This is a genomic window from Bacillus sp. FG16, assembly GCF_057809515.1.
Genome location: NZ_JBMDKC010000026.1, coordinates 1 through 57,671 on the forward strand (window position 1 = coordinate 1; position 57,671 = coordinate 57,671).

Below are 57,671 nucleotides of genomic sequence, written 5' to 3' on the forward strand. Positions count from 1 at the left end.
CTATACTAGGTAGCGTTTCTAATGAAAATGAAGGGTTGCCAAGAGAGCAATTAGATTATTATTTAGTTCGTGATTATAATCGAAACGACCGTATTGGTAAAAGTTACATCGAAAAACAATACGAAGATGCACTACATGGAACGAAAGAACAGTCTAAAAATATTATGGATAAAGCAGGGAAGATTGTTCGAACAGAAAAAGTGACCGAAGGAAAAAGTGGAAATAATTTAATGTTAACAGTCGATATGGATTTGCAGAAAAGAGTAGAGGGAAGTCTTGAAAAGAATTTACGAGCCTTTCATGCTGCAGAGCCGATGATGGATCGTGCGTTCGTAGTAATGATGAATCCGAAAAACGGTCAAATTTTATCAATGGCAGGAAAGAAAATTGTAAATAAAGATGGCGGTATGCAAATAGAAGATTATGCATTAGGAACGATGACAAGTTCTTATGAGTTAGGATCAACTGTAAAAGGGGCTACTTTATTAGCTGGATATCAAACAGAAGCGATTAAGCCGTATACACATTTCTTTGATGCACCAATGTATTTTAAAGGAAGTTCTAAGCCGAAGAAATCGTGGAAAGAATTTGGGGATATTGATGATTTAAGAGCTTTACAAGTGTCATCGAACGTTTATATGTTTAATACAGCTTTAAAAATGGCAGGCATTAATTATGTCCCAAATAATCCATTAGACATTAAACAAGAAACATTTAATAAAATGCGCTACTATTTTAGACAATTTGGCCTAGGTGTGTCGACTGGTATTGACCTGCCAAATGAATCAATCGGTCAAATAGGTAGAACTGATAACATACCCGGATTTTTACTTGATTACGCGATTGGACAGTATGATACATATACGCCGCTTCAGCTTGCACAATATATTTCCACAATTGCAAATGGCGGTTACCGAATGAAACCACAAATTGTACAAGAAGTTAGAGAGCAACCGAATAGACCAGAGGATGTAGGAAAAGTCGTTCGGTCGATTGAACCAGTTGTATTAAATAGATTGGATATGGACACTTCGTACATTAATCATGTAAAAGAAGGATTTAGAAGAGTTTTTCAAGAAGCTGACGGAACAGGTACCGGAACGTTTAAAGGTCTACCATATAAACCAGCGGGAAAAACAGGAACAGCTGAGACAGTATATGGTGGAGAAAGTGATATTGGAAGAGATGAGAACAACAACCGAAAAAAATGTTATAATTTAACTCTTGCCGGTTATGCACCATATGATGCTGATCCGGAAGTAGCTTTTTCAGTTGTTGTACCATGGGTGAATGATGATAAATCAGGAATTAATTCTGCGATTGGTAAAGAGATTTTGGATGCGTATTTTGAATTAAAAACAAATAGATCAAATACAAATTCAATTCCAGTAGAACAACCGAACAAGGCACAGTAAAAATAGTATCACTGCATGGGAACATATTGTGCAGTGATATATTTTTTGAGTTAAAAAGCGCTTTATAAGGTGGGAATGGATATGAAAAAGGAGATTAAGAGAGGCTGGGGAAAGTACATACTATTTATATTTGTGATGGTAATAGGCTACCATTCTTTTACTTTATGTAAAGTGGAAGGCGAATCGATGCAGCCGACTTTATATGAAGAAGACTACGTATTTGTAAATAAAGCAGTAGTACGTCTTTCTAATTTACAGCACGGAGAAATTGTCATTATAAAGGAAGAGGATGAATCGAAATATTATGTGAAACGTGTAATAGGACTTCCTGGTGATGTAATTAACATAACGAATGGAAAGGTATATGTGAACGATAAAAAGCAAGAAGAACCATATACGAACAAAGATTTATTTAACAACACACAAGTGTTTTATAACTTTCAAAAGACAAAAATTCCGCCAAATAAGTTATTTGTAATGGGAGATAACCGCGAAGTGAGTAGAGATAGTCGCAATGGCTTAGGATATATTGAAGAAGATAACATAATTGGCAAGGTGGAATTTGTATATTATCCTTTTTCAAAAATGAAAATGATAGAATAAGTGGGGATGTGCAAAACCCCACTTATTAAAGTTTCACTTTATTTTCTTTAAAAAACCTTTTGGATTAAATGATATGAAAAATTTATGTTTAGACTCGTCGATTATGAAGTTATTGTTTTTAGTTAAAAACTCTTCCACAGCTTCCATCGGGCCAGGACCCCAATAGGGAAGAAGCGGATTTCCGTTAATGGAGGTATCTTCTACAATCATATAACTGCCAGTAGTGACGATAGATTTATATAGTAAGAGTTCTTTGGATACATGCTCTTTACTATGATCAGAATCTAAAATAACTAAAATCACATCATCAGGTTTGCGCATACTTACTATTGTTTGGATGGCCTGCACAGAAACAGAAGATGCTGTTAAATACGTAATCCGATTATGTGATGGCCGATTTGGCTGCGGAGTTATATCGATAGTAAGTACGTGACCTTTTCCAATTAAATCTAACATAGAAGCTAAATACAGTGCACTACCACCGTGAAAAGTCCCGCATTCAATAATTAAATCGGGCTTTAATTCATAAATAATTTCTTGATACAAAAAGAGATCAGAGGGAAGTTTACAGATTGGAACCCCGAACCAGTGTGTATCGTTTAACCACACGAGGCTGTTGTAATATTGGTTTAAAAATTCATTGCTTATATTATCGATTTTAAATTCTCCTTTCTAAAAAGGATTCTCTCGTTTGACGTAAAGTGTTTACGCATGAAAGTTGTACTATATATTATGTAGTAAGGAATTATAAGGCGAGTGTTTTTAATTGAAAATAAGCCAAATAACTCATGTGGAAAATGAAAGGAAATGATCGTATGTACAAATACACAATTTGCTTTATTAGAAAAAGCGATAAAATACTGCTATTAAATAGAAATAAAAAGCCGAATATGGGGATGTGGAATGGTGTCGGAGGGAAAATAGAAGAGAATGAAACGCCATACGATGGAATAATTAGAGAAACGTTTGAGGAAACGGGCATAGAACTTTCAAGTGTAACGTATAAAGGGACTGTTGTTTTTAAAGGTAAAGATGAGCCCCAGGCTAGTGAAGGAATGTATGTGTTCGTTGCTGATTTGCCAGATGGAATGCAAATGAATACACCATTACGTACGGCTGAAGGATTGTTAGAATGGAAAGAAATTGATTGGATATTAGATGGTGATAATAGAGGAGTAGTTAGCAATTTACCAAAATACTTACCGATAGTATTAACAGAAGAAAATAAGTTAAAACATATATTCACTTACGATAACCGGAATATTATTAATTACACAACTGCATGTTTGACAGAAGATGATGCGAACAAACGATATGAAAAACAACTCGTTTCTCAATAGAAGAGGATAGTGAAAAATCACGTTTTTGCTTTCATTATATATGCGAGGTGATTATATGCTTCAGAAATACAATTCATTGGTCATAATTGTAATATGTATGATATAACTTTTCTTATGGTGAAAGAGTAGAGAATATACGTAAACGGAACAAAAAGGAGGTGGCTTTGCCACCTCCTTTTTGTTCCGTTAGTCACGAATCGCCTTAATCATAAATCGATGTTGCTTCACATCAAAATATCCTTTTTGTAAGATGCTCTCATGTATGCGATATAAATCCTCATAATACCTTTCAACAGTAAAATCAGGAATTTGCCACGGAATCGCTTTTAAATAATAGACGATAGCGCCAATATCATAAAAGCGTTGAAAGGGGAACTCTTCTTTTTCTTCTAAAATAGTAAATCCATTTTCCTTTAACTCCCTGCATGCGGTTTCGAGAGACCAACTTGCAAATTCGCTATTTAGTGGTGAGCCAAACTGCGCATTAAGTTCCACGCAATCAAGACCACCAACTTGTTGTGTAAGAAAAACGCCACTTGGAGAAAGGACTCTGTTTACCTCAGAAGCAGCATACGATTCATGTTGATTTATAATTAAATCAAATTGACGATTTTGAAATGGTAAAACAGTATCATCGTTCACCGCTACAACAGTAACTCCAAAAGGCTCTAACTTCTTTCGAGCAATTGGCACGTTTGGAGCGTAGCCCTCAGTAGCCAATATAGTTGACGGGAACGGTTGTAACATAGATAAAAACTCTCCGCCGCCAGTACCCATATCGAGCATTGATTCTGCACGTTGCATAAGCTGAAAAGCAGTACTGCCGTACGACCATGGTAATGGCTCGCTCTTCATTCGACCTGTTTCTGAAATGAAAGAAAAATCCCAGCCAATAAAATTTGTATTTGCGCTTTCTAATAAAGTTAAAAATAATGGATCACGTTTCATAATTTTGTCCTCCTATTTTTTAATAGATGATATGATGAGAAAAAAAGCGGAGGACCTCTTATTAAAGAGAAACGGTTTTACGTTTCGTGTTCGAATAGATTCATATAACGTTACTCCTTGTGAGAATTGTTATTTATATATTCGGGATTTTCGAGTGGAATTCCTTTAAAATATAAAGGAAAGGTAGATGTTTAATGGAGAATTGGATTGAGTTTACAGACAAAGAGGACGAGCGAATTTTGGAAAGGGTATATAGTGAGCTTGAGTTTTCGCCAGGTGTTTCTACATTTCCATCATTTAAGGTGCCAAGTCCTTTTATTACATATAATATTTCTCATTACTTTGGAGAATCGGTAGATTTAGATGTGTATGACGATTTGGAAGATAAAGCGTTACAAGTGTTTAAGGAAAATACAGCATCGAATGAATATATCATGGCACTAGATTGGTAACATGAGTGTTATTGGGTGAATCCCCATTTAGAGTTTGAAAGAAATGAATTTGATGAGTGGATGATACCTGTATTTCCAAATGGAGATTACTACTTCTTCATTCAAAAAGACTTTAAGTGGGGCTATTTAGGCCAGCCTTGGGAAGAGAGTATAACGATATTTGGAAAAGAACTTATAGAAAGCTTTGAACGAAATAAGCTGAAAATGTTTCAAAATATTTTAAGGCAAGGGTAATGTTTGAAAGAGGAAAACCGCTTATACTTCATTTTTGAAGCATAAGCGGTTTTCTTTAAAATACTTAAAAAGAAAAATCTTTTGGCAAAGCATCACTTTTTATCACCGTTCTTAACCCATGTTTTATAATCCAAGCGTTAACAGGATGCTGTTTATCACGTAATTGCTGTAACCACTGAAAAACGAGTTCTTTATCTTCTTTCGTAATATCGTTAATATGATTGGCTACAGATTTTTGAACATATTTAGAAGGGTCATTCATTAATGGTTCAAGAAGCTGTAAATTGTACTTAAAATCACCTTTTAGAGCTCCTGTTTTTTTAGCCCAAGGAAGCCTTGGTCTTGTACCTTCAGAAACTAATCTCCTAATGTGGCTGTTTTCGTCATGAATCCACTGTTGTAATATGTTTAGTGTATCTTCATGGTATGTTTCAAGAAAGGGCCGAATGGCATATTCAGCAGTATTCCTTTTCGTTATTTCATACATTGCATTGAACGAGGTTTCAAAATCGTAAAGTCCATATTTTTCAACGTATTTTGCAAGAGGCATGTACATATATCCATTTGTAAATGTGCCTACTTCTGTTGTATTTTCTGGTCCTAATGTTTTCAGTAATATATGTATTGCTTCATTAAAATCTTTTTGTAAAGCATTGTGTAATTCATCTGCCATTACTTCAATACGTTGTTTTAACTCTAAATTTTCAACTTTATATGTTACAGAATCCACAAAGATTCTTTTAGAAAAATTAGGATCGTGTTTACAAATAGAATCAGCTATTTTTTCTGCTAATTCTTCATTAAATAAAAATTTTAACGGAACATAATTACCCATTTTTTCACCTCGGTGGTCAAATGAAAACAATTTTTATTTTTTTATCGACAATCCATAAACTAACGTCTCACTCGGAGTCGTAATACTAAAACCTGTCGTCTTATAATCAAGTTTCACCGTATCACCAGTGTAGTCTTTCGTGAATGAATCCATTTGTACGATAAGCTCTGCATCTTCATATACAACATCATCTGCGTTATATGTATCCCAAATTAAATCGACATCAACGAAAATACTACAAGAGTTCGTCATTGTTCCTCTAATGCGAACGATCTTTTTATCTTCAAGTTCTAATCTATGTATAGCTGCTTTTGCTTCATCAGTAATACGAATGTTCATTGTATCCCAACCTTTATTTATATTTCCTTTATTATTGCAAAAACAGGAGCAATAATAAAGGAAAGAGGTTTGTAACAAAAAACGAGCAAACAAATTTGTCTGCTCGTTTCACTTTATTTTAATTCACATTTATCAAGTGGAATCACTTTTGTTTTTTTCGTAAATTTATATCCTAACCATAGTACTAAGAAGAGTGGTAAACCGATGTAAGAAACGAGTACACCGTTCCAATCGATTGATTCGCCCATAAATGCTCCGTAGTTTTGACCTAAAATGACGATGACACAAAGTGCAAAGGCGAAGATTGGACCAAATGGGAACCATTTTGCTCTATATGGTAAGTCTTTTAAATCTTTTCCTTGTGCGATATATGCTTTACGGAAACGGTAATGACTAATTGCAATGCCGACCCAAGCGATAAATCCAGACATTCCAGATGCGTTTAACAACCAAATGTATACAACACCATCACCGAATAAAGAAGCAATGAAAGCGATACTACCGACAATTGATGTTACGATTAATGCGTTAACAGGTACACCGCGGCTATCTAGTTTACCTAAAAATTTTGGTGCTTTTCCTTGTCGAGCTAAATCCCAAAGCATACGAGTTGATGCATACATACCAGAGTTACCAGCAGATAGTACAGCAGTTAAAATAACAGCGTTCATAACAGAAGCAGCAAAGGCAACGCCCGCTTTTTCAAAAATAAGTGTAAACGGACTTACTGTAACATCACTTGCAGCAAGGCTTTCAGTTGTATAAGGAATTAATAAACCGATAACGAGAATCGCAAGGATATAGAATAAAAGAATACGCCAAAAGATTGAACGAATTGCTTTTGGGATATTACGTTCTGGATCAGATGTTTCACCAGCAGCTACTCCTAATAGTTCAGTACCTTGGAATGAGAAACCAGCTGCCATAAACACACCGATAATTGCCATGATACCGCCGTTAAATGGTGCATCTGCAACAGTGAAGTTTTTAAATCCAACCGTTTCACCGCCCATAATTCCAAAAATCATCATGAAACCAACAATTAAAAAGATAATAATCGTAACTACTTTAATAAGTGCGAACCAATATTCAGATTCACCAAACCCTTTAACAGATAAGTAGTTTAAAAGGAAAATAATAGCTAAACATAATCCGCTCCAAATAAGAGAAGGGGTATCTGGGAACCAAAATTTCATAATTAATGTTACGGCTGCAAGTTCAGCAGCAATCGTAATTGCCCAGTTATACCAATAGTTCCATCCAAGTGCAAAGCCAAGTGATGGATCAACAAATTTTGTTGCATACGTGCTAAAAGATCCAGTAACAGGCATGTAAGCTGCAAGTTCAGCTAAGCTTGTCATTAAAAAATAAACCATAATTCCAATTGCGGCGTATGCAATTAATGCGCCACCAGGTCCAGCTGTATGGATGACACCACCGCTGGCAAGAAATAGTCCGGTACCAATTGTACCACCGAGAGAAATCATCGTAAGGTGACGAGATTTTAATCCGCGTTTTAATTCACCTTGTCCTTGTGTAGTTTGCGTTTTAGAGGTAGATTGATTTGTTGCGCTATTCATGTTCAACACTCCTTTTCTTGTAGGTTAGGAAGGAGCGGGGGAGAAAAATACAAAAAACCGCCAAAGGAATTTGGCGGAACGTTTCACAAATAACCACCCCATCATACCCTTCCGTTAAGATAGCACCCCACGTTTACACGGTAATTTTGTAAACGTGACAGTTCTGTTCCTTTCGGAGACAGCCCCAGCTCATATTTCCAGAGAAGAAATATAAACTTCGGCAACTTTTCCTTTCAAACGGAGTCAGCTGACATTCTCTGTGTCTCGTCCGTTTTACTATTAAAAGTCGCAACCTCTACCTCATCGGATTGATGAGGATTTATATATTGCTAAGATTTTTAATATATGGCAATTGTAATGACTTTCTGAATATATTGCAAGATATTTTGTTAGGAAAAGTCAAAAAATATCGGTTATTGTATAGGAAACGCTTGCAAAACTCCACCCGAACCTACTATTATGTAGCAATAAGCAAAGAAAAAATTGTTATACAAATGTTTCGCAAAAAATATTGAAAAACCCTCTAAATTAAAAGAAAATTCAGAAAAATATAATTCGACATTCATGATAAAGTCATATTATTTGTTATAATTAGAGTAACGTTTAAGCAAAAAGGGGAAATCAAAATGAAATTAGAAACAGAAAGGCTCTATATAGTGCCGTGTACAGAAGAGAGTATTCAAGTCGCTAACGAGCAAGGATACAATAGCGGTCCGCATATTGTAGGGCATGTAAAGAATGTAAAACAAGATGCAACTTTATTACCATGGGGGGCGTGGTATGTTCTTCGGAAAGAAGATGATAGCGTTTTAGGTGATATTGGGTTTAAAGGGAAACCAAACGAGAAGCAAACAGTAGAAATTGGCTATGGATTTATTGAGAAATATTGGAATCAGGGCTATGCAACAGAAGCTGTAAGAGAACTAATCGATTGGGCTTTCAAAACAGGAGAGGTAGAAACAATAATTGCAGAGACACTCCTGGATAACTATAGTTCGATGCGTGTTTTAGAAAAGTTACATATGAAGAGAGTAAATGCTACAGAAACGATGATTAATTGGAAAATAGAAAAATAAAAAATACCGCTCTAAATTGGGCGGTATTTTTTATAGTTATGGTAGCATTTGCTTCTGATCATTTGGATACTCAGCCGTTGATGCGTTAGGACGATTGGAATGATTGCGAACAGCAATGAAAATAGAAATAATAACGACAAGACCAACTGCAACGTAAGAAAGTGAAATAATAGTTGGATCCACTTTAAATGTAGTAAGCAGTGTACGTATATTTGTAAAGATAATAAGACCGCCAACTAATACACCAAGTAAATGGGGCGGAACGATACGAACTAACCATGCAGCAATTGGAGCTGCGACAATACCGCCGAGCATTAACGCAAATACCCAAACCCAGCTTACTTGTTCCCAGCCAAGTGAGATGAAGAAGCCAATTGTTGCAGCGAGTGAAACAGGAAATTCACTCGTATCTACAGATCCAATAACTTTTCTAGCTTCATTTCCTCTTGCTAGAAGAACGGGTGTCGTAATCGGCCCCCAACCACCGCCACCAGTTGAATCAACGAATCCAGCGAATAAACCAAGCGGCACAAGTTGTTTTGCAGACATACGCTTATTTGAAGTGACAATTTGTTTTTGAATGATGAATCGTAATAAAATGTAAACCCCTAAAGTGAATAAAAATATGGAAATGTACGGTTTGATCACATCTCCAGGCAAATTACTTAAAAAACATGCCCCAACAAATGCGCCGATTGCCCCAGGTAATGTAAGCCTGGAAACTGTATATTTATCAACGTTTCCAAATTTGATATGAGATGCGCCAGAAGCTGCAGTTGTAACGACTTCAGCTAAATGAACCGATGCGGAAGCTACAGCCGGTGCAATACCAAACATTAATAATAGTGAAGTAGACGTTACCCCATAAGCCATTCCAAGTGCTCCATCGATCAATTGAGCGAAAAATCCAATAATAGCAAAGACAATTAATTTCTGCATAAATAATCCCCCTGTAATAATAAATGAAAAAGACACTTTTCCCGTATGAGAAAAGTGCCTTTGGTTTTTCCAATCAGCAATAATTAAATTTGTTTCATTATAATACATATTAATCGTATAAATCAACTAGGTTTTAAAGTTTTTGAATTGAATGAAAGAAAAATAAAATATACAATAAAAGGATGGAGAGAAAGGGGAGAAAGGCATGTTACGATTTGATCATCTCGTTCACGCAGTTCATGATACACAGGAGGAAGCGGCAAAACAAATGCAGGAACTTGGATTTCATACTGTATTAGGGGGAGAGCATACGAACTGGGGTACTTGGAATAGTTTAAGTTATTTTGACTTATCATACATAGAATTTCTAGCAGTTCAACATGAAGAAAAAGCGAAAGAAGCAGAAAATCCATTAGTACAAGAAACAGTGGTGAAACTACAAAATGGAGAAGGAATGCTACAAATCGCGATCCGAACAGATGCAATTGAGGAGCTAGCAGTTAACTTTAATAAGTACGGCTTACATACGATAGGGCCATTTGAAGGGAAACGCATGAGAAAAGATGGCCGGCTTCTAGAATGGAAAATGTTATTTGTTAAGCAAGAAGAGAACGGACCGAAATTACCTTTCTTTATACAGTGGAATGAAACGGACGAAGAAAGAAGAAACGATTTACGTAACATAGGAACAATCACTGAACATAAAAACAAAGTACAACAAATTGAAACGATCCATTATGCAGTGAAAAACGTTCGAGAAACGGTGCGGAAATGGAAAGAAGTAATGAGACTATCTACAAGCTCAGTTGTGAAAAATGAAAAATGGAATGCTAAGTGTCAAAGTGTAGTGTTTGGAAATATTCATGTGCAGTTTTGTGAACCGATTGGAGAAGGATTTGTGAAAGAACAATTGAACAAGGAAGGTGAATATCCATTTGCAGTAGAGTTTACAGGGGAAGATAAACGAGAGCATGAAGTACTAGGTAGTTTGTACATATATTAATAGAGGTGAACGTTGTGGAAGAAATGCTTAGAGAGATAGAGAGAATACTAGAATGGCCTCGTATTGCAAAGTGTACAGCTATTTCAAAAGGTTTTTCACATGAAGAGAAGTATAAAATTGAATTAAAGAATCAAGAAACTTATTTTGTAAAAGTATGTGATGCTGTTCATTTTGAATGTAAACAAGAAGAATATACGTATATGAAACAATTAGAGTCATTACATATTCCAACGCCCAAGTTAATTCATTTCATAATACTTGAGAAATTAAATAAATGTGTTCAAGTATTTGAATGGACCCGAGGTATAAATGGTGAAGAAGGTTTAACGAAGCTATCGGTGGAAGAACAGTATAATGCAGGAAGAAAAGCAGGGGAGGTATTAAAGAGGATTCACTCAATTGAAAGAGAAAGTGCAAGTAATAAATGGGAAACATCTAGATGGAATAAATACGAAAGATACATAGAGGCACTAGCAGATTACGAGGTGAATTTTCTGGATTTGAAGCCAGTATTAACCTTTGTAGACAAACATAAAGATTTATTGAAAAATCGTCCAATAAGATTTTTACATGATGACTTCCATCCAGCAAATAGTATGATTCATAATAAGGAGTTTATCGTAATCGATTTTGGAGGGTATGATTTTGGCGACCCAATACATGATTTCTATAATGTAGCGATTTTTACTACAAGAATAAGTAAACCATTTGCGGTTGGACAAGTTCACGGTTATTGCGGAGGCGAACCTAATCTACATTTTTGGAAACTGTACTCATTATATGCAGCAATGATATTCCCGGCTGATATCGTATGGACAAACCGAAGCACACCACATTTAGTAGATGATATGAAGGAAAGGTTAAATAGAATTTTAGAAGATCATAATGATTTTTCATCCTATATTCCAAAATGGTATCAATCAAGTGAATTTAATAAATAAAGGAGTAATTTATATGGATAAAATAGCAGTAATTTCAGATATTCACGGTAATATTCAAGCATTAGAATCCGTGTTAAATGATATTAAATTAAGAGGAATCGAGCGCATTATTTGTCTTGGAGATTTAGTAGGAAAAGGACCTCATTCCAGTGAAGCAATTGAAATCATTCGTAAAGAATGTGAAGTAGTCGTAATGGGAAACTGGGATGATTTTATTACAAAGCCGACTGAATTTGAAGCATTAAAATGGCATCAAAAACAATTATCAGAAGAACAAAACGACTATTTAAGAAGTTTACCATTTTCAATCGAATTTTTTATGAGCGGCAAACTCATTCGTATGTTCCACGCCTCACCGAGAAGTTTATATGAAAGAATTCAACCACACGCTTCAAGAGAAGAACGTATTAGTATGTTCGAAAATAGTGATCTGACGGAAAATATAGAAGGGGAAAGAAAACCAGATGTCGTTTGTTACGGTGATGTTCACCAAGCGTTCGTTCAAAATTTCAGAGGGAAAACGTTATGTAACGCCGGTAGCGTAGGAAACCCACTTGAAATAACACAAGCTTCCTATTTAATATTTGAAGGAACTTACAATGAAAAAGAAGCAGCGAGTTTTTCCATCCAACTTGTACGTGTACCGTATGATATTGAATTAGCTATCAGGCTAGCAGAAGAACTCGAAATGCCAGAAATTGCAGAATACAAACAAGAGTTACGGACTGCTTTATATCGAGGGTTTAAGGGGAAGTAAGCTAATAATATATCAACGATTTTTCAAATATATCTATCACAACATAAAATATATCAACGATTCGACAAAGGGTATCGATTTACCGACAAATAGTGGCATGAATTATTACTTATAATTATATTATGTAAACTAATTATAAAGGGAGATATCATGAACCGAAAACAACGAATCAAAGAAATTGCAGATCATATTGTAAAGCTAAACTTAATCTATCCAACAAGAGTTGGAGTAAGTGGTATTACAGCATCAGGAAAAACAACATTTGCAAACGAACTAGCGGAAGAAATAAAAAAACGAGGATTACCAGTAACACGCGCCAGCATTGATGATTTTCATAATCCAAGAGTGATTCGCTATGCAAAAGGAAAAGAATCTGCAAGAGGGTATTATGAAGATGCACACGATTATACAGCTTTCAAAGAAAGATTATTAATGCCTTTAGGACCTAACGGGAATTTACAGTATGAAACGATTTCTCATAACTTAATAACGGATATGTCTGTACATAATGAGCCGCTATTGGCCACGCAAAACATGATATTAATAGTAGATGGAACGTTTCTATTGAAAAAAGACGTTGCGTATTTATTTGATTACAAAATCTTTGTAGATACAAATTTTGAGATTGCGAGAAAACGTGGTGCTAAGCGGGAAACTGAAGCTTTTGGAAGTTATGAAGAAGCAGAGAAGATGTTTTTGAACAGATATCATGCGGCCTGTAAGATGTATATAGATGAGCATAATCCAAAAGAGTGTGCGAATGTTATAGTTAAGAATAGTGATTTAGGAAATCCAGAAGTTATATTTCATGAAAGAGCGTAATACATAATCAGAAATATATGTATAGCCTTTTGTTTATTGTTATAATTAAATTAATTTTATGAAGCAAATAAAAGGGGATAAGACAATAAAAAACGCAAAAAGGGGACAAGAAATATAATGAATGAAGTACTAGAACTAAAAGAAGAACTACTACAAATTAAAAATAACAATTATGCTGTACCAGAAGACGTAGATGCATATCCATATGCGCAGTGGATGTTAGATTATATCGGATCACCTGATGCTGAACTGCGTGATGATTTGATATATAGTACGCTTCACAAATGGATTACAAATGATGTATTTAGACAAAAAGAATTACGAGGATTAATGCTGCAAGCAATTAGCCCTGATTATTTATTTTATAAAATTGGTGAAAAGGGAACAGACTCTGTTTTTAAACGTGCATTCTCCGTATTAATTCCACCACTTATTTTATCTGTTCATGAAAGAGAACCACTGTTATCTGAAGAACAACTGTACAGTGTGGCAGAACAAGTGCTGGAATATGTATATTTAGAAGAAGATGTAAGAGGCTACGTAGAAGAAAAAGGCTGGGCACACTCTACTGCACATGCAGCAGATGCGCTCGATGCTTTAGCACGTACAATCCAAAATCGTGAGTTCTCATATGCAATACTAGCTGCCGTTCGTCAGAAGGTACGCTTACATGACTACGTATACATTCACTTTGAGGATGAGAGATTAGTAGCACCAATTATGTCGTTACGTAACCAAAATCTTTTAACTGAAGAAGAGTGGAGCAACTGGTTACATAGTATAGCAACTGTTGAAGACATCCGACATCCGCAGCATGCTATTTTAGTACAAAATATTAGAGCTTTCTTAAGAAGTTTATATTTTAGAGTTTTAGAGACAGAGGGTAATACAGCCTTTACAGATGATGTATTGGAGACTTTGAAAGGGTTGCGTAGGTATTAAAAATGGTCCATCCTTAGAAACAATGAATAGATATTAATTTTGAAAATTTATTAGAAATTTATTTTTATATTGTACCCTTTCGATATAGGTTGAAAGGGGTGTTAAATGAAAAAGTTATTAAAGTCAGTGAAAATAATATTTTTAATGTGTATTAGTATGATTTTCTTTGGAACAGGCGCTGTATTTATATATCATAACTATCAATTAAAAATGGAATCGAAATTAATGAACAATGAAGGCGAACTTGTTAATTTCGAAAATAAAAAAGTGAATGTTTATAATGAGGGGAGCGGGAAGGATACGTTTGTATTTATGGCCGGATCTGGAATTGCCGCTCCTGTTTATGAATTGAAAGGCTTATATAGTAAATTTTCGAAAGAAAACAAGATTTCTGTAATTGAGAGAGCTGGTTATGGATACAGTGATGTTTTTCAAGATGATAGAGATATTGATACGATATTAGAACAAACGAGAGAAGCGCTTATTCGAAGTGGAAATAAACCACCTTACATTTTAGTACCACACTCTCTATCGGGTATTGAGGCTATTTATTGGGCACAAAAATATCCAAGTGAAGTAAAAGCGATTATTGCGTTAGATATTGGTTTACCTAAACAGTACGTAACTAATAAAATAGGTATGGTTGATTCATTAAAAATAAAAGGGATGAATATTTTAACGAAAATTGGTTTTCAGAGATTAGCTCCCTCTATTACTTATAATCCCGAAGTCATTCGTCAATCCTTTTTAAACGAACAGGAAAAAGATACTTATAAAGCGCTTACGTATAAGAGGGCTTTTAATGATGATATGAAGCAAGAACTTTTACAAAGCTACAATAACGGTAAAAAATCAAATTCTTTATCGATCCCAAAAGAAACACCTATGTTATTTATAGATGCGATTGCTAGGCAAAATAAAGATTCGAAGTATACAAAGCAAAAAAACAAAGATTATAAGGAATTTGCTAGCGAGTTATTAATAGCTGATATGAAAATAATTGAAGGTACACATAGTATTTATTTATACGCTCCTGATGAAATATACAAATTTGCTATGGATTTTATTAATAATAAAGTAGTGAAGAACTAAGTTATTATTATTTTAGCGATGAAAGGTCTACATAATGAAAGTATATAACATATTAATTGTTGAAGATGATTTGATGATAGGAGATTTATTACAAAAAATTTTGCAGTACGAGAAGTATAATGTGTATTGGGAGAAAGAAGGAAAGCAAGTTCTTGATGTAATTCATGAGATAGATTTAGTCATAATGGATGTTATGTTACCAGGCGAAGATGGTTATCAAATTACAAAGAAAATAAAAAATTTAGGATTAAATATTCCAATTATATTTCTATCAGCTCGGAATGATATGGATAGTAAATTAAAAGGTTTGATTATTGGAGAAGAATACATGATAAAACCTTTTGATCCTAGAGAGTTGCTATTAAGGATTCAGAAAATGTTAGCTAATCGATATGGTACTTTTACGCAAATTAAACATTTATTTATAGATGCAGAATACAAAAGAGTTCTAATTTATGGTTTGCGTGATGAAGTTGCTTTTACTGCGATTGAGCGTAAAATATTCTTCTATTTATATGAAAATAGAGATAGAATTTTATCGAAAGAACATTTCTATGATTACCTATGGCAACTCGAAGATAGAAATCAAAATATCATGAACGTACATATAAAGAAAATTAGGACCAAAATTGATGATAAAACAGGTGATATTATACAGAACATATATGGAGAAGGGTATAGACTAAATACCTACATGAAGAAATGAACTTAAAGAAAAAATATCAGTTACTACTATTCTCCGCTATTATTAGCGTACCACTGTTATTGTTGTCGATTAGTATCTTTGTATCAGTTATTTATAATGTTGTCTTTAAAACTAAAAATAAGAACATCCCTTTTCACGAATCCTATGCATATCCTACTATGTTAATCATATTTTTATTATCACTATTAGTATTAGCTTTTGTATTTTCAAAGTCGATTAACACCGTATTAAACAAAATTAATATATTAAATCAAACAATTCGAGATTTAGCTAGTGATAAAAAAATCCCTAATATAATAGATGTTAAAAGCGATGATGAAATGGGAGAACTGATTAAATCAGTAACTTGCTTATAGAAAGAACAACTTATCGAGAATTGGAACTACAGCAACAGGAACAAATAAAAAAGGAACTATTAAATAAATTACGGCATGATATTAATACACCCTTAACAGCGGTCAGATTACAATTATATTATTTAGAAGGTGAGTACAAGGAACAAGTACCAGTAATTGAATCACTTTATGATCAGATACAATATATAAGTGATTTAACTAACGAATTTAATATTCAATCTACAGAAACCTTAGAGAATACTTATATTGTGCATGATGAAGTGAATATACACAATTTAATAGAAAATATGATTAAAAAATGGAGCTATTTGTATAGCATTCATAAAATTGAATTAGTATATAATCCACAAGATAAAGAGTTGATATGGAATAGTAATGAGTTATGGATTCAAAGGCTATTTGATAATATTTTTCAAAATGTCCTTAAACATTCAGAAGCTAAAAAACTCAAAATCATTATAGATGAAGATGTTGTTTCTTTTAGAGATAATGGGATTGGGTTTGATATAAATAGTAAAGGAACGGGACTTGGTTTGAAAAATATTGAAGATATATCAAAGATGTTCGATATAAAATACACTTTACAATCAAATAGTGAGGGGACAATGTTTTCATTTGAAAATACTAAAGTTTAGAGCAAATTACATAAAATCAACATCTCCCAACCATACTAATAAAATGTGTTGGAGGTGAGTTTTATGGACAAAAAAGACTTTGAAAAAGTGTATAATGATTATTTACATCAAGGGGAAGAGCAAGCTCAATTTGAAATAGCTCAGGAAGTTACTTCAGGAGCAGAACAAATTGTTGCCGTTCGTAAAAATGATGATGGAGATTTAATAGCGTTTAAAACAAGTAGCGGGAGAGAGTTAGATTATATGACTGCTCTTAATGAAGCAAAATCAGGGAAGTTAGCTCATGTGGACGTATTTCATAAGTATGGCAGAGATATTATACGTAGTGAACCGGATGGAATAAAAGAAAATAACTTAGATAATTTACCTTCATTTTAAACGGGTAAACCTCAAGAAGAGAATGTTCATTACGATATTCTCTTCTTTGTTTTGCGAAGTTTTCCTAGCAAATAGACGATTCATTTTTAAAGTGAGATCATACTTTTAAAGAGTGCTCTAAATTTCTCTTTATCTTCTGCTGTAAATGGTTTCGGTCCCTTTGTACGTTTACCACTTTTTCGAACCATTGCACTTAAATATCGTGTTTGTAACAATTGTTCAATGTTATCATTCGTATACTTGTACCCTTTATGATGAAGAACGATACAGCCTTTTGCTAAAGCGAGCGAAGCAAGACCGTAATCTTGTGTTACGATTAAATCTTCTTTTTTTGCTAACTGCATAATTCGGTAATCTGCAGCATCTGCTCCAGAATCAACATAAATGGTTTCGACACCTTTTGGCTGCTCTGCATTAGAATAATGTGAAAAACTAGTAACGAGGGTAACAGGAATTTCCACATTCGTAGCCTCAAAAATAATCACATCTTTTACAGGACAAGCATCTGCATCAACGTAAATCTTCATTTTATCACTCCTATAAATAGGTTCGAGTTGATAATAATGGTAGATTTAGGTTTTGTCAAATGAGGAATTTGTATTTCGACTTACAAAAATTGTATATATTAAAAAATATATGCTAACATAGAGTTGATGGAATAATAATAATTTTTAGAAAGAAGGAATTGAATGATTTATAAAGCAGATAACAATGTAAGGGAAAAGTTAGTTGAGATGTTTGATGATTTTGATAGTACTATTGTACTTTCATATCTACAAGGGCATATGGGAAGTGCATGGGTAGACAATCTTGAAAAACCAACTGTTGCTCAAATAACTGTAGGAATTTTTGTGTTTTATGCTGGGAATCCGAGCGTAGAAGAAGCGCAAGAATTACTATACAATCTTCCTGATTTTACTCTCGCTATTGTTGATTCGAATGAATGGAAAGAACAGATAGAGGCTATACACAAAGGATCAATTGAGAAGTTTAAAAGATTCAGATTTAATAAGAACCCTGACGATTTAGATAAGGGATACATACGGGATCTATTGTCTACATTACCCCAAGATTACGAAATGAAAAGAGTCGATAAAAATATGGCAAAGTCTTCGTCATTCCATGCACTCTCAGAAGATTTTATTAGTCAGTTTGATTCAATCGATGATTTTATTGATAGAGGCGTAGGGTATGCTATTTTAAATAAAGGAAAAGTTGTTTCTGCGGCAACATCATTTAGTGTATATGATGATGGAATCGAGATTGAAATTGCTAGTCATCCTGAACATAGAAGGAAAGGTTTAGCCACAATTGTAGCATCTGCACTAATATTAGATTGTCTAGATAGAGGGAAATACCCTAGTTGGGATGGAGCAAATTCTGAATCTGTTGAACTAGCAAAAAAGCTAGGCTACACTTTTAAAGAATCTTATGATACATATTTTATTGAAATAAAAAAATGAACCAATACAAGTACATAAACCAAAGTGGTTTTTAGTTTATGTACTTAGTTAAAAATTAATTAAATTTTACTGACATATTTAAGGATACTACTCATTTTCCACAAACTAAAATAGCCTCGCGTAAACGAGAAATACCTTCCGCAATTTGATTAATATCCACTTTTCCATAAGATAAACGTATATAACCATCTTTCGCACCGAAAATACTACCTGGCATAAAAGCAATTTCTTGTTTTAAACTTTGCATAATGAGTTGTTTTTCGTTTATAGGTTCTTTTAATTTCCCCCAAATGTATATACCACCAGTAGGGTTTGAAAAAGAGATTTTATCATGAAGTTGCTCGTTTAGGGCACGAACGATAACGTCTCTTTTTTCTGCTAATTGTTTTCGTAACGGTACGATATGAGACTGAAATGGTACGGTTTCGAAAAATTGTTGCATAAGCCACTGTGGGAAAATGCTCATACCTAATTCCATTTGGTGCCTTGCGTCGGATAACCGTTCGACTACAGACTGCGGAGCGACAAGCCAACCAACTCGTAAGCCTGGTGCAATCATTTTTGATAAGGAATGTACATAAATGACAGTTCCATTTTCATCTATTGATTTCAAAGTAGGACAAGGTTGTTTCTTTTCTAGCGTCAGCAAACTAGATGGATCATCTTCAACGATTGCAATTCGTAAATCTGCGCAAAGTGATAATAGTTTTTTTCTACGGTTTGGATGAAGCATCGTCCCCGTCGGGTTTTGGAAATTTGGATTTAAAAAAATCATTTTAATGCGGTGCTTTCTGTATAGCTCTTGTACATCGTCTGGATTAATACCATGTTCATCGACAGGTAACGGGAAAATACGAATACCTGCTGATTGGAATAACGGCAAGGAATAACAGTGTGAAGGACTTTCGAAAGCAACAGCATCACCTGGATTTAATAAACATTGCACGATAAGGTGAAGTGCTTGCTGTGCGCCAGATGTAATCATAATGGATTGCTCAGTCGCTTCAACTTTTAAATATTCCTTCATATATTTTACTACCGCTTGTCTTAGCGGGAGATAGCCTTGCGGATGATCATAACTTAATGAATGTGTTAACGGTTGTTCTCGTAAAATCGTTTGTAGTTGATCGTGCGGATAGAGGTTACAACCGAGCTCTCCGTTTGCGAAATCAATGATATTTTCATTTTGTTGTACTTCCGCACGAATATGGCGAAGTAACGGTAAGTTTGGTAAAAAAGTACCACCTTCTACGAAATTTCTCCAGTTCGGCGTTAATGTTGGAGAAACGCCCCACATATGTGTACTCACACGTGTACCTTTACCAGTCGTACTTTCTACAATTCCCATAGCACGTAGTTCATTATAAGCAGTCGTTACTGTACTTCTGTTTACATTTAACTGCGTAGCTAATTTCCGTTCTGAAGGGAGGAAGCTTCCTGGAGGAAGTTCTCCATATGTAATACGTTTTTCAATAAAGTCAACAACTTGCTGATAAATAGGGATTTTACTGTCACTATCTAGCTTCCATTCCATAAAAAACGCCTCCGTATCTCTTATATACATCCAGTATAGCAAATTGGCTGGGTAAAAAAACAGCCAATTGGACGGTGTTATATCCAGCCAATTTTACTATGCTAAATATGGAAGGGGAGATTCGGATGAAAAGATGGCAAATGGAATGGCTCCTAGTATCAGTAGCGTTAGTATGGGGAGCAAATTATACAATAGGAAAGTATGGCGTGGCATTTATGTCATCCATTCAATTTAATAGTTTACGATTTTTAGTAGCATCACCGGTATTATTACTTATTACATTTTTAATGGAACGCTCATTACGTATTGAAAGAAAAGATTGGTTACGATTAGTAGCAGTTGGTATCGTTGGAACGACGATGTATCAAACGATGTTTATGCTATCTGTAAAATATACTTCAGCAACGAACGCCTCATTATTAATTGCGATGTCACCTATTTTTACAGGGATATTAGCAGTATTGCACAAACAAGAACGTTTTTCGATGAAGGTACAAATTGGTTCAATAGTAGCGTTTATTGGTGCAGCATTCGTTTTATTAACAGGACATACAGGAGGAACTACTTACGAATATGCGTGGCTCGGAAACATAATTGGATTAGTCGCAGCGATTGCGTGGGGATGGTATCCAATATTAGCGCAACCTCTTATAACAAAATATTCCGCAATGAGAGTCACATCTTGGTCAACTTTAATTGGAATTGTACCTCTCGTTGTATATTGTTTATTCAACGTAAATACATTAACGTGGCCAGTAGACATGCCAAGCTGGGGGTCTCTAGCATATTCAATCGTCTTCGCGACAATCTTCGGACTTGCAATGTGGTATGTCGGTATTAGTAAAATAGGCTCAACGAAAGTAATGGTTTATATGTATCTTGTACCATTGTTCGCAGTTATCTTCGCGGCAGTAACAATAGGGGAGCAAATTAATATGATGCAACTCGTTGGCGGACTTATTATCTTTATCGGTTTATATGTTGTAAAAAAAGGCGGAATCAAAAAGCCAGCGCTCAATTTGAAAAAAGTAAGTTAGTAGTAAAAAAGGATCTCTTTCATAAAGAAGGAGATCCTTTTTGTTTTTGTAATAAAAGCGCTTGTTCAACGGCCCATTTTTGATGATCGTGAAGGAGAAGCTCAACAGCAAGTAAAGGAGACACCCATCGTAAAACATGATCCTCCTCACAAATTTCAGTTTGTTTCTGCACCATGTTCGCAATATAAAAGAACCCATCGTTTAAATAATAAGTATCTTCTTTTTCCGCATAAAAATATCGCATTGCATTACCGATATACTGATCAATTTCAATTGCCCATCCTAATTCCTCTAGTAGTTCACGATGTAAGCATTCATCTTTTGTTTCGGTACCTTCCATACCACCACCAGGTAAAAAATAACGGTCTCCTTTTTGGATAATAGCAATGTTTGAAGAAGTTGAGTTAAAAATAATTGCATAACAACTAGGCCGTAATACATATTGCTCAGTAGGCTTTTTATAACCAAAAATAAGTTTAGATATCATAAAACACGTCACCTCTCTATAAAATACACAAAAGGAATAATAAGGTAAAAATAGAATTGTATAAGTATAATCTTACGAGTTTGGAGTGATAACAAAATGATAAATCGAAAGTGTTCGCGCTGTAAAGAAATTACAGGTACATTGCACGGTGGTAAAAAAATTAAGGAAGAATTTCTATGTGAGGACTGTTTGCAAAAAGGAATTGCGAGTGGAGAAATCGAATTATCACAAGTGGAAGAAAAACAAACTTCGTATTTTTCTATAAAAATATTAAAAATAATGAGTGTGATTTATTTAATAGGATCTATTTTAATGGCTTTTTCAACTGGTCCATTTATACATAACCTGGGGTTTGATGAAATGTCCATTTCAGGATCAGAATTAGGTTTAATAAGTATTGTTATGCTAGGTTCTATATTTCAGTCAGTTCTCGTATTTTGCGGGATATGGGTATTCATCCTATTAGTAGAAACAGTCATTAAAATTTATGAAAAAATGAAGTGAGTGAGAGGGAGAAACATATGCGAGTAAGAAACATCCAAGGGGAAGATTATGTAAAGATTCATTCTGTTTTAAATGATTGGTGGGGCGGGAGAGACATGGCTGCCATGTTGCCAAAATTGTTCTTCATTCACTTTCAAGAAACGAGTTTTATTATTGAAGAAGAGGGAGAAACGTTAGGTTTCTTATGCGGATTCTTCTCACAAACGCATAAAGAGGATGCGTACGTTCATTTTATCGGTGTCAATCCGAAGTATAGAAGAAGAGGAATTGCATCGACATTGTATTCGTATTTCTTTGATGTCGCACGTGCAAATAACCGTAAAGTTATAAAAGCAATCACGTCACCGGTTAATAAAAAATCGATACAGTTTCATAGGGAGATTGGCTTTCAAATTGAAGCTGGTGATGATGAGATAGAAGGTGTATCGGTACATACAAATTATGATGGGAATGGCGGTAGTAGAGTTTTATTTTTGAAACATGTGTAAAAGTAGGCTAGCGTGAAGTTAGCCTTTTTGTTGTGAGGAGGTATTAGTATGGAAAATAAACAAAGCAGAAATGAGTATGTAAGACGCATACATACAGTTCAAGATTATATAGAATCAAACATAGACAGTTTACTATCCATTGAAGAGCTAGCGGATATAGCAGGATTTTCAAAGTTTCATTTTCATCGAATTTTTAAAGGAATAGTAGACGAGCCGTTATCACGATATGTAAATCGATTGAAGTTAGAAAGGGCAACAAACCTTCTTACATATCGATTGGATATGACGATTACGGATATCGCTTACCATTTTGGTTTCACAGATTCAGCAGTTTTCTCCCGTACATTTAAAAATTATTACGGAGTAAGTCCGTCTCAATATCGAAATCACAATAGCAAGAATTGCAAAGACGTAAGGGGAATTCCTCAATACAATGAATGTAAGAAGGTTCGAGGAAATGTTGAAATTGTAACAGCGGACGATATAAACGTCGCATACATAAGACATATCGGTACATATGAAGAGTTAACGCTAGCTTTTCCAAACATGATAGAGAAATTATTTCATTACGCAGCAGAGGAAAACTATCATGTATTTGAGGATACGAAAGTATTAACCATTTACCACGATCATCATGAATTTACTGAGGACAATCATTTAAGAACTAGTTTATGTATAACAATTCCCGATGAATCCACAGTAGAAACGAACGACATAGGAATAATGGTAATACCTTCAGGGAAATATGCGGTAGGTCATTTTGAAATACGCCAAGATGAATATAAAGGGGCGTGGGATTACTTATACGGTGAATGGTTGCCAAATAGCGGATATAAACCGAGAGACTCATATCCTTTTGAAGTGTATAAAAATAATCCAGAGCAGCACCCAGAAAAGAAACATATAGTTGATATATATGTACCTATCGAACCTTTTTAATTACAGGTTAAAGGGGAATGAATGATGAAAAATGCTGAAAAGTTAAATCAGATTATAAAAGAAGAATATGGAAATATGAATGGTATGTTAGTAGTGCAGAAAGGTAATGTTATTTTTGAAAAATATTATAACGGTTACGGTCCAGATGATGCATTTCACATAGCGTCAGTCACAAAAACGATAATCTCTGCGCTAATTGGGATATGTATAGATAAGGGCTATATAAAAAGCGTTGATCAAAGAGTAATAGAATTTTTCCCGGAATATAACGTTAATTCATCTGAAGTAACAGTAAGCCATCTTCTAACGATGACAGCTCCACATCCATTCGTAGACTGGCAGGAACCGTTAGAAGAACTATGTACACAACAAGATTGGATACAATATACGTTAAATAGGATAGGAAGCGGCGGAGAAATTGGATCTTTTAAATATTCATCTGCAGGAGCTCATATACTATCAGCGATCATAACGAACGCAACAGGAAAAAATGCGCGTGAATTTGCGAATGAATACTTATTTCAGCCACTGGGCATGAGAGAAATTCCAAACTATAATATGAAAGCATTTGGATTTGATGACTTATTCGGAAAAGATGTGAAAGGATGGGTTCACGATCCAAATGGTATTTCGACGGGCGGCTGGGGACTAACGTTAACGGTTAGAGATATGGCGAAGTTTGCACAGATTTATTTGAATGAAGGTATTCATAATGGAAAACAAATACTATCAAAATCATGGATAAAAGAATCGACAGAAATGAACCAAAATCAATATGGTTATTTATGGCGGTTACGAGAAGAAGAGGGAATCTTTTCATACTGTGCTATGGGTGACGGTGGGAATATGATTTGTTGTATTCCGGAGAAGGATTTGGTTATAGTAATTGCTTCTGAAATTATGCCGAATGCACGGGATAGATGGGAATTGATTGTGAAATATATTCTTCCTTGTATACAGTCAAATCAATAATGATAGCAAAAAGATGGTGTGAATTGGAGTTTCATACCATCTTTTTGTTTTATGACGGAAAGTTCAGGGGAATGTAAGAATCGTGTTAATAAATGTAAATATTAAGTTTTATCGATATATGATTATTTTTTTATGTATAATGAGGACAAGGCCTAAAAATACTTAAATATTTAAGTGAATATTTTAAAAAGGGAGATTAAGGATATATGAAAAGCTTACTTCAAAAAACTTTAGCTGTTACAGGATTAACTGCTTCTTTATTAGGTATGGTTTCTTCCGTTTCATTTGCTTCGATTAGTTGGGATAATAATGCAACGTGGACAGGAAGCGGAGCAAAAGCTAAGGCAACTGCCTATACTGCGAAAAAGAACGAACCTCATTTTTACAAGATGACTGTAAGAGCTAGCTTTGATGATGGGACTTCTAAAGAGTTAGCATTGTATGATGCTAAAATTTCAGATCGTATAAATGTTAGCGTTGCATCCAAAGGACCGGTGACCAGAGGTTATTCGGGTCATGAATGGATAATGGTAGGGGATAGTGCGTACACTTCTAAGGAAATGGTAATTAAATAAAAATCAACAAAAACCGTGAAAAAGGATAAATACCATTTTCACGGTTTTTAAAATGAGGAGGATATATGAATCTAGTATTAAAAGAAATAGTGGTGAACAAAACAATATTCATTATGTTATTTATTGGATTTGTATTGACAATATGGCCAATCCTGATTGCAATATCGACGCGAGATTATTATGATGAGAAATTTTATGATAGTAAGAATGGTTATTTTAATTATTACTATTCTGTTCGACTTACTAATATGGGGGAAATCAATTTCGAACAATTTCAGACGTTAGTAGAATCTGATTTTAAAAACGCTAGTGTGATTACAAATGATATTCGTATTACTATTCCGGATATCGGCCACGTAATAATGAATGGTCTCCTTAATAAAAATTGGACTCCACCTTTGTTAAAAGGTTCTCAGATGGGACAAGATGAAAAAAATAGTGTAATAGTGGGGAAGAAAATTTATAAGGATATGGAAACAATAAAATTATTTAATAAGGAATATACAGTTAAAGGCATAGCTGGAGAAAATACTGGATATGAGTATAATATTAAAATTTACGTCTCTCTAAATGACATGCCAAATGAAGTGAAACAGATGATACAAAAAGATAATACATTCCAAATGATTGTTCGTTCTAACGAAAACCCTATCAAGGAAATAGAAACTTTCATACAGCATATGAAACAGAACAATAAAGATATAAATGCCAAAGTAATTAGTGAAAAAGAGAACTATGAGAAGGAAAAAAACTCAAGTGAAGCCGTAGAAGAGTTACTCAGTTTTCCATATAGGCTTTTATGTATAGCTTTCATTACCAGTATAATAGTAAGTTATTATTGGATTTATACGAAGAAAAAAAGTTTGTCGTTAAGGAAAGCTTTGGGAGCAAGTAATGTAAATCTTTTTATTTTTATATTTAGTCAATTATTTTTATGTGCAATCACTGCATCAGCCTGTGCAATATGCATTCAATGGATTTTTAAAACTTTGAGTGGAAATATTTTAGAGTTTACAAGTTATAGCATTAGTTTACAATCTACTCATATTGTAATGTGTGTATTTCTTTCACTTACTATACCTTTTATCCTCTCTGTAATACCATTTGTATATGTGATTAAAAGTGAACCTGCTAAAGCATTAAAGGAGTAAACATGATGAGAATAAAAAGTGCGTTCCTAGCATTAAAAAAGAGATTTCTATTTTCAGTACTTCTTCTAATACAGATTACATTTGGATTAGCAACTATAACGAGTTCAATTAATGTATTTTATAATTTACACCATCTGAATGATAAATCCAGCTCGGTATTAAATGCGGATAAAACATATTTAGTTACTTTTGAAATGACGACAGATAAGTTACAAAGCAATAAATTTAATAAAGAGCAAATTCAAGAAGTTTATAAAACGATTCAACAAAATAAAGATGTGATTTCGTATGGTACATACGAGGCGAGAGTTATTGAAATAGAGTCAAGTAATAGACCATTTCAAAATAGTATGATTACTGATTTGAAACATAAAACGTTTCGCGATGACAGACCTACTATTACAACAATTTTTGTAGATGAAAATTACTATAAAATGTTACAGTTACCTTTAAAATCTGAAGAAGGTTTCTTGCATGAAGATTTTCAAAAAAATAGTGAAGAGAAAACAAAGGTTTTAATGGGTTCATACTTTAAGAAATATTTTCAAGTTGGAGATACAATTAATAATCAATATACAATTACAGGCTTTTTGCCGGAGAATAAATTTATCGTAAATAATAATACGACGAACGCATATTCGAAGTTGGATTACGTAATGATAATACCTATGTCATCTAATAGAGTTGAAAAATATGAAGCAATGTTTTTAAGACTACATCAAAGTACAGTTTTATATTTACGAAAAGATGCAGATGTAAAGAAACTAGAAGAATCAATTCAACTTAAAGGAAACGGCGGTACGTTTTATTTAAAAAATTTGGGTGATGAAATAAATGAAGATGTTACTTTTAACAGCTATTCTGAAATACCTCAACTGATAGTCGGAATCTTATTTATTTTATTCTCAATCGTCGGAATTGTAGTAACGACTATTATTTCTATCTTGATGAGAAAGCGGGAATTTGGTATAAAAATAGCTTTTGGCGAAAGTAAATTTGGAATGTTTATTCAAATTGTTCTAGAGAACATTATTGTAGCAATAGTTGGCTTAGGGATGTCACTAGTTTACTTTTCATGGAGATATGGGGTTCTATTACAAATGTCGAAGGATTTAAAGGAATCAACGGTATTAGACTTTAAATTGAATATGCCTATATTATTTTTAGTATTTCTATTCTTATTATTGATCATCGTTGTCTCAAATGTAATTGTCTTCTTATTTATTAGAAAGCTTGAACCAAAAACATTAATAGGTGGGATGGAATAATGGGGTTAATTGAACTAAAAGATATTAAGAAGGTGTATAGTAATAAGAATTACAATACGTTCGCGTTAAACGGTATAAATTTAACGATAAATAAGGGCGAAATTATAGCGGTAATGGGGCGATCAGGCTCAGGGAAGAGTACATTACTAAATGTTATAGGGTTAATTGATATGCCAAATGAGGGTAAGTATATGTTAAATGGAAAATCATTAACTGAAATTAGAGCAAATAAAGTTCATAAAACAAGAAATGAAATGATCGGATTTATTTTTCAATACTTTGCATTGTTAAAAGAACATACTGTACTGGATAATGTAGCGCTACCACTCACATATAGAAAGCTAAAGCAACGAGAAAGAGAAAATAAGGCGAAGTTCTATTTAGAAAAAGTAGGTTTAAAAGAACATATGCATAAAACACCGGACGAGCTTTCAGGTGGACAACAGCAGCGGGTCGCAATTGCTAGAGCGTTAGTAGGTGAACCAGAAATAATTTTGGCTGATGAACCGACAGGGAATTTAGATAGAAAAACAGGAGAAGAAATTATGGATTTACTATTACAACTGAATGAAGAAGGACGAACGATTATTATTGTAACGCATGATATTGAAGTAGCGAATAAGTGTAATAGAATTATTGAGTTAGTTGATGGGGAGATTGTGTAAAGGTAAAGAATGACCGATAATAATTATATATTATTTTAGAAACCATGATGATTAACTTTTCAAAATGGTTTCTTTTTATTTTATAGAATTAAAATTGTAGTAAAAAGCTACATCCCACCCGTAACTTTTCAGAGCAAAAAATCGTTTAACAAAAGAATGGGTTTCAATCACGAATGGAGGAGAACTATGAAGATTCTAATTCTAGGTGGTACACGATTTTTAGGAAGAGCTGTTGTAGAAGAGGCTTTGAACAGAGGGCATGAAGTTACATTATTTAACCGCGGAACAAACAAAGAAATTTTTCCTGAAGTGGAGCAGTTAATCGGTGACAGAAATGATGATGTTTCAAGTTTAGTAAATCGAAAATGGGATGTTATCGTGGATACATGTGGGTTTTCTCCGCATCACATTAGAAATGTTGGAGAAGTACTTCAAGATAATATTGAACACTATATATTCATCTCTAGCCTTTCCGTATATAAAGATTGGATTCCGCATGACATAAAAGAAGACTATATATTACAACCTGAACCAACGGAAGAGCAAATAAAGGCTGTAGAAAATGGTGAAATATCTCCTTATGAGCATTATGGTGCACTGAAAGTATTATGTGAAAAAGAAGCAGAGAAGTATTGGCCGGGGCGTGTATTACACGTAAGAGCAGGACTGCTTTCAGGAATGTTTGATTATACAGATCGACTTCCATACTGGATTCAGCGTGTAGCAAAAGGAGGTAAAGTGTTAGTTCCAGGAAGAAAAGACCGTCCAGTGCAGATAGTTGATATAAAAGACGTTGCAAACTGGGGACTAAACATGGCAGAAAATAATAAAGCAGGTATATTCAATGTAACAGGTCCGAATGATGAATTGACGATGGAAGAGCTATTAAATACGTGTAAAAAGGTTACGAATAGCGATGCTGAATTTGTTTGGGTAGACGAATCATTTATGAGTGAACATAATGTGCAGCCTTGGACAGAAATGCCTTTGTGGATTCCAGAAACTTTCCCATTAGATGGTGAGACGAAGCCGTGGAGAGGCGGGTTTTCTATTTGTATCGAAAGTGCGGTTAATGAAGGGCTTACTTTTAGAAGAATAGAAGAGACAGTTACAGATGTGTGGATGGAGAGTACGGAAGAATGGGAATTAAAAACAGGTATTTCAGGGGAAAGAGAAAAGGTGTTATTGGATAAGTGGTATGAAAGAAAGAGAGTTTAAATAAGAATCTTGTGAAAAAAGGACTCTGTTTATTGAATAAACAGAGTCCTAATATAAATCTACCACTCAATTGGTTCTTCTCCGTACATCTCCCATAGCTTAGGAAACATCTTTTTTAAACCTTCCTCATCGTCTTCATCCCAATCTAACTCGATATCAACTTCCTCAAACTCTTCATTTGTTAAGACATGGTATAGTGTAAAGTATGTATCATCTTCATCCCCAGTCTTCTCCATGTAAACTTCTTGCCCGAAATATAGAGTAAGTTCTTCAATCTCTGGAACGTCATACTCACTTAAATTTTCTAATACAGGAATTAATTGTTCTGGATTTTCAATACAAGCATCGTATGTCTCTTTTCCTTGATATAATAACCATCCACGGAAGTAATCGAAAGTATCATCTGAACAGCCACCCATAATAATATAGGCTGCTGCCCATAAACGGGAGGTATAGGAGTCTTTCAAAAGGCGATGCATATGCGTATCAAAAGCTACAATTTCATGTACTGTACGTTTAGCAAGGTGGGAAGTAAGCCATTCTATTTGTTCTTCTTGGTCCTCACCTTTCGTTTTTGCACGATGAAGTAGTTCCCAAAATTCTTCTTCGGTTATCGTCTTTTCTTTTATGTAATCTTCCCCTTGAATAGGGTCTATATATCCTTTTTTACGTTTGGAAGCAACTAGTTTATTAGCTTCATTCATACATTCTTCTTCTGTTTCAAACTCTTTCGCTTTCACACAGCCAGCTGTGCCAATTTTTCCGTAAAACACAACATAGTCTTTTTCTTTCACAACGATTTTCCAAAACTTATTTGATTTCTCAGTTTGCTGGATTAATAACGTTTCCATCCGTACCCCCATAATGTTTTCTAGTGTGCAATATGATTGTAACATATGTATATACACTTGTAATGATGAAAAATAATAGTTTAGAAAATTCAAAAACCATTGAATGGAGTGGATAAATTTAGTAACCTTATTTGTACAGTAATTACATAATTGTTTTGTAATAATTCGATATTTATATAAGGGGGCGTTACGGATGGATCTTACGTTTAAAGTTGAGGAAACATGTTTTAATTACCGCGTTGGAGCAATTTGTAAACAGGATAATAAAATACTTATTCTGCAAGGTGACGGTGAAGATTTTTGGCGGAAGAGTGAAAATGTTAGAAAACAGTGAGGATGCGTTACAACGGGAACTTGCAGAAGAACTAGCTGCTCCTATTAAAGGGAAGAGATTAATATGGTCAGTAGAAAATTTCTTTACACTTTCTGAGCGAAAGTTTCATGAGATTAGTTTTTATTATGAAGTAAAGCTACAGGAGTTACCTGCAAATGGAGCGGATCAATATATTTTGGAAGAAGAGGATAGAACATATTTGTTTAAGTGGGTGCCGGTAGAAGAGTTACATGCATATAATTTACAGCCTGCATTTATAAAAGAGAAAGTAAAGAATATAGCAGTTCATACAGAACATATCATTTTACAAGATTAAATGTATTCGGGGGAGAAAAGGATGAAGGGGATTAAAAAAGAGATACATATAAATGACAAAGTAATTTATTACACACATATCGAAAAAGGTTCTAGTACGGTTTGCTTTATGTTTTCAGGTTCAGGATACAATTATGATAAGCCGTTATTTTATTACGCAACGATGTTAATGCTTGAACATAAAATAGATGTTGTACATATTCATTATTCTTATGATGGACAATTAATGAATAAACCAATGGAAGAAGTAACGAAAGTAATGATGGATGATATTAATCCGGTAATAAATGAAGTATTAAAAGATGAGCAATACAACGAGACTATGTTTTTAGGGAAGTCACTCGGAACAATTCCAATTGCGAATGATTTAATGAAGAGAGAAGAGTTTTTACAGTCGAAAATGATATTACTGACACCGTTACTGACGTTTGATACGATTTTTGATTCTATCTTGCATAGTAATCACGAAGGGTTTTTAGTTATGGGGGATAAAGATCATCAATACAATGCAGATCAAGTTGATCAGTTACATAAAACGAATTTACAGATTGAAGTTGTCAAAAATGCAAATCATTCTGTAAATGTTGGGGGATATGAAACGGAAAATTCAATTGAGGCTATAGCGAAAATAATAGGAAAACTTAAAGAAGTTGTTAGGACAAACTAACCTATTAATACATGCAAAAGAGGTGCGAATTGCACCTCTTTTACTTTAATAAGCCTTCAAAACATGAAGTAAATAATCCTTACGATTCAGCGGATTATAATCAACACGTTTTCGAGTAGGGAAGGGAGCCATAAGCTTTGTGAAACCAGCTGGCTTCGTTGTAAATATGCCTTCTCCTTCTGTAAATGAATGAAGCATGCGTTTAAAATTCTCTGTTTTCGCAACAGGTAATGATCCTGTTAATTGGTAAGAATCATTATATAATATAGGCTCTGCAAAAGTTGCTGGAACGGCAGCGAGCTTATACATTGCGGTACTAATTGCCTGCTCCGGTACAGTTAATTCAAACTCATTTACTGGTTCATATACATATGTTTCAGCTTGCTTTAAAGCATCCATTAATACGATCGGTGTCAAATTTCTAAAGTCACTCGCTGTTGTAACAGGACTAGCATAACCAGTATGTGTTAACGTGACCATAACATCTGTAACTTCCCAACCATATAAACCTTGTTTTAACGTTTGAAATACTGTATCTTTAATTGCTTTATGAAATGCTAAAGGCAATGAACCAAGCTCAACACCTAATTTATACGTTATGCCAGAGTTAAGTTCACCACGTTCAATTTTAAAACCAATTGTTGCGTAAAATGGATTCGCTTTTTCACCCATGACTTCAACGGAATTCCCAATGCCAATTGGCTTTTCAATACATACAACTCGCGTATTTGAGAAAGTAACCTGTAAGTTATATTTCTCATAAAGTGTTGTTTCGATAACCTCTTTTTGTACTTCACCGAAAAGGCGAATATAAAGTTCATTATGAACATCATCTTTCCACACTTTAATAAGTGGATCTTCTTCACAGAGTTCCATAAGTGCAGCGTATAAATCATGAATTCGCTCTTTAGGTACCGCATCAATCGCTGCTTCCATTTGTGGTTCGGCAAAGTGAATATCTTTTATATAATCCGTACGTTCACCGATAATATCACCAATTTTTATATCATTCAGTCCCCACACTTTGCAAAATTCTCCGCTAGGAACGATAGTAGATTGAACAGCATTTCCGCTATGAAACATACACATTTTTTTAATCTTTTCTTTATGTGGTAGAGACTCATCGCGCTGTATATCAACATATTTTCTAACATGTAAGCTACCTGAAAAAACTCTTATATACGCAACCTTTTCTCCAGAAGGTTCACGTTCAATTTTAAAAACAACACCGGATAATGGTTCCTCTTGTGCCGATGTAAGAGCTGGCATTAGGGCCGGAAGTTTTTCAAGTATTTCAGTTACTCCTATACCTGTCATTGCTGAACCGAAAAAGATTGGATACACATTTGCTTGCTGTATTTGCTGTTCTAGTTTTTCTCTTAATAGTGCGTCCGGTATTATTTCGTTATTTACATATGATTCAAGTAATGATTCATTAAATGATGCTAACAGTTCCATACAACCGTCATATGATTTGTATTCAATGATCCGGGCTTCTTTCGTTCCTTCGTTTAGAACAGAGTAGAAGGGGAATGCTTCATTTGAAAGAACCTCTTTTATTTGTTTCATAACTTTTTCAGTGTTTGCTCCACTACGATCAATTTTATTAACGAATAAAATAGTCGGTATGTTTAGTTTCTGTAATGTTCGCATTAAAATTTTTGTTTGTGCTTGCACACCTTCAACGGCAGAGATAACTAAAATCGCACCGTCTAGAACGCGGAATGATCGCTCCACTTCAGCGATAAAATCAGCGTGTCCAGGTGTATCAATGACATTTACTTTTACATCATCAATAAAGAAAGAAACGACAGATGCTTTAATCGTAATTCCGCGTTGTCTTTCTAATTCCATTGAGTCAGTTTGTGTATTACCACTATCAACTCGGCCAATTTCTTTAATCACATTCGTTTCATAAAGAATACGCTCAGTCAAACTCGTCTTGCCAGCGTCTACGTGCGCGACAATCCCTATATTTATTGTTGTCATTTGTGAATATCCTCATTTCATTTTCCATTTTCATTTCCTCATTTCTATTTGTGTATTGCCGCATTATCAATCACTCTCCAGTCATTTAAATTATTACTATTATAGTGCAATTAACATTATTTGTAACGCTACAAAGCGCCTTAATTTGGAAAAAATAAAATGAAAACAAAATGCTTGCATTCTAAATCGATATAGATTATATTAATTGACATATCAACTATTGATACATCAAATGTTTTTATTTTGATTGTAAAGGAGGGTTAATTTGACAAGTTCATGCTCAAAAGAAGCGATTATTTTATATAAATTACACTTTCTAAATAAAGAAGTAAGTTCGAAATTTGAAGGGTGTACGGGTATGAGCCAGTCTCGATTAGAGCTTATACTTCAATTATTTGAAGTAGGTGAAATTAGTCAAAAAGCACTTCAGCAAGAAGTGAATATTGATAATGCTGCGATAACAAGGCATTTAAAGCAGCTTGAGGCCAATGAAATGATTGTAAGACGTAAAAATCCAGATGATAACAGAATTACGTTAGTTTCTCTTACTGAAGAGGGACGAAATAAAATTCAGGCGTTTCAAGAGGAAAAAGAACGTTTTGCCGCATCTGCATTTAAAGGATTAAGTGAGGAAGAACGCGATAATCTTTTAAATATGTTAAATCACATTCAAGAAAATATAAAAGAATTATAAAAAAGGGAGAATACAACTATGACTAACTCAGTAAAAACAAATGATTTTAACGAAATTTTAACAGGACGTCGTTCAATTCGTAAGTACGACCCTTCAGTGAAAATTAGCAAAGAAGAAATGACAGAAATTCTTACAGAAGCAACACTTGCACCATCTTCAGTAAACATGCAACCATGGAGATTCGTAGTGATTGAAAGTGACGAAGCGAAAGCAACACTTGCGCCACTTGCGAAATTCAATCAATCTCAAGTAGAAACGTCTTCAGCAATGATTGCTTTATTTGGTGATTTAAACAACTTTGATAACGCAGAAGAAATTTACGGTACAGCAGTAGAGCGTGGACTTATGCCAGCAGAAGTAAAAGAAGATCAAATGAAAAAACTTTCAGCTTACTTCTCTATGGTTACACCAGAAGTAATGAAAGACACAGTACTAATTGACGGTGGTCTTGTAGCAATGCAATTTATGTTAGCAGCTCGTGCTCACGGCTATGACACTTGTCCAATTGGTGGTTTTGAGAAAGATCAAATCGCAGAAGCTTTCGGACTAGATAAAGACCGTCACGTACCAGTTATGTTAATTTCAATCGGAAAAGCTGCAGACAGTGGTTACCAATCAGTACGTCTTCCAATTGAAAAAGTTGCTGAGTGGAAGTAATTTTATAAAAGAACTTCAATAAGTGAAAGATGAGAGGGGAAGCACCATGATTATTATTCACGCAATATTTCAAGTAGACCCAGCGAAACAACAAGCATTTTTAGAAGAAATTCAGCCACTACTTCATGGTTCAAGAGAAGAAAGTGGAAATATTTCTTATGATCTTTATAAAGATACAGAAAAAGATAGTGTATATACGATGGTAGAAGTATGGAAAGATGAAGCAGCAGTTGCGAGTCATAATACGAGTGAACACTTTACATCTTTCGTTAGTAAAGCACCACAATTTTTAACTGCTCCGCTTAATATAAAAGTTTATAATGGAGAGTTAGTAAAATAATAAGGTAGAAAAAGATGACTTTAGCATATGGCTGAGGTCATCTTTTTTTTATTCGTAGAATCTATTTTCGATACAGTTATGTTGAAATAGAAGATTTGCTCGTATCTTCAGTAATAGTGGTGAATTGCGTGTTAAATTCGAACATTCGGTTTATTAGAATATTCTACCGTGGTATAATTTTATTGTAAATAAATGGTATAGGGGAGTGGGAGATGGGAGAATTTCAAAGTAATTTGCATAGGGCAACGCAACTTGCAACGAAAATGAGAAATGCTTCAGATAGAATGCAAAATGCTACTAGTCGCTCTATAAATAAGGCAACGCGTACTACACTATCTGTGAACTTCAAAGCACAAGAAGCAAATCAGCAAAATTTACAGATCACGAAACAATTTTGCGCTGCTTTTCAACAGACGATTGATAATATCCATTCCGTAGCAAATGAATTTGAGAAAATGGATACCGGACTTCAAAAGACTTTTCAATAATGTAACGGCCTACGTAAAGGGGAAAAGGTAGGGAGAAAAGATGAGTCAAGAAATTGAAATGAGAATCAGTCAATGTAATCAAAAATTACGAAGTATATTTGAAGAGCAAAATGAAAACCGAATTGCGTTGCAAAATCAAGAACGAGATGAGGCTAGTTTTCATGAATGGAAAAATAGAAGCAATCGTTTATTTAACCGAATACTAGAAACTTGGTATGGTGACAAAGAAGTATTTCACCTGTTCACGAATATGCGGCAAGAGATCAGGCAGTATGAAAGAAAACTTACATTCGAATTAGAGAACGAAAAAGAGACGTTGCTTAAAGAAAAACGGCATCTCAGTGAGAAAGAAAACGACCTTTCCTATGAACAGCAGCAACTACAAAGGGAGGTCAATGCATGAGTTTAAACATGTATTTGGGAGAAGTACAAAGTCAAACTCAAAGTATGAACGCTATATGTAATGCTACGATTCAAAGTATGGAACAAGCCATTCAATCTATTGATGCATTTGCGATAGATACAGTATTACAAGGACAAACATACAGTAGTGCAAAAGCCTACCTTGTCCAAACATTTCGGCCATTAGCGCAAGGAATCATATGCTTATGTGAAGAATTAATTCGCCAAAACGAAGCATTCCCAAATGAGTTCCAAGCAAAAGTTGCTTCAACAGATGTGATCGAACATGAAATAAGACAACAAATACAGGAAATTAATCAATCGATTGCAAGTATAGAAGCAATCGAAGTACTTACACCGATGCCTGGAGTAGACGCAATTGTAACGGTATTAAGAGCAATGAGAAAAAAACTGGAAGAAAAACTAGAGCATTTATATGAATTCAATCATTCATCCAGCAACAACTACAGCACCGCCCTCCAATTAGCAGCTAGCATCACAGCCGGACTCTCTGAAGTGCAAAGCGGGAAAGGATTTAGTCCTGTGAGTGGTACGTTTCATAGTGAAAGGTTAAATATGGAATGGGCAAAGCAAATTCAAATAACTATAGAAGAGAAAATACGGAAATCTGACAATGGTATTGGAAAAAGCGTAGACTTAGAGCACAATGTGTATAACGAAACGGAAGGAATAAGTAGCGAAAATCAATCTATCAACAATAGATTTACAAAAGAAGAGATACAAGCGACACAAAAATATCTTGAAGGGATTAAAAATGGTACAATAAAAGGGAATATAGGTGAGGATTTCCATGTTGAAACCGATGATTATGAAATGGAGCATAACATCTTTGGCCAGCCAGTCGGTGGTAGAAGGCCAGTACTCGATCCTTTTTTAATCGGTGTGGCGAAGTTTGGATTCGATTTTCTCTTTGGTGATCTTTTCACACTCTTTGACTCAGAAGCTACCTATGGTGAAAAACTCCTAGCAGTTGGAATGATGTCCCCATATGGAAAGGGTGTAAAAATAGTTGATAAACTTCATGATTTAAAAAAGGTTGGAGATGTGAAGAAAGCAACGTCTGGGAGTGTGGGGGTTACTAAGGGTACGGGTAAGACTACAGAACCATACGATGTAGTACCGTATAGGCCAAGCAATTCACCACTAGAAAATCATCATGGCGTTATGGATGTATGGGCTAAACATAATGTCCCCGATTATGTTAGTAGAGGGGCGAATACTCCAACTATAGCTTTAACTAAAGAGCAACACAATGCTACTAAAGCTGTTTATAGGCAATGGCTCTTTGATAAAACAGGGAAAAAGGTTGGAGGTAAAGTAGATTGGAAATCTGTTTCACCAAAGGAAATACAAGAATTGACGGAAAAAATGTTTGATGCTGCGAATGTACCACGTTTAGCTAGGCAAGAATATTATAGGGCTTTTAATCAATATAATTTTAGGGAGTAGTTCAGATGGAAAATATTAATCAGTTGATTAAAAAAGTAAAATCATTACCTAATTGTCGAGTTCAGGAGCCTACAGAATTACCGATAATTGATAAGAATAAGCATATGCTACCAGATGATTTAAAAGAGTTTTATAGTCTTTGTGGTGGTCTAACTTTATTTGAAAATGAGGAATATTCTATTCAAATTATTACCCCAGAGGAGTTTATTTTGGCTAATCCCGTAATTGTAGGAGAGTTATGTGAAGAAGATATTTCATCAAATTGGTATATTATATGCAATGATGGCAAGGATGAATATTTAACAATAGATCTTAGTGAAGAGAGATTAGGTAGATGTTATGATAGTTTCTTTGATCGACATGGAATAGTTGGAGAGACGCAAATTATCGCAACTTCATTCACTGACTTACTTGAAAAACTTATTAAGAACAATGGACAATATTGGTATTGGCTAAAGAGTGAATTTGAATCACTTGGAGATGCTTATGATGATCAAGAGTGAAAAAGAGAGTCTTTTAAGTGGGATAAGAAAGTGAAAAGGTGTTTGAAAGTAGGTACTCTATGATAGTTGAACCATCATGGAGTACTGTGAATGATAGAATAGAAAAAGAAGTACGAGCTTAGGCGAGATGACATTTTACTGTACGACGAATATAAAGGACATGGAATGGGCATAAAACTAACGAACTCGTACAAACTCGTAAGGTTTAACGTAGTAATTGTCATAACATACAAAAGGTGTCATGATAACTACTACAATACTTACAAATTTATGTTACTTAAAAACATATGAACTTAAAGCACTTGATGTCAATTAAAGGCAACAAGTGCTTTTTATTTTAAGATTACAACATAGGGTAAGGCTGATACTAGATTTGCCTATAAGAATAATCCTATGGATAATCCAAAAGCGGTAAAAGATATACTTGAAAATTCAAGTGCAGTTTATGCGTTTTCTCCAAGTCAAAAATCGGAGAGTATAGCTGGATTTACTGATTCACTAGACTAGATAAACTCAGAACAAGTGGCTCAGGCAACAGGGGTATCATGATAAAAATGATGGAGTAAGTATGGATATGGAACACCATCATCCAGGAAAAAGGGGAAGAAACCGTCAAACTGACTGGAAAGAAATTAGGTGCCTAACTTAACCGTGAACCACGTGATGCTTTAGCTCGGGAGATAATTGATGCAAGGAATATTTATATAAAAGAAGGACTTTACACTCCTGAGATACGTTCAGGACTATTAGAAGTAATAAAATTAAATAAAACAAAGTACCCAAATATTTTTGACAGACAATAGGAGGTGGGGAAAGTTGGACATTTTAGTCGAACTTACCGAATTAAAGAATAATCGTTTATTAAGAGATGAGAATGAAGTAGAAAAATTTGAAAAATCTATTGGGAATATTTTAGAAATGGAGGATGTTAACCATATAGAAGTATTGTGTCAAGGCTTTGATGATTTAACTGAAAATGATGAAGTAATGTTTGGTTTAATTCATGCTATAGAGTCGTATGACAAGATTGTTAGTTCTGAAGTTTCACTGAAAGTGTTAGCTAATTCTATTCCTAAGATGATTCCTCATGCTAAGGAATGGTTAAAGATACTTCACAAAAGAATATTGAATCATGAACCATCGAGGAATATTTATAAAAAAATCATCCCTACATTAAACAATGATATTCAGAAATATGTTGTTTCTCAATTAACTAGTATTAAAGAAAGAAACCCAAGTCGTTTTGAAGAAAGTGTAAATTCAATATTAGATTTTTTAAAGTAAGTTAAAAACCTTGACTGGCTAAATGCCTTTCAAGGTTTTTTAGTAAACTAAAAGGTTTTACTTTTTGAAGATTTCACATGTAAATCAAAACTTATAATAGTAAATTGATATTCAAATATAGCGACAAAAATTACAGAATAATAGTTATCTATTAAATGAAACTACAATTCATAAGTGTTGATTTCTTTTTCTACCATTTTAAAACAAATATTATATTACTCCTGAGATTAACGCAAATAGCTACCACAATATTAGGCGATAGGGCACTAAATAAAGTAGGCTATATCACAAAAGGAGCAAAAGCATCAAGTGGAGTAAGTACATTTGCTAATGCAGTAAAATTAGCAAAAGAATTGAAGCCTACGCTTGAAATGTTACAATCATTTAAGAGAAATGCTTCCTATGCATTCTCTAGTGTTGGTGGAACTATTGTAACCAAAATACCTCAAGGCGAATTATTAGAAGCTTTTTATAAGTTTGCGAAGTCTAAAGATGGTGGTAAGGGTAAACCTAGCAGTAACAAAAATACAAATGTAGACAATTTTGATGCAAAAACAGCTACAAATAAGCAAAAAGGGAATTATGGTGAAATAAAATCTAGTGACAATTTATTGAATAATCAAAGTTTAAAAGAAGCTGGATTTGATTTAAAGCCAGTCGGAAAAAGTGCACCAACAGGTATAAATGATAAAATAGTAAAAGGAATTGATGGATTATACGAAAATGCAAATCCAAATTCAAATATTAAATATGTTATTGATGAAGCTAAGTTTGGTAGTTCACAATTGGGGAAAACTAAAGATGGACGACAAATGTCAAATGATTGGTTGAACGGTTCTGAAACTGGAAAAAGTAGAATATTGAAAGCTGTTGATGGAGATGAAGTATTAGCAGAAAAGATTGCGAATGCATTGGAAGATAGTGAAGTTGAAAGAGTATTATCAAAAGTCGATAGTAGTGGAAACGTAAAAACATATAGGTTAGATGAAGAAGGAAACAATATTGGAGAATGGCCATAATTTAGAAGCTAGGAGGAATTAAATAGAATGAGAGATAAATTGTGCATAGAAGAAAAATGTAAAAAAGGAATAGAACTCCATAAAAAGTTTATTGAAGATAATAGAGAGGAGATTAGAAGTTTAGAAGAAGATGAAAAGAATGGTATACAAAGAAAGCCTAAAGATAATATAAGTATTATAGAAGGAAGATATTTAAGGAATTTTATACATGAGATGAACGACATTAGAGCAATGTATTCTTTAGGAGAAGACATTAGCACAATGGAAGTATATTTTTATAATGCAATGGATGATTTAGAGCATACAGGAGCTAGCAAAGTGGGTTATATATATATGCTTTGGATAATTTCTTTAGGAATTTTGTTAGAAACGGATAAAAAGAATATAGAAAGATTAAAAAAGATAGTTGATAAAAAAAATGTGAACGACGCAGTAATTGATTTCCTCTTATGCGCTAGTGATATCGGATACACAAAAGTGACGAATAGATATTATAAAGAAAATCCATATGCAAAAACGAGAGAGATTATAGAACTTGCACAAACAGATAAAAAAGAAGCATCTAAAAGATTACAAACGTACATGGAGAAAGAATGGTTTAAAGGCCATTATGATTATGAATGGAAAAATGCGCATAAAGAACCTGGATATGTAGGGTATTGGAGCTTTGAGACAGCTGCAATAGTAAAGATACTCGGACTTGATGATACAAGTTTAAAAGATAATAATCATTATCCATATGATTTGGCACATTATAAAAATGAAATGAAATTCAAGCATATAGACCTAAGTGAATATCACTATGAAGATGAGACAGAAGAAATCGAGGATATAGTAGAAGGAATTGAACATAATCCTGCATTGGAAAATATTATTCCGCCAAAATGGCATTCATTAGTCAATGAATTAATACATGATTATGAGAATATGGATGATAGTAGTTTTTATGAGAAATACAAAAAAACAATAGGAATAGGTCAAGTGTGGTTCTTACCACAAGAGTATGAAGAAGAAAATGAGCAAAAAAATCTATTAGGAAGTTTAATTGTGTTTGCCCTGACGGTAAGAGATTATATATTACAATTGGACTATAAAGAAGATTTAGAGGACTACATTGATAATCTTAAAAATTTCTGGAATGTTTCAGAAACAAAGTTAATTCAATTTATGTTAGAGAATGATCAAAATTATTATGCTTGGGTACCAAAAGAAGCAAACATCCCAAATATGTATGAAGTGAAGATTGAGAGTGTCGATGTAGAGGAAGTTCTATAACGAACAAATCGAAATGGTTTTTATTATATGTAATATTAGAATGCATTTTACTAGTTAATTGAAAACAATGCATGCGTGGGAGAAAAAAGGATGTATTGTTACTAAAAATTAGAGGGAAAGAAGGCTGTTGGATTGAGTTAAGCACCTCATTGTCAATATACGACAATAGGTGCTTTTTTGCGTGCAATGAAGAAAAAATAAAAGATTCATTTTCACTCTATTTCATCTTCAGATTACATGTTATAATTTGGAAAAAAATATATTCTTAATTTTTAGATAATTAAAAGGTGGTAGATACTATATGAGTACATTAAAGAAGATTACTAATAATATTTCGAAGGTTATTATAGGAAAAGATGAATCGATTGAACTGGCAGCTATAGCTCTTATAGCAAGAGGACACATTTTATTAGAGGATGTACCTGGGACGGGAAAAACAACATTAGCGAAAAGTTTGGCTAAAAGTGTGGACGCTAAATTTCAAAGAATACAATTTACAGCGGATACTTTGCCTGGAGATGTTATTGGCCTTGAATATTTTGATGTGAAGGAATCGGATTTTAAAACGAGGTTAGGACCCATTTTTGCAAATATCGTATTAGTGGATGAAATTAATCGAGCTGTACCGAGAACACAATCTTCGTTACTTGAGGTTATGGAAGAGCGTACTGTTACAATTGCGAAACAGACACATTCATTACCAGAACCTTTTTTAGTTATAGCAACGCAAAATCCACTCGAATCAGCGGGCACATTTCCGTTACCAGATGCTCAGTTAGACCGGTTTTTACTCACAATACGCCAAGGTTATCCTACGAGAGAAGCTGAAAAAGAAATGATGAATCGGTTTCAAATGAATGATCCATTAGAAACGTTACATTCTATTATTTCAAGTGAAGAAATTATTATGATGCAAAAGCGTGCAAGAGAAGTGTTAGTAGGGAATGATGTGCAAGATTATCTTCTTGAAATTATTGAAGCAACTCGTAACCATGAGTTAATTGAAATTGGTGTAAGCCCCCGGGGAACGTTGGCATTTATGAGAGCGATTCAAGCACGGGCAATATTAAATGAAAGAGATTACTGTACGCCAGATGATATTAAGACGCTCGCTGCATCCGTTTGTGCTCATCGTTTAACGTTAACAATTGAGGGAGAGATGAAAACGACGAAAGAACAAATTATGAAAGAAATTCTTCATACGATTAGTGTGCCAGTGGAGAATGTACGATGAATCAACAGCTTGTGTATACACCTTTAGCGGAGCCTTTCGTAATGGGGGTTATGTCAGTTGTAGCCGTTATTTTAAGTGTATTTTCAAGTAATCTACTGTTTTTATCTCTCGTATTTTTATATGTAATTTTAATAGGTGCTACGCATGTATATATACGTAAAGTATCTCGTGTTGAATGGGAATACAGTCAAGGGAATTCGAATGTTTTTATAGGTGAAACGAATATGTGCAAAATGAAAATTTCAAACAAGTCGATATTTCCTATTCTTAATATCGTATTTCGATTTAAATGTGAAAATAAGCTAACTTGGAATCATGATGAAATAAACAAAAATCATAGTACAGGTTCAAATTATTATATGAATTTTAATTTAAAAGGAAGGGAGTCAGTTTCATTTGATTTGCAAGCTGTAGCGTTAAAAAGAGGCATCGCGAAATGGGAAGAAGTTGAAATTGTTATTACTGATCTCTTTGGATTTATAACGAACCATATAACATATAAACAAGTTGATACGCCCTCTTATTTAGTCTTACCAGCAGTTCCGAAAATACAAGTTCCTGAATTACAAGAATGGTCACGAGGATTTCGAAAAGCGATGTCTTCACCCTTATATGATGAAACGAAAGTAATGGGAGTAAAGTCTTATGAAAATGAAGATTTTCGTTCCATCCACTGGAGTGCAACAGCGAAAGCAGGGATGATAATTGCGAAAAAGTATGAGCGAACACAATGTGATAAATACGCGATTTATCTCAACTTGCAAAATAAAAGTGGTGTTTCTTTGCGAAATGATATAGAGGAACTAATTGAATTAACAGCAGGTATATGCAAACAACTTCTTATGCAAAACTGTTCGTTTGAAGTATGGATCAATAGTGTAAAAGATAACGGTTTGCTACATATAAAAAATGGGGATAATCGGAAACATTTGCAAAATGTATTAAAAGTACTTGCCTCAATATCGGACCAAGATACTCCTGTATCTTCCACTTATTTTTACACAGCAGGCTTTCGTCGAAAAGAATTGGATGCAGTTCCTTTAATTCTTGGTACTTCCCCAAGGAAATACACCAGAACGAATAAATGGGTTGTAATTAAAGAATAAGAAGGGGTTTATGTCATGGTTAATAAAGAGAGACATATGGAAGTAAAGTTGTGGAGTGTTAGAGTATTAATACTACTTTTCTTTACGGTTAGTGCGATAACGTTTTCACAAGGTGTTGTGCATGTACAAGACATAGTAAAAGGGCTTTTTTCTAGTAAGACGGAGACAATATCAGAAAGAAATTATGATTTTACTAGTGTAGACTCACAGTTTGATGAACCTGAAAGAATTATAGATGAAGAAACAGGAGTTGTAGATACAAGAACAAAAATAGATAGGAAAATTCCACTTTTTGTACGAAAAAATTCATGGACTGATGTGTTTTCTGTTCTTTCAAATTCATGGATTAGTGTCGTTTTTTATGTAATTATTGCAGTGGTTATTCTATATGTTTTTTATAAATTATTGAGGAAAAAGGTAACGAAATCAGAAATACAACAGGATAAACAATCGATAACAAAAGAAAACACGGATAGAACTGAAAAGAACAAGAAAGTGAAGCATCAGTTTGAACAGCCGTTACCGACAGATACGATAAGAAAAACGTTAGTTGAATGGGAAAGAACATTACCATTTCATGAACAGAGAAGATCCTATGAAACGATGCAACAGTGGTTAAAAAGAATTAGTAGAACGAGAAATATTACTTCGCTATATGAGTCTGTTCGTTATGGTGAAAAGACGTATACGGAGTTAGATGTGGAAAAAATAATGAAGTGGGTAGAGGGAGATGGGAAGGTGGATATGTAAATATCCACCTTTACTTTTTAGTATAGAAATTTGATTATCATGAATCATTTTCAAATATAAAACTGCCTTCAAATAAGAAAATGAAATTAACTGTAAATTAACTTTATTTACTTATACTTCATTACATGTTAACCTATACTTAATTTTTATAAATTATAATTAATTTTTGATTTTTTAAGGGTGTGAAAATGTAATGAAATCGGTATTAAAAAGCATACTTATTTCCTTTGTTTTTTCAGCAGTAGGTATGTGTTGGTTGTTGTTCTTATTATTTCAAGGGGACGGTGATTGGTTATTATCTTGGATAGGCGTATTAATGTCATATTTATCTTTATATACTTTAATAGATTTATACTGTAAAAATACATACGATAAAAAATTAAATAAATGGCTTATAAAAACAGCGGTGACTAGCTTTAGTTTTGCAGTATTAGGAATCTCATTTTGCATCATACATGAGCTATTAACACCATGGAGTCTTAGTTTAATGGTGTGGTATTGGTTGCTAATGTTAGTATTATTTTTAACGACTATAATATCATTAATCAGTTTAGTATTTGTTAATCGTAAAAATCACAATTTCACCGTTGGATATAGAATGCTCATACTTCTAAATGTATTTCTTACATTAGGACCAGTATTATGGCCGTTATTACTTTCTATTATTGGAAATGGTATGAATGCTAGTGCAGGCTGGTAAAAAGGAATTTAGATTAGTTGTGTAAAGAATAGGATGAAAAGCTGATATAGAATTTTAAATGTTTATGAGAACATGTTTACATAAAAAGTGAATACATGTTCTCTTTTTATTTGCATGCATAACTCTACCTCAGTTTACCCTATTTAAATTTAAACGTAAGTATTTTGTAAGGAATGAATAAGAAAAAAGAGAGATTTATCGTATAGGATGAAAGTATAGCTTGAATCAATACGATATTAATAGAGGAGAGAAAGCCTTATGAAAACACGTAATCAAATTAAGTTGGCAAGTTTAGCAGTTTTATTAGCGGGTACTACTCTATCTACACCTGGTTTTACTGTGAAAGCAGAGTCTACTCAAAATATTTCTAATTCGTCACAAGAACCTAATCAAAAGAATCGGAATGGATGGAAACAAGTAATGCAGGAAACAATACAAATTGGGGCACCAGGGGTATTAGCTAAGACGTCTAATAAAGGGAAAGTTAATAGTTATACTGCTGGCGTGGCGGACTTAAGTACAAAGAAACCGGTGAAATCGGATTTTCGCTTTCGGATTGGTAGTGTGACGAAAACTTTTACCGCCACGACTGTTCTTCAATTAGTAGGAGAAAATCGCGTACAACTTGACGATCCAATTGAAAAGTGGCTGCCGGGTCTCGTGCAAGGAAATGGGTATGATGGAAATCAAATTACGATACGACAACTTTTGAATCATACGAGTGGTATCGCTGAATATTTAAAGTCAAAAGACGCTGACGTAATGAATTCGAAAAAAACGTATACAGCAGAAGAAATAGTGAAAATAGGCCTTTCTCTGCCTCCAGATTTCTCGCCCGGCAAAGACTGGTTGTATTCAAACACAGGATATGTAATATTGGGAATGCTTATTGAAAAAATAACTGGTAATAGTTATGCGGAAGAAATTGAAAAGCGAATTATTGAACCTCTGGACTTGCCAAATACGTTTTTACCAGGAAATTCACCCGTCATCCCAGGAAAGAATCATGCTCGTGGATATGTGAAAATGGAAGAAACAGGCGAGTTGAAAGACATTACGTATTATAATCCGAGTTTAGCTAATGCAGCTGGAGATATGATTTCTAATGCGGATGATTTAAACAAATTCTTTTCATCTTTACTCGGTGGTAAGTTACTGAAGGAACGCGAGCTAAAAGAAATGCTTACTACAGTTCCTGTAGAAGGAAAAGGGGTTGGGGATGGATATGGTCTTGGAATCTATGAGACTAAACTTCCAAATGGTGTCTCAGTATGGGGGCACGGAGGATCAATTCCTGGGTTTATGACTTTTGCTGGTGGAGTAATTGGAGGCAAGCATACATTTGCTGTCAATGTTAATTCTTTAGGTCCGGTTGATATTCTTACACAGTTTGATAAAATGATGCAAGTTGAATTTAATAAATAGATGAAGAAAAAGCGAATAGGTTTCTGCAATAGCTGTAAATAAAAGAGATGCTTTTTAAATTTCACAAATAAGGACAGTATTAACATTCATAATATGGTATTAAGTATATGTAGAACATAAATATGATACAAGTGTATTTCAAAGTGCAATTCAATCTTATAGTTTAGTTTAAAAAGGATGTCAGTTGCATGACATCTTTTTTGTTGTGGGACAAAGAGGTGTTGTTTGTTTTGAAAATTGTTATTTTTGAGAGTATTCCATATAATGAGAAGTATAGGGGCTATACAGGGGAGTTATGAATGGATAATACTTTAGTTTGTTAATTATTTTGTTTTAATAAAAAAGTAAATTGATTTGGAGTGAAATACATTGGGACAAAATCAGTTTAGATGGAGTAACAAGCAATTACGAGAACATGTTGAAATAATAGACGGTACAAGAAGTCCACACAAATTATTAAAGAATGCAACATACTTAAATTCCTATATACGTGAATGGATGCAAGCAAATATTTGGATTTATGATGACCGTATTATATATGTAGGAGAAAAGTTGCCAGAGCAACTATATAAATGTGAAGTCATTGATTGTGATGGAAAGTATGTCGTTCCCAGTTACATAGAACCGCATGCACATCCATATCAGTTGTATAACCCAGAGACGCTAGCAAATCATGCGATGCAATTTGGGACAACGACTTTTATTAGTGATAATTTAACTCTATTTTTCACATTAAAACGTGAAGAATCATTTCGTTTATTAGAGGAATTTAAAAAGATTCCAGCTACTATGTATTGGTGGTGCCGTTTTGATGGACAGACTGAATTGCAAAACGGGGAATCTTTGTTTAATAGTAAAGAAATAATAGAATGGCTGAAACAAGAAGCTGTTCTTCAAGGTGGGGAGTTAACAGCATGGCCAAAATTATTACATGGTGATGATGAAATGTTAACTTGGGTGCAGGAAACGAAGCGATTGCAGAAGAAAGTAGAAGGCCATTTTCCAGGTGCATCTGAAACGACTTTAGCGAAGTTAAAACTGTTAGGTACAGATTGTGATCATGAAGCGATGACAGGGCAGGAAGCTTTCACTCGTCTTATGCAAGGTTACACCGTTTCTCTTAGAAATTCTTCCATTAGACCGGATTTAGAAGTTTTATTAAAAGAATTGTTGGAATTAGGCGTGAAACAGTTTGATAGATTTATACTTACTACAGACGGCTCACATCCTTCGTTTTATGAAAATGGAATGACAAACGTAATGATTTCTACCGCGATAAAACAAGGAGTGCCAGTAATAGATGCATACCATATGGCAAGTTATAATATTGCTCGCTATTATAATATGGAACATGTACATGGTTCGATTGCGACAGGTAGAATTGCTAATATCAATATTTTAGAAAGTAAAGAAAACCCAGTACCAATTAGTGTCCTTGCAAAGGGGAAATGGGTGAAGCGTGACGGTGTAAATACGCATGAAGCATTACATATAGACTGGAGTAAATATAAAGTAACTCCATTATCATTAGATTGGTCAATAGAAAAAGAGGATATGATTTTCTCTAATAAAACGGGGATACACTTATTAAATAACGTTATTACAAAACCATATACTAGTGAAATCAATATAGACTGTGATGAATTATCCACAGATCATGATGAATGCTTCCTCATGATGATTGCTCGTGATGGTACTTGGCGAGTAAATACAGTTGTAAAAGGTTTTGCGAAAGAATTAGGTGGTCTTGCTAGTTCTTATTCCGGCACAGGTGATATGATTCTCATTGGAAAAAGTAAAGAAGATATGCTTACAGCTTTTCGTAGAGTAAAAGAGCTCGGTGGTGGAATGGTCGTAGCAGAAAACAATGAAGTGTTACACGAAATAGCATTACCATTGCTCGGGATTATGTCTAATTTAAAAATGAGTGAATTAATACAGGAAGAGAAACAGATGGTGAAATTACTACAAGAGCGTGGCTACGCGTATGATGATCCAGCATTTACAATTTTATTCTTTTCTGCGACGCACTTGCCTTTTATACGAGTAACACCTATAGGATTATATGATGTGAAAAGTAGTAAGGTACTGGCTTCGCCGGTGAATTTAATAAAGCAATATTAAAAGGAAAGGCCCTATAATAGTCTAAATTATAGGGCCTTTTACATTATTAGTATAAGAATATTGTAAGCCTCAAATGATATAGTATCTAAATCATTTGAGGTGATATGTAAATATGAAAAAAATATTTTACATTTTAAGCATATTTATTCTGTGTGTATCGATACAACACGTTGTACATTCCCAATCAGATGCACCAAGGTTATCTTCGGATTGTCTCGAAGAAAGAAAAGTTCGAGATGAAAAGTATGTGAAGAATATAATACAGGACATTAAATCCACATTTAATTTAAATATTGATGAACATAGTTTTTGGGAAGTAAGTAAAAGAGATCTGGAGGCTGCCCATTTGATGTATGGTGGAAAGGAAAATGATTCTTATTATAATTCGCTAACTAAAATTTATGATAGTGGTGGATTTAGCGAACAGCCCAGCTTATTTGTGAGGGCGCAAGAAGCATTTTTACTTTATAAAGAAAAAGATAATATCAATGTAATGAAACGCCTAAAACTAGACGTTGAAAAAGGGGAATGGCTCGTTATAAAAACGAAAAAGAAGAAAGGGAAAAAAGTGAAATTCAAGCCTTTGCAATGTGAAAAAGATTATATGAAAAAGAGAAATGAATAACAAAATACTTATTCATGCTGTTTTTATTCAACGATATTTTGCTGTTGATTTGAAATAGAAAAAGGTAAACGAACATATTAGCTTTATGGAATATGTTTGTTTACCTTTTTTTGAGAGATTTAAAAATTGGGGATGTTTTTAGTTGGAAATTATGTACTGGCTAATGAACTTATAACATTCAATGAATTTGTTCTTCATAAACATTAGATTTTGTGTCAAATGATTTATACATTGCCGAACCACCTATGTATATTTTATTCTACAGTATTTATAAAAGAATATTGGCCATGCATAAGAAATATGATTGGCACAGTTTTTGCTTGTATTAAATGTAAGGAAGGGAGATTGTATGTAAGGAATCTGTACTCGTAATAGTATAAAACAAGCTACTATTGCATTATTAATCATAGTTGTATTTATAGCGGAACTGTAAATACATACAAATAAGTAGGTTTTCGTTTTAAAAATTCTGAATTTTCTTTTAAATTATTAGGGGGCAATGGTATGGTTAAATATTCGAAAATTTCTAAGTGGATTCTTGGTGTTGGACTAGTGACAATAACATGTAATGGTTTGCAAATTCAAGCAGAGACAAAAGAGAAAAATCTGAAGAACGTATTACAAATGGAGCCGGTAGGAATACAGAAATCTGTTGATGAATTGGCGCACCCTTCAAAAGTACAAGAAAATGCATCTTTTACAAAACGGTTAAAATTAGCGGATTTATCGCAGCGTCCACTAGCACCAAACGATAATATTAAACCGTTAGCTGAAGAAAAAAAGTATTCAATGGCTGAGTTAAATCAATTAAATAATAAACAATTAACTGATCTTCTTGTGACAATTAAATGGTATCAAATTCCAGAATTATTTCAGTTTAATAGTGATAGTCTTAAATTCTATCAAGATGATAGTCGAATGCAAGCAATTATTAATAAACTAGCAGAACAAGGACAAGCTTATACGAAAGATGATTCAAAAGGGATTGAAACATTAGTAGAAGCTCTACGTGCAGCATTTTATTTAGGTTTTTACCATGATGAATTAAGCAAACTAAATGAGCGTAGCTACCATGATAAATGTTTACCAGCTTTAAAAACAATTGCAAAAAATCCAAATTTCAAACTTGGTACATCAGAACAAAATAAAGTAATTGCATCATATGGAAAATTAATTGGAAATGCATCAGCAGATGTTGAAACGGTTTTATATGCAGGTGAAATTTTTAAACAATATAACGATAATCTTGCAACTTTCATTGAAGACCGAACAAAAGGAGACGCTATATATGAGTTGATGAAGGGAATTGACTTTGATATTCAGACGGATATGTACACGACTGGAAAAGAGCCTAAAGATACGATGTGGTTTCGAAATATTGATAACTTTATTAATGAAGTAAATCGTTTTGCACTACTTGGTACAGTAACAAATAAAAACGGATGGTTAATTAATAATGGAATTTACTATGCTGGCCGATTGGGCAAGCTTCATAGCACGCCGACAAAAGGACAACAAGTTGTTACAGATGCAATGCGAATTTATCCATATTTAGGAGAGCAATACTTTGTTGCGGCAGAACAAATTACTACAAATTATGGAGGAATAGATGCAAACGGAAAAACTGTAAATTTAGATCAAATTCGAGAAGAGGGTAAAAAGAAATATTTATCGAAAACGTATACGTTTGATGATGGAGCAATTGTCTTTAAAGCTGGGGATAAAGTTAGCGAAGAGAAAATTAAACGTCTATACTGGGCGGCAAAAGAAGTGCGTTCTCAATTTTATCGTACAGTTGGTAGCGATAAACCACTTGAAAGTGGACATGCTGATGATGTGTTAACGATGGTTATTTATAATAGCCCAGATGAGTATCAATTTAATCGTCAACTGTACGGATATGAAACGAATAATGGTGGGATTTATATTGAAGGGACAGGGACTTTCTTTACATATGAACGTACACCAGAGCAAAGTATTTATAGTTTGGAAGAATTATTCCGCCATGAATTTACGCACTACTTACAGGGAAGGTACGAAGTTCAGGGATTATGGGGACAAGGAGAAATGTATCAAAATGAACGTTTAACATGGTTTGAAGAAGGAAACGCAGAGTTCTTTGCAGGTGCAACGCGATTAGATAGTGTAGTACCGCGAAAAAGTATAATTGGTGGGTTATCTAATGATCCTGCAAAACGTTATACAGCATCACAAACATTAAATGCGAAATATGGAACGTGGGATTTTTATAATTATTCGTTTGCGCTGCAATCATATATGTATAATAAGCGCCCTGAAATGTTCGATAAAGTGCATGATTTGATTCGCGCAAATGATGTTTCAAGTTACGATGCATACCGTGCTACATTAAGCAAAGATAATAAGTTAAATGAAGAATATCAATCTTATATGCAAATGCTTATTGATAATCGCGATAAGTATACAATTCCACAAGTATCAGGTGAGTATTTAACTCAGCATGATCCAAAATCGCTTTCGGACATTACTTCAGATATTACGAATGAAGCGAAATTAAAAGATGTGAAAGTAACAAAGAATAAATCACAATTCTTTAATACATTTACACTACAGGGGACATATACAGGAAGTGCGGCTAAAGGAGAAGTTGAGGACTGGAAAGTGATGAATGAAGCAACAAATGATATGTTGAAACGTCTTTCAGGAAAAGAGTGGACTGGATATAAAACATTGACTGCTTATTTTGTAAATTACCGTGTAAATAATGCTGGGCAATTTGAATATGATGTTGTGTTTAGCGGAGTGAATACGGAAGAAGGTACGGCTGTAGAAAAAGAACCAAATAATTCATTTGAAACAGCAAACCCACTATCTTTGAATATTTTGTTAAGAGGAACCTTGAGCGATCAAGATCAGGGGGATAAATTTGTTATTGATGTAAAGGATCAAAAAGATTTACAAATTTCTGTTACGAACGAACAAAATCTTGGACTGAACTGGGTATTATATTCTGAATCAGATTTAAATAATTATGTAGCTTATGCAACAAAACGTGATGGAAACAAATTGCTTGGAAATTATAATGCAAAGCCAGGGAAATATTACTTAAGTGTATATAAGTATGGTGGTGGAACAGGGAATTATACGGTACAAGTAAAATAGTTTACTATAGTTTGTTTTGAAAGGCTACTTATCGCATTTTTTAGCGAAATAAAGTATGTAATGTTAAACATTAAACTAAGCCAACATATCCCTGTTCTAATTATAGAACAGGGATATGTTGGCTTTATATTTTCAAATTAAATAACCTCATTGGATTTTGACAAGAAAATAATTAATATAGATTTGAATTCTCATTCGTAAAGCATGTTTTAATCTTCTTAATGCTCTTTCATTTTTGTCTCAATGCTTGTTTTCAAATCAGTTGATACTTGATTGAAATACCCCAAAACGATCTCCCTAATATCATCGGATATAACTTTCAAATCACTAGCTAAGTTTTCAGCGAGATGTTCTTTTTCTATTGGCTGTAACTTCGTATAAAATTCACCAGCCTGCGTAAAGTCATCCTGTTTCATTATAGAAGTTCTTTCAAGTTTACCTTCAACGTACCTTCCTTCACCGGTTGTAATTTGATTAGCAGGTGTCCAATCTTGCTGCTGGTTAATCGTTAATTTGCGAAATTCTGGACCAATTCTTCTTCTTTGTGAATCACTGTAAATGTTAGCGCGCCCTTGCAGCATTTTATCATCTGATAGTTCTGCACCATCCAGTAAATTAGAAGGAGAGAATGCGACCTTTTCTACTTGTTCCATAAAATTTTCAGGATTTTTATTTAATACCATTTTCCCGACTGGTATGAGAGGATACGTCTGTTCATCCCATACTTTTGTGTCATCTAAAGGATCATAAGAAAGATGCACTTCATCTTTCGGATCCATGAGCTGGACGTATAAACCATACTCCACTGGTTTACCATTTTCAATAGCATCATATAAATCTTTCCCGCTATAATCAGGATTTTCAGCAGCTAGTTTAATTGCTTCTTTATTAGTAATGTACTGTACACCTTCAAATGGGTACCAATGATACTTTACATACTTTCGATTACCTTCCGCATTTCTCCATACATATGTATTAACACTATGTCCTGGAATGTGGCGAAGACTTTTGGCCGTACCATTATTAGAGTATAAACGGACAACAAAATGAATAGATTCAGGTGCTTTAGCGACAAAATTCCAAAATCTATTAGGGTCTATTAAGTTATTTTTAGGTGAAGGCAATAATGCTTGAATCGTTTCAGGGAAACGCATTGGGTCACGAACAGAAAAAACAGGAATGTGATTACATAAAAGGTCAAAAATTCCTTCTTTTGTATAAAATTTTGTGGAAAAACCGCGTACATTTCTAGAAGTATCCGGTGTTCCTTTCGTACTAACAGCTAACGAAAATCGCACCATAACAGGAACTTTCTCATTAGAATTTTGTAAAAAACTTAATTTAGTATGTTCAGACATCGAATATATCGTTTGAAAATAACCGAACGCACCAAATCCTTTTACATGAACGGGTCTTTCTAAAATTTTTTCATGAATAAATTGTTGTAATGACTCATGCAGTACACTATCTTGCTCTAGTACGGGTCCACGTGAACCAACTGTTTGAGAGTGAAGTTTAGCTTGTTCATTACGTTCGTCATTTTCATTAAAGTCTTTCCCTAGTATAGGTTGCCCTTGTTTATCATAGTTTTCATCCATCGATATAGCCTCCAAATCTTTTTTGTCCATTGTTACTAAATATGATTCTATAGCCCTAATTATGTACGACATGCAAAGTTCAAAGCAGTAACATACCGCTAGATGAAAAAAACACATATGTAGTGGACCTGTTGAAATAGAAGAAATTATGGAAAAATGAATATCGGGAAGAGAAAGCACACGTTTTACTAAAAAAGTGGAAAAAAACAACTATTAAAATTTCAATCTTAAAACTTAATTTATAAACGATTATATAGAGAATGAACGTTAAAAAAGGGAAAATAACTAGGAGGAATTTAAAATGTCGGATTGGTTTCAATTAGATAAAGAATATATGATGTCTACGTATTGTCGTACGAAGGTTGCGATAGAAAGAGGAGAAGGATGCAAGCTGTATGATGTGGATGGTAAAGAGTATGTAGACTTATTTTCTGGTGTTGGAGTGAACGTATTAGGGTACAATCACCCGAAAATTGTGCAAACGACAATGGAACAAGTTACGAAATCGCTGCATCTACCGTTTCATTTTTTAAATCCAGTTGCAATTGAATATGCAAAGAAATTAGTTGATTGCTCTTTAAAAAACGGAAAAGTCTTTTTTACAAACTCTGGTACGGAAGCGACAGAAACAACGTTGAAATTAATTGATAAATATAGAGCTAATACGGGTGAAGAACGTGAAGGAATTGTAGTACTGAAGAATAGTTTCCACGGGCGTACGTTAGGAGCACTTCATTTTACGAGACAGGAAAGTGTATATCAAAATTTCCCTAAAACATCGATTCCAGTATATGAAGTAGAGCGCGAGAATATAGAGCAATTAGAAGAAACAATTGTTAGAGAAAATCCAATTGCGATTATGCTAGAGCCTGTATTAGGAAGCGGGGGGATATACCCTTTATCAAGTGAATATTTACATGGTGTTCAAAACTTATGTGAGAAATATAATGTACTACTGATCGTCGATGAAATACAAAGTGGTATGGGGAGAACTGGTAAACTATTTGCTTATCAAAATTTCAAAATTACACCGGATATTATTCAAATTGGTAAAGGTGCAGGAGGCGGGATACCGCTTGGCGGAATTATTGTAGGTGAAAAGTTATGTGATGTATTCGCACCAGGAGATCACGGCACAACATTTGCTCATTCATCAATGGGAACGGCTTTAGGGTTAACGGTATTAAACACATTGATTGACGATGGTTTAATGCAAGAAGCGTATGAAACGTCACTTTATTTGAATGATAAATTGCAAGAAATTCAGAAAGAAAATTCTTATTATATTGGGGAAGTACGTCATGCTGGCATGATGTTTGGAATTAGTTTGAATGATACGAATGAAAATGTGAAGAAATTACAGGTAGAGCTAATGGATAAGGGGATATTAGTTGATGTTACACAAGGGAACATTATTCGTTTACTTCCTCCATATATAATTACAAAAGAAGAAATTGATGCATTTGTTAAGGAGTTTATCTCTTGTATGCATAGTTTAGCAGCTACAAGTGTTTAAAAACTTTAATGAAAAAGTACCTTGATTTCTATTCAAATAGGAAGAAAATAAGGGTGAAAAAAATAAATTTACAAATTAAATTAAAAAGCTGAAAAAGGTACTCATATAGCGCCTTCTTCAGCTTTTTAATTTTAATAAATTACTTAACCTATGGAGCATCTCATTGGACAAATATTTAATTATGTGAAACAATAATAACAGATAAGGAGACGTTAATTTTCCTTAAGTGCTTCGAATTAATTTTATTCAATAAGAGAAGGTGTGCTTAAAGAAGTTAAATTAAAAAGGAGCTGTTTTATTATATGCAACAAAATAATGATTTAAATTTTGAACCTCAAGACGTTAATATTGTCAATCCTAAACAAGCCAGGAAAGCAGTAATTGCTACTGGCATAGGGAATGCAATGGAGTGGTTTGACTTCGGATTATACGCGTATTTAGCGGTAATTTTAAGTCAATTATTCTTCTCAGGTGTTGATAATAGTGGGTTGCAACTTGTACTTACATTTGCTACTTTTGCAGTGGCCTTTCTCGTTCGACCAATCGGAGGTGTATTCTTTGGTAGAATAGGAGATAAGTACGGCCGAAAAATCGTGTTAAGTACTACTATTATTTTAATGGCACTTTCTACATTATTCATCGCATTACTACCAACCTATGAACAAATTGGTGTATGGGCACCAATACTTCTTTTAGTTGCCCGAATGATTCAAGGCTTCTCTACAGGCGGCGAATATTCAGGAGCAATGGTTTATATCGCAGAATCTTCTCCAGATAAAAAGCGTGGTATACTCGGTAGTGGTCTTGAAATTGGAACACTCTCAGGTTACATTGCTGCATCGGTAATTGTTACCATTTTGACGTTATTGTTAACAGATGAACAAATGCTCAGCTGGGGCTGGCGTATTCCTTTCTTAATAGCTGCACCAATTGGTTTGGTCGGTTTATATTTACGCCGTCATTTAGATGAATCTCCCATCTTTGAAGAGATGGAAAAAGCACAAGAGGAATCTGAAGACAACGAACAATTTTCATTTATGGATATATTAAAATATCACAAAAAAGACTTCTTATTAAGCACAGTAATTGTCGCCTTCTTTAATATTACGAATTATATGATTCTTTCGTATATTCCTTCTTATCTAACTCAAGTACTTAAAGTCAAAGAAACAACTGGCTTATTAATTATTTCAATTACGATGGCACTTATGATTCCGCTAGCACTTTATTTCGGTAAATTAAGTGATAAAATTGGTAATAAACGCGTCGTGCAAATTGGTTTACTTGGTTTAACTGTATTTGCAATTCCGGCATTTTTACTAATAGGTAACGGACATATTGCAGCTATATTTGCAGGTATTTTCATTTTAGGATTCTTCCTAAGTGTATATGAAGGAACGCTACCTTCATTATTACCATCACTATTTTTCACCGATGTACGTTATCGAGCACTTTCGATCTCATTTAATA

General features: G+C 34.0%; 55 protein-coding genes, 4 pseudogenes and 1 riboswitch (1 of these 60 running past the window's edge). Of the genes and pseudogenes, 47 read left to right on the forward strand and 12 right to left on the reverse strand.

The window, feature by feature from the left end; all coding sequences use genetic code 11:
* Positions 1 to 1,415: peptidoglycan D,D-transpeptidase FtsI family protein (locus tag ACODS7_RS11880; RefSeq protein WP_488826745.1), on the forward strand; the 1,415-nt coding region annotated here is incomplete at its 5' end.
* Between the two features lie 81 nt (positions 1,416 to 1,496).
* Positions 1,497 to 2,018, forward strand: coding sequence for a signal peptidase I (gene lepB / locus ACODS7_RS11885; protein ID WP_016081083.1), 522 nt, complete (start codon positions 1,497 to 1,499; stop codon positions 2,016 to 2,018).
* A gap of 33 nt (positions 2,019 to 2,051) precedes the next feature.
* On the opposite strand, the gene ACODS7_RS11890 is transcribed toward lepB, so the two are convergent.
* Positions 2,052 to 2,675 carry a cephalosporin hydroxylase family protein gene (locus ACODS7_RS11890; RefSeq protein ID WP_268998439.1) on the reverse strand — a complete coding sequence of 208 codons (624 nt, stop codon included), beginning with the start codon at positions 2,673 to 2,675 and terminating at the stop codon, positions 2,052 to 2,054.
* Between the two features lie 158 nt (positions 2,676 to 2,833).
* On the opposite strand from ACODS7_RS11890, the gene ACODS7_RS11895 reads away from it, so the two are divergent.
* Complete coding sequence (locus tag ACODS7_RS11895) at positions 2,834 to 3,358, forward strand: NUDIX hydrolase (RefSeq protein ID WP_016081084.1); 525 nt, start codon at positions 2,834 to 2,836, stop codon at positions 3,356 to 3,358.
* A gap of 186 nt (positions 3,359 to 3,544) precedes the next feature.
* Here ACODS7_RS11895 and ACODS7_RS11900 read toward each other — a convergent pair whose 3' ends face one another.
* On the reverse strand, positions 3,545 to 4,306 hold the full coding sequence (locus ACODS7_RS11900) for a class I SAM-dependent methyltransferase (protein WP_048565457.1): 762 nt from the start codon (positions 4,304 to 4,306) through the stop codon (positions 3,545 to 3,547).
* Positions 4,307 to 4,500: 194 nt separating this feature from the next.
* Here ACODS7_RS11900 and ACODS7_RS11905 point away from each other — a divergent pair.
* Positions 4,501 to 4,992 (forward strand): annotated as a pseudogene (locus tag ACODS7_RS11905) (DUF2716 domain-containing protein).
* 64 nt (positions 4,993 to 5,056) lie between these two features.
* Here the strand turns inward: ACODS7_RS11905 and ACODS7_RS11910 are convergent.
* From ACODS7_RS11910 to ACODS7_RS11920, 3 genes are all read right to left on the reverse strand, one after another.
* Positions 5,057 to 5,827: a DNA alkylation repair protein gene (locus tag ACODS7_RS11910; RefSeq protein ID WP_043937009.1), complete on the reverse strand. Its 771-nt coding sequence runs from the start codon at positions 5,825 to 5,827 to the stop codon at positions 5,057 to 5,059.
* A gap of 33 nt (positions 5,828 to 5,860) precedes the next feature.
* Complete coding sequence (locus ACODS7_RS11915; RefSeq protein ID WP_001026167.1) at positions 5,861 to 6,166, reverse strand: iron-sulfur cluster biosynthesis family protein; 306 nt, start codon at positions 6,164 to 6,166, stop codon at positions 5,861 to 5,863.
* Positions 6,167 to 6,279: 113 nt separating this feature from the next.
* Entirely contained in the window at positions 6,280 to 7,746 is a 1,467-nt protein-coding gene (locus tag ACODS7_RS11920; RefSeq protein ID WP_016081089.1) for an amino acid permease, read from the reverse strand.
* 112 nt (positions 7,747 to 7,858) lie between these two features.
* Positions 7,859 to 8,052: riboswitch (Lysine riboswitch) on the reverse strand.
* Between the two features lie 320 nt (positions 8,053 to 8,372).
* On the opposite strand from ACODS7_RS11920, the gene ACODS7_RS11925 reads away from it, so the two are divergent.
* Positions 8,373 to 8,822 (forward strand): GNAT family N-acetyltransferase, encoded by a 450-nt coding sequence (locus ACODS7_RS11925; protein ID WP_016081090.1) that lies wholly within the window; start codon positions 8,373 to 8,375, stop codon positions 8,820 to 8,822.
* Positions 8,823 to 8,858: 36 nt separating this feature from the next.
* Here the strand turns inward: ACODS7_RS11925 and ACODS7_RS11930 are convergent, their stop codons facing one another.
* Entirely contained in the window at positions 8,859 to 9,761 is a 903-nt protein-coding gene (locus ACODS7_RS11930) for a sulfite exporter TauE/SafE family protein (RefSeq protein WP_042968978.1), read from the reverse strand.
* Between the two features lie 205 nt (positions 9,762 to 9,966).
* Here ACODS7_RS11930 and ACODS7_RS11935 point away from each other — a divergent pair, with 205 nt between their 5' ends.
* The 9 genes and pseudogenes from ACODS7_RS11935 to ACODS7_RS11975 all read left to right on the forward strand — a co-directional run bounded on the left by ACODS7_RS11935 (position 9,967) and on the right by ACODS7_RS11975 (position 17,393).
* On the forward strand, positions 9,967 to 10,764 hold the full coding sequence (locus tag ACODS7_RS11935; RefSeq protein ID WP_029442695.1) for a VOC family protein: 798 nt from the start codon (positions 9,967 to 9,969) through the stop codon (positions 10,762 to 10,764).
* A gap of 14 nt (positions 10,765 to 10,778) precedes the next feature.
* Positions 10,779 to 11,705 (forward strand): aminoglycoside phosphotransferase family protein, encoded by a 927-nt coding sequence (locus tag ACODS7_RS11940; RefSeq protein WP_029442694.1) that lies wholly within the window; start codon positions 10,779 to 10,781, stop codon positions 11,703 to 11,705.
* A 13-nt stretch (positions 11,706 to 11,718) separates the two neighbouring features.
* Entirely contained in the window at positions 11,719 to 12,462 is a 744-nt protein-coding gene (locus ACODS7_RS11945) for a metallophosphoesterase family protein (RefSeq protein WP_000357655.1), read from the forward strand.
* Positions 12,463 to 12,612: 150 nt separating this feature from the next.
* Positions 12,613 to 13,284 carry a nucleoside/nucleotide kinase family protein gene (locus tag ACODS7_RS11950; RefSeq protein ID WP_029442693.1) on the forward strand — a complete coding sequence of 224 codons (672 nt, stop codon included), beginning with the start codon at positions 12,613 to 12,615 and terminating at the stop codon, positions 13,282 to 13,284.
* 117 nt (positions 13,285 to 13,401) lie between these two features.
* Positions 13,402 to 14,226: a DUF2785 domain-containing protein gene (locus tag ACODS7_RS11955; protein WP_029442692.1), complete on the forward strand. Its 825-nt coding sequence runs from the start codon at positions 13,402 to 13,404 to the stop codon at positions 14,224 to 14,226.
* 105 nt (positions 14,227 to 14,331) lie between these two features.
* Complete coding sequence (locus tag ACODS7_RS11960; RefSeq protein WP_242806652.1) at positions 14,332 to 15,318, forward strand: alpha/beta fold hydrolase; 987 nt, start codon at positions 14,332 to 14,334, stop codon at positions 15,316 to 15,318.
* A gap of 34 nt (positions 15,319 to 15,352) precedes the next feature.
* A complete protein-coding gene (locus tag ACODS7_RS11965; RefSeq protein ID WP_243168237.1) occupies positions 15,353 to 16,024 on the forward strand; it encodes a response regulator transcription factor in 672 nt (223 codons plus the stop codon).
* Positions 16,021 to 17,015 (forward strand): annotated as a pseudogene (locus ACODS7_RS11970) (sensor histidine kinase). The gene ACODS7_RS11965 and the pseudogene ACODS7_RS11970 overlap by 4 nt, the downstream one beginning before the upstream one ends.
* Positions 17,016 to 17,078: 63 nt before the next feature.
* The gene (locus ACODS7_RS11975; RefSeq protein WP_000358159.1) at positions 17,079 to 17,393 is read left to right on the forward strand and encodes a DUF3892 domain-containing protein; all 315 of its coding nucleotides are present in this window, start codon (positions 17,079 to 17,081) and stop codon (positions 17,391 to 17,393) included.
* 86 nt (positions 17,394 to 17,479) lie between these two features.
* Here the strand turns inward: ACODS7_RS11975 and ACODS7_RS11980 are convergent, their stop codons facing one another.
* Positions 17,480 to 17,920, reverse strand: coding sequence for a YaiI/YqxD family protein (locus tag ACODS7_RS11980; protein ID WP_000708772.1), 441 nt, complete (start codon positions 17,918 to 17,920; stop codon positions 17,480 to 17,482).
* A 162-nt stretch (positions 17,921 to 18,082) separates the two neighbouring features.
* Between ACODS7_RS11980 and ACODS7_RS11985 the strand changes: the two genes are divergently transcribed.
* On the forward strand, positions 18,083 to 18,856 hold the full coding sequence (locus ACODS7_RS11985) for a GNAT family N-acetyltransferase (RefSeq protein ID WP_243168236.1): 774 nt from the start codon (positions 18,083 to 18,085) through the stop codon (positions 18,854 to 18,856).
* Positions 18,857 to 18,947: 91 nt separating this feature from the next.
* Here the strand turns inward: ACODS7_RS11985 and pdxR are convergent, their stop codons facing one another.
* Positions 18,948 to 20,390, reverse strand: a complete 1,443-nt coding sequence (gene pdxR, locus ACODS7_RS11990; protein WP_224980162.1) for a MocR-like pyridoxine biosynthesis transcription factor PdxR — start codon at positions 20,388 to 20,390, stop codon at positions 18,948 to 18,950.
* A gap of 125 nt (positions 20,391 to 20,515) precedes the next feature.
* Between pdxR and ACODS7_RS11995 the strand changes: the two genes are divergently transcribed.
* On the forward strand, positions 20,516 to 21,427 hold the full coding sequence (locus ACODS7_RS11995) for a DMT family transporter (RefSeq protein ID WP_224980164.1): 912 nt from the start codon (positions 20,516 to 20,518) through the stop codon (positions 21,425 to 21,427).
* 19 nt (positions 21,428 to 21,446) lie between these two features.
* Here the strand turns inward: ACODS7_RS11995 and ACODS7_RS12000 are convergent, their stop codons facing one another.
* Entirely contained in the window at positions 21,447 to 21,914 is a 468-nt protein-coding gene (locus ACODS7_RS12000) for an NUDIX hydrolase (RefSeq protein ID WP_224980167.1), read from the reverse strand.
* A gap of 96 nt (positions 21,915 to 22,010) precedes the next feature.
* Between ACODS7_RS12000 and ACODS7_RS12005 the strand changes: the two genes are divergently transcribed.
* The 9 genes from ACODS7_RS12005 to ACODS7_RS12045 all read left to right on the forward strand — a co-directional run bounded on the left by ACODS7_RS12005 (position 22,011) and on the right by ACODS7_RS12045 (position 29,694).
* Positions 22,011 to 22,418, forward strand: coding sequence for a DUF3980 domain-containing protein (locus ACODS7_RS12005; RefSeq protein WP_243168235.1), 408 nt, complete (start codon positions 22,011 to 22,013; stop codon positions 22,416 to 22,418).
* Positions 22,419 to 22,435: 17 nt separating this feature from the next.
* Positions 22,436 to 22,906 (forward strand): GNAT family N-acetyltransferase, encoded by a 471-nt coding sequence (locus ACODS7_RS12010; protein ID WP_243168234.1) that lies wholly within the window; start codon positions 22,436 to 22,438, stop codon positions 22,904 to 22,906.
* A 48-nt stretch (positions 22,907 to 22,954) separates the two neighbouring features.
* Entirely contained in the window at positions 22,955 to 23,845 is an 891-nt protein-coding gene (locus ACODS7_RS12015; RefSeq protein WP_029442686.1) for an AraC family transcriptional regulator, read from the forward strand.
* A 24-nt stretch (positions 23,846 to 23,869) separates the two neighbouring features.
* Entirely contained in the window at positions 23,870 to 24,817 is a 948-nt protein-coding gene (locus ACODS7_RS12020) for a serine hydrolase domain-containing protein (protein WP_224980171.1), read from the forward strand.
* 206 nt (positions 24,818 to 25,023) lie between these two features.
* Positions 25,024 to 25,392 carry a hypothetical protein gene (locus tag ACODS7_RS12025; protein WP_023522327.1) on the forward strand — a complete coding sequence of 123 codons (369 nt, stop codon included), beginning with the start codon at positions 25,024 to 25,026 and terminating at the stop codon, positions 25,390 to 25,392.
* Positions 25,393 to 25,457: 65 nt separating this feature from the next.
* Positions 25,458 to 26,543, forward strand: a complete 1,086-nt coding sequence (locus ACODS7_RS12030; protein WP_098137674.1) for an FtsX-like permease family protein — start codon at positions 25,458 to 25,460, stop codon at positions 26,541 to 26,543.
* A 2-nt stretch (positions 26,544 to 26,545) separates the two neighbouring features.
* Complete coding sequence (locus ACODS7_RS12035; RefSeq protein WP_042968976.1) at positions 26,546 to 27,811, forward strand: ABC transporter permease; 1,266 nt, start codon at positions 26,546 to 26,548, stop codon at positions 27,809 to 27,811.
* The gene (locus tag ACODS7_RS12040) at positions 27,811 to 28,476 is read left to right on the forward strand and encodes an ABC transporter ATP-binding protein (RefSeq protein WP_098137672.1); all 666 of its coding nucleotides are present in this window, start codon (positions 27,811 to 27,813) and stop codon (positions 28,474 to 28,476) included. The genes ACODS7_RS12035 and ACODS7_RS12040 overlap by 1 nt, the downstream gene beginning before the upstream one ends.
* Before the next feature lie 186 nt (positions 28,477 to 28,662).
* Complete coding sequence (locus ACODS7_RS12045) at positions 28,663 to 29,694, forward strand: SDR family oxidoreductase (RefSeq protein WP_243168233.1); 1,032 nt, start codon at positions 28,663 to 28,665, stop codon at positions 29,692 to 29,694.
* A 59-nt stretch (positions 29,695 to 29,753) separates the two neighbouring features.
* On the opposite strand, the gene ACODS7_RS12050 is transcribed toward ACODS7_RS12045, so the two are convergent.
* On the reverse strand, positions 29,754 to 30,545 hold the full coding sequence (locus ACODS7_RS12050; RefSeq protein ID WP_243168232.1) for a DUF4240 domain-containing protein: 792 nt from the start codon (positions 30,543 to 30,545) through the stop codon (positions 29,754 to 29,756).
* Positions 30,546 to 30,738: 193 nt separating this feature from the next.
* On the opposite strand from ACODS7_RS12050, the pseudogene ACODS7_RS12055 reads away from it, so the two are divergent.
* Both ACODS7_RS12055 and ACODS7_RS12060 read left to right on the forward strand, forming a co-directional pair.
* Positions 30,739 to 31,195: pseudogene (locus ACODS7_RS12055) on the forward strand (NUDIX hydrolase).
* 21 nt (positions 31,196 to 31,216) lie between these two features.
* The gene (locus ACODS7_RS12060) at positions 31,217 to 31,861 is read left to right on the forward strand and encodes an alpha/beta hydrolase (RefSeq protein WP_098610968.1); all 645 of its coding nucleotides are present in this window, start codon (positions 31,217 to 31,219) and stop codon (positions 31,859 to 31,861) included.
* Between the two features lie 45 nt (positions 31,862 to 31,906).
* On the opposite strand, the gene ACODS7_RS12065 is transcribed toward ACODS7_RS12060, so the two are convergent.
* Positions 31,907 to 33,850, reverse strand: a complete 1,944-nt coding sequence (locus ACODS7_RS12065; RefSeq protein WP_089171336.1) for an elongation factor G — start codon at positions 33,848 to 33,850, stop codon at positions 31,907 to 31,909.
* Positions 33,851 to 34,115: 265 nt separating this feature from the next.
* On the opposite strand from ACODS7_RS12065, the gene ACODS7_RS12070 reads away from it, so the two are divergent.
* The 18 genes and pseudogenes from ACODS7_RS12070 to colA all read left to right on the forward strand — a co-directional run bounded on the left by ACODS7_RS12070 (position 34,116) and on the right by colA (position 53,087).
* On the forward strand, positions 34,116 to 34,544 hold the full coding sequence (locus ACODS7_RS12070) for a MarR family winged helix-turn-helix transcriptional regulator (RefSeq protein WP_000204162.1): 429 nt from the start codon (positions 34,116 to 34,118) through the stop codon (positions 34,542 to 34,544).
* 18 nt (positions 34,545 to 34,562) lie between these two features.
* Positions 34,563 to 35,201 carry a nitroreductase family protein gene (locus ACODS7_RS12075; protein WP_016122744.1) on the forward strand — a complete coding sequence of 213 codons (639 nt, stop codon included), beginning with the start codon at positions 34,563 to 34,565 and terminating at the stop codon, positions 35,199 to 35,201.
* 46 nt (positions 35,202 to 35,247) lie between these two features.
* Positions 35,248 to 35,541: a putative quinol monooxygenase gene (locus ACODS7_RS12080; protein WP_088115471.1), complete on the forward strand. Its 294-nt coding sequence runs from the start codon at positions 35,248 to 35,250 to the stop codon at positions 35,539 to 35,541.
* 212 nt (positions 35,542 to 35,753) lie between these two features.
* Positions 35,754 to 36,029: a TIGR04197 family type VII secretion effector gene (locus ACODS7_RS12085; protein ID WP_088115470.1), complete on the forward strand. Its 276-nt coding sequence runs from the start codon at positions 35,754 to 35,756 to the stop codon at positions 36,027 to 36,029.
* 40 nt (positions 36,030 to 36,069) lie between these two features.
* Positions 36,070 to 36,432: a DUF3958 family protein gene (locus ACODS7_RS12090; RefSeq protein ID WP_000076583.1), complete on the forward strand. Its 363-nt coding sequence runs from the start codon at positions 36,070 to 36,072 to the stop codon at positions 36,430 to 36,432.
* On the forward strand, positions 36,429 to 37,901 hold the full coding sequence (locus tag ACODS7_RS12095; protein WP_098137652.1) for a T7SS effector LXG polymorphic toxin: 1,473 nt from the start codon (positions 36,429 to 36,431) through the stop codon (positions 37,899 to 37,901). Before ACODS7_RS12090 ends, ACODS7_RS12095 begins: the two co-directional genes overlap by 4 nt.
* 5 nt (positions 37,902 to 37,906) lie before the next feature.
* Positions 37,907 to 38,404, forward strand: coding sequence for an SMI1/KNR4 family protein (locus ACODS7_RS12100; protein ID WP_043936976.1), 498 nt, complete (start codon positions 37,907 to 37,909; stop codon positions 38,402 to 38,404).
* A gap of 816 nt (positions 38,405 to 39,220) precedes the next feature.
* The gene (locus ACODS7_RS12105; RefSeq protein WP_043936975.1) at positions 39,221 to 39,688 is read left to right on the forward strand and encodes an Imm30 family immunity protein; all 468 of its coding nucleotides are present in this window, start codon (positions 39,221 to 39,223) and stop codon (positions 39,686 to 39,688) included.
* 227 nt (positions 39,689 to 39,915) lie between these two features.
* Positions 39,916 to 40,707 (forward strand): annotated as a pseudogene (locus ACODS7_RS12110) (cytoplasmic protein); the annotation flags it as partial.
* Between the two features lie 27 nt (positions 40,708 to 40,734).
* Positions 40,735 to 41,982: a PoNi-like cognate immunity protein gene (locus ACODS7_RS12115; protein WP_243168231.1), complete on the forward strand. Its 1,248-nt coding sequence runs from the start codon at positions 40,735 to 40,737 to the stop codon at positions 41,980 to 41,982.
* A gap of 301 nt (positions 41,983 to 42,283) precedes the next feature.
* The gene (locus ACODS7_RS12120) at positions 42,284 to 43,216 is read left to right on the forward strand and encodes an AAA family ATPase (protein ID WP_029442670.1); all 933 of its coding nucleotides are present in this window, start codon (positions 42,284 to 42,286) and stop codon (positions 43,214 to 43,216) included.
* The gene (locus ACODS7_RS12125) at positions 43,213 to 44,322 is read left to right on the forward strand and encodes a DUF58 domain-containing protein (protein WP_088115465.1); all 1,110 of its coding nucleotides are present in this window, start codon (positions 43,213 to 43,215) and stop codon (positions 44,320 to 44,322) included. Before ACODS7_RS12120 ends, ACODS7_RS12125 begins: the two co-directional genes overlap by 4 nt.
* A 15-nt stretch (positions 44,323 to 44,337) precedes the next feature.
* The gene (locus ACODS7_RS12130) at positions 44,338 to 45,072 is read left to right on the forward strand and encodes a hypothetical protein (protein WP_029442668.1); all 735 of its coding nucleotides are present in this window, start codon (positions 44,338 to 44,340) and stop codon (positions 45,070 to 45,072) included.
* Positions 45,073 to 45,265: 193 nt separating this feature from the next.
* Positions 45,266 to 45,772, forward strand: coding sequence for a DUF3902 family protein (locus ACODS7_RS12135; RefSeq protein ID WP_000843829.1), 507 nt, complete (start codon positions 45,266 to 45,268; stop codon positions 45,770 to 45,772).
* 258 nt (positions 45,773 to 46,030) lie between these two features.
* Complete coding sequence (locus ACODS7_RS12140) at positions 46,031 to 47,197, forward strand: serine hydrolase domain-containing protein (RefSeq protein ID WP_098640451.1); 1,167 nt, start codon at positions 46,031 to 46,033, stop codon at positions 47,195 to 47,197.
* Between the two features lie 369 nt (positions 47,198 to 47,566).
* Entirely contained in the window at positions 47,567 to 49,321 is a 1,755-nt protein-coding gene (locus ACODS7_RS12145) for an adenine deaminase C-terminal domain-containing protein (protein ID WP_043936963.1), read from the forward strand.
* 112 nt (positions 49,322 to 49,433) lie between these two features.
* Positions 49,434 to 49,946, forward strand: coding sequence for a hypothetical protein (locus ACODS7_RS12150; protein WP_000719367.1), 513 nt, complete (start codon positions 49,434 to 49,436; stop codon positions 49,944 to 49,946).
* Between the two features lie 504 nt (positions 49,947 to 50,450).
* On the forward strand, positions 50,451 to 53,087 hold the full coding sequence (gene colA, locus ACODS7_RS12155) for a collagenase ColA (RefSeq protein WP_243168230.1): 2,637 nt from the start codon (positions 50,451 to 50,453) through the stop codon (positions 53,085 to 53,087).
* A gap of 218 nt (positions 53,088 to 53,305) precedes the next feature.
* Here the strand turns inward: colA and ACODS7_RS12160 are convergent, their stop codons facing one another.
* A complete protein-coding gene (locus tag ACODS7_RS12160) occupies positions 53,306 to 54,685 on the reverse strand; it encodes a catalase (RefSeq protein ID WP_243168229.1) in 1,380 nt (459 codons plus the stop codon).
* A gap of 301 nt (positions 54,686 to 54,986) precedes the next feature.
* Here ACODS7_RS12160 and ACODS7_RS12165 point away from each other — a divergent pair, with 301 nt between their 5' ends.
* Positions 54,987 to 56,201 carry an aspartate aminotransferase family protein gene (locus ACODS7_RS12165; RefSeq protein WP_016081127.1) on the forward strand — a complete coding sequence of 405 codons (1,215 nt, stop codon included), beginning with the start codon at positions 54,987 to 54,989 and terminating at the stop codon, positions 56,199 to 56,201.
* Positions 56,202 to 56,503: 302 nt separating this feature from the next.
* On the forward strand, positions 56,504 to 57,671 hold the 5' portion of the coding sequence (locus ACODS7_RS12170; RefSeq protein ID WP_029442665.1) for an MFS transporter. The gene runs 290 nt beyond the window's last position; only the first 1,168 of its 1,458 coding nucleotides appear in the window; it begins with the start codon at positions 56,504 to 56,506; the stop codon falls past the right edge of the window.

Coding starts and splice junctions, on each gene's coding strand:
- ACODS7_RS12060 (WP_098610968.1), top strand. CDS start 31,217: ATGAAGGGGATTAAAAAAGAGATACATATAAATGACAAAGTAATTTAT.
- ACODS7_RS12160 (WP_243168229.1), bottom strand. CDS start 54,685: ATGGATGAAAACTATGATAAACAAGGGCAACCTATACTAGGGAAAGAC.
- ACODS7_RS12095 (WP_098137652.1), top strand. CDS start 36,429: ATGAGTTTAAACATGTATTTGGGAGAAGTACAAAGTCAAACTCAAAGT.
- ACODS7_RS11925 (WP_016081090.1), top strand. CDS start 8,373: ATGAAATTAGAAACAGAAAGGCTCTATATAGTGCCGTGTACAGAAGAG.
- ACODS7_RS11960 (WP_242806652.1), top strand. CDS start 14,332: ATGAAAAAGTTATTAAAGTCAGTGAAAATAATATTTTTAATGTGTATT.
- ACODS7_RS12130 (WP_029442668.1), top strand. CDS start 44,338: ATGGTTAATAAAGAGAGACATATGGAAGTAAAGTTGTGGAGTGTTAGA.
- ACODS7_RS12120 (WP_029442670.1), top strand. CDS start 42,284: ATGAGTACATTAAAGAAGATTACTAATAATATTTCGAAGGTTATTATA.
- ACODS7_RS12100 (WP_043936976.1), top strand. CDS start 37,907: ATGGAAAATATTAATCAGTTGATTAAAAAAGTAAAATCATTACCTAAT.
- ACODS7_RS12040 (WP_098137672.1), top strand. CDS start 27,811: ATGGGGTTAATTGAACTAAAAGATATTAAGAAGGTGTATAGTAATAAG.
- ACODS7_RS12020 (WP_224980171.1), top strand. CDS start 23,870: ATGAAAAATGCTGAAAAGTTAAATCAGATTATAAAAGAAGAATATGGA.
- ACODS7_RS12045 (WP_243168233.1), top strand. CDS start 28,663: ATGAAGATTCTAATTCTAGGTGGTACACGATTTTTAGGAAGAGCTGTT.
- ACODS7_RS12090 (WP_000076583.1), top strand. CDS start 36,070: ATGAGTCAAGAAATTGAAATGAGAATCAGTCAATGTAATCAAAAATTA.
- pdxR (WP_224980162.1), bottom strand. CDS start 20,390: ATGGAATGGAAGCTAGATAGTGACAGTAAAATCCCTATTTATCAGCAA.
- ACODS7_RS12035 (WP_042968976.1), top strand. CDS start 26,546: ATGATGAGAATAAAAAGTGCGTTCCTAGCATTAAAAAAGAGATTTCTA.
- ACODS7_RS12075 (WP_016122744.1), top strand. CDS start 34,563: ATGACTAACTCAGTAAAAACAAATGATTTTAACGAAATTTTAACAGGA.
- ACODS7_RS11895 (WP_016081084.1), top strand. CDS start 2,834: ATGTACAAATACACAATTTGCTTTATTAGAAAAAGCGATAAAATACTG.
- ACODS7_RS12085 (WP_088115470.1), top strand. CDS start 35,754: ATGGGAGAATTTCAAAGTAATTTGCATAGGGCAACGCAACTTGCAACG.
- ACODS7_RS11965 (WP_243168237.1), top strand. CDS start 15,353: ATGAAAGTATATAACATATTAATTGTTGAAGATGATTTGATGATAGGA.
- ACODS7_RS11930 (WP_042968978.1), bottom strand. CDS start 9,761: ATGCAGAAATTAATTGTCTTTGCTATTATTGGATTTTTCGCTCAATTG.
- ACODS7_RS11935 (WP_029442695.1), top strand. CDS start 9,967: ATGTTACGATTTGATCATCTCGTTCACGCAGTTCATGATACACAGGAG.
- ACODS7_RS11955 (WP_029442692.1), top strand. CDS start 13,402: ATGAATGAAGTACTAGAACTAAAAGAAGAACTACTACAAATTAAAAAT.
- ACODS7_RS12115 (WP_243168231.1), top strand. CDS start 40,735: ATGAGAGATAAATTGTGCATAGAAGAAAAATGTAAAAAAGGAATAGAA.
- ACODS7_RS11995 (WP_224980164.1), top strand. CDS start 20,516: ATGAAAAGATGGCAAATGGAATGGCTCCTAGTATCAGTAGCGTTAGTA.
- ACODS7_RS11910 (WP_043937009.1), bottom strand. CDS start 5,827: ATGGGTAATTATGTTCCGTTAAAATTTTTATTTAATGAAGAATTAGCA.
- ACODS7_RS12015 (WP_029442686.1), top strand. CDS start 22,955: ATGGAAAATAAACAAAGCAGAAATGAGTATGTAAGACGCATACATACA.
- ACODS7_RS12125 (WP_088115465.1), top strand. CDS start 43,213: ATGAATCAACAGCTTGTGTATACACCTTTAGCGGAGCCTTTCGTAATG.
- colA (WP_243168230.1), top strand. CDS start 50,451: ATGGTTAAATATTCGAAAATTTCTAAGTGGATTCTTGGTGTTGGACTA.
- ACODS7_RS11950 (WP_029442693.1), top strand. CDS start 12,613: ATGAACCGAAAACAACGAATCAAAGAAATTGCAGATCATATTGTAAAG.
- ACODS7_RS11980 (WP_000708772.1), bottom strand. CDS start 17,920: ATGAAGATTTACGTTGATGCAGATGCTTGTCCTGTAAAAGATGTGATT.
- ACODS7_RS11915 (WP_001026167.1), bottom strand. CDS start 6,166: ATGAACATTCGTATTACTGATGAAGCAAAAGCAGCTATACATAGATTA.
- ACODS7_RS12165 (WP_016081127.1), top strand. CDS start 54,987: ATGTCGGATTGGTTTCAATTAGATAAAGAATATATGATGTCTACGTAT.
- ACODS7_RS11985 (WP_243168236.1), top strand. CDS start 18,083: ATGATTTATAAAGCAGATAACAATGTAAGGGAAAAGTTAGTTGAGATG.
- ACODS7_RS11945 (WP_000357655.1), top strand. CDS start 11,719: ATGGATAAAATAGCAGTAATTTCAGATATTCACGGTAATATTCAAGCA.
- lepB (WP_016081083.1), top strand. CDS start 1,497: ATGAAAAAGGAGATTAAGAGAGGCTGGGGAAAGTACATACTATTTATA.
- ACODS7_RS11975 (WP_000358159.1), top strand. CDS start 17,079: ATGGACAAAAAAGACTTTGAAAAAGTGTATAATGATTATTTACATCAA.
- ACODS7_RS12065 (WP_089171336.1), bottom strand. CDS start 33,850: ATGACAACAATAAATATAGGGATTGTCGCGCACGTAGACGCTGGCAAG.
- ACODS7_RS12000 (WP_224980167.1), bottom strand. CDS start 21,914: ATGATATCTAAACTTATTTTTGGTTATAAAAAGCCTACTGAGCAATAT.
- ACODS7_RS11900 (WP_048565457.1), bottom strand. CDS start 4,306: ATGAAACGTGATCCATTATTTTTAACTTTATTAGAAAGCGCAAATACA.
- ACODS7_RS12150 (WP_000719367.1), top strand. CDS start 49,434: ATGAAAAAAATATTTTACATTTTAAGCATATTTATTCTGTGTGTATCG.
- ACODS7_RS12135 (WP_000843829.1), top strand. CDS start 45,266: ATGAAATCGGTATTAAAAAGCATACTTATTTCCTTTGTTTTTTCAGCA.
- ACODS7_RS12080 (WP_088115471.1), top strand. CDS start 35,248: ATGATTATTATTCACGCAATATTTCAAGTAGACCCAGCGAAACAACAA.
- ACODS7_RS12005 (WP_243168235.1), top strand. CDS start 22,011: ATGATAAATCGAAAGTGTTCGCGCTGTAAAGAAATTACAGGTACATTG.
- ACODS7_RS11920 (WP_016081089.1), bottom strand. CDS start 7,746: ATGAATAGCGCAACAAATCAATCTACCTCTAAAACGCAAACTACACAA.
- ACODS7_RS12025 (WP_023522327.1), top strand. CDS start 25,024: ATGAAAAGCTTACTTCAAAAAACTTTAGCTGTTACAGGATTAACTGCT.
- ACODS7_RS12030 (WP_098137674.1), top strand. CDS start 25,458: ATGAATCTAGTATTAAAAGAAATAGTGGTGAACAAAACAATATTCATT.
- ACODS7_RS12140 (WP_098640451.1), top strand. CDS start 46,031: ATGAAAACACGTAATCAAATTAAGTTGGCAAGTTTAGCAGTTTTATTA.
- ACODS7_RS12050 (WP_243168232.1), bottom strand. CDS start 30,545: ATGGAAACGTTATTAATCCAGCAAACTGAGAAATCAAATAAGTTTTGG.
- ACODS7_RS12010 (WP_243168234.1), top strand. CDS start 22,436: ATGCGAGTAAGAAACATCCAAGGGGAAGATTATGTAAAGATTCATTCT.